The organism is Candidatus Nitrosotenuis chungbukensis, from assembly GCF_000685395.1.
GTDB classification, from domain to species: Archaea; Thermoproteota; Nitrososphaeria; order Nitrososphaerales; family Nitrosopumilaceae; genus Nitrosotenuis; species Nitrosotenuis chungbukensis.
On record NZ_AVSQ01000012.1, the window covers coordinates 1 to 57671 of the forward strand.

A 57671-nucleotide genomic window follows, 5' to 3' on the forward strand; every position below is an offset into this window, starting at 1 on the left:
AACGCCAAGTACCTTCAGTAACAACTACAGTAGTGGATCTAGGATAAACAATGGAGTGATCACATGTTCGCTCCAAGCAACCTTTTTTCTTTTTTAATAAAAACACTGTCAAGTTTACCGGAGAAATTCCGTATGTTTGTTACAGGCAGTGTAATTGGAATCTATATCCTAGTTTTATACAAAATGTTTCCAGAACTTTTGTTTGATATCAATAATTCAATATTCTATTTTGTAATTCCAGTAAGCGTTATAGCTTCTGTAATGATCGTATTGCCAAAATTAACGATCAAAAATAAATCAAGTATGCAAAACACAGCACCTACTACAAATGATGCTGATTCTTTATTAAATGAGTTAATCACGGAACCATCACAACCATCCACTCAAGATGCCACTGTATCACCAGAGGAAGAAAAAATTGACGTTTCTGCAATTGGAGGCAACAATTCTGAGCTTGATGCATTGCTTGCAGGCACTAACTTGGCCATTGATGATACTGTAACTACTGATCAAGTCAGCGTCACTCCTATAATGACAGGATTTGACGAGAACAAAATCCGTGATCTAATTGACCAAAAATTTGAACCGGTAGAAAAAGATCTAACCACTTTCAAAAAAGACCTAAACAAAATCAAAGAAGACATGAAAATAACAAAGGAAAGCGTTGATACTCTAACCGAATCATTTGAAGGAACGCTAACTGATATGAAGGCATTCCAGGCAGAAATCTCAAATCCGCTTAATTTCATGAGAAAATACTTTGAGGCATTAGATCTCTCAAACCTATCAGATCCATCATTGCCGTTACGACAAGGAGTATTACAAGCAAATCTAAATGCACAAAATAGCCAAATAGCTAGCAACCAAGCACAGAACACAGCAGCGCCTGTCCCACAAGTTCAAAACAATCCAATGCCGGTAATGGTGCAAAACTCCGGTGCAAACACCCAGACAGCTCCACCGTCTCCAAGTCAGCCAACCTCAATAGTTCAGGGCAGTGAAATGGATAACCTTGTACATGGAACGGATCTTGGGCCGATGGATTCCGTAATGAAGCCTCTGTTCAGTGGAAATCTGTCTGTTGCAAACATGATGGCAATAATTGAGCTTGTAGGAGAAATGTTTGAAGAAAAAGGAGATGACTGCATCGATTTACTAGTGGAGCAATGCAAGTTAATGGGGTTAAAGGCAGAAGACGAACACACAATTTACAACATTATAGACATGCTCAAGAATTCCGGCATGTCGACCGAAGAGTCAATATCACAATTATACCGATTTGCAAAAATTGTTGGGCTCAACGACAGGGAGGCAGATGCTTATTATGCAAGATTAACTGCGCATAAAAAAACTGGCACGAGACGTGACCAGAGGGGTGACTAACCATGGCATCTGGTGTAATGACAGAAGCAATTTTGATTATCGCGTCCATTGTAGTTGCAACATCAGTTGCGGGAATAGTAATGTCAAAAGTTGGCTCTTTTGAATCAACATTTACAGCTACTTCAGAAAGTCAAAAAAACATAATGCTTACAAAACTTGCAATTCCTTATGCTATTCAAAATGCTACATCGACAACCATTATAGAAGTCTGGGTAAAAAATGTCGGTATTGATCCTGTAACTAATCCTACATCTATGGATGTTTATTTTGGTCCAATTGATTCTCTAAAGAGATATCAGTATGATACATCTGCTACAGATGATACATGGAAATTCAAAACTTTGCCCACAATAATTCAGAAATCAGATGCAGTTCAAATTAGAATAACTGAAACTAGTCTATCCGCTGGCACTTATATGGTAAGAGTCACTGCTCCAAACGGTGTTTACTCTGATTACATATTTTCAATTTCTTAATTATATGGAGAGAATATCAAATTGGGACTAAGTATTGCCATATCTGGAGGTATAGTGATGTTTACACTGGTCTCCATATTGTTTTTGTTACCTGGTTTGACTGACAAGACTGCTTCCATAACAGAAGCATCATCAAAGATGTCACAAATAGATAACTCAATATTAAAAACAAACATCAGCGTAAGTGGTTTAACTAGAATTGACAATGATAACTATGACTTTAATTTAACAAATTTAGGATTAGAAAAATTATGGGACTATGAAAAATTCACAGTGATCATATCATACAGTGATGGCCCTAATATAGCAACTCGTGTTCTCACATATGGTGGCGCATGTTCAGGATATCCATCTGCAAATCAATGGTGTCGCCAATCCATAAGCTCTGATAACATAGATTCTGGCATACTTAATACAAACGAAATAATGTCAGCAAGGGTCACAGTTAATCCAACCTCGAGTGCTGTTACAGCGACCATTGTTGTATCTACAGACAATGGAGTAATTGCAACTCAGACTATCTAGTTTCTAATTTCGTTCGAAAAGACCAAACACTATCTTATATCAAATTTTTCTTAAAAGCTGTCGTGAACTTCGTATTTGAATTATCGTATATTGTGGATTATGATCGCCTGAGGTGCTTAATTGACTGACATTATCCCGTGCGGAAACGAAGAAGTAGACAGGCAGTTTGGAGGGGGCATACCATTTCCAACTCTGATGTTAATTGAAGGCGATCATGGAACTGGAAAAAGTGCACTATGCGCCCAATTCATGAAAGGACTTCTAGCATCGGACAAAAGAGTTCTCTGTGTTACAGAAAACACCGTCAAAGAATACATCGAAAACATGAAATCAATTACATTCAATTTTTCAACAGCATTCTTACGCAATAGGCTAACAATCATGCCGTTGCATATGTATGGAGTGCAATGGAATAAAGAACAATCCTCGTTTCTCTTACCTGTAATTGGACGATACATTGGTAACAGCTTCAAGGAACACAACTGCGTTGTAATCGATTCTTTGTCACTATTGACAGTTTTCTCAGATGCCAGTCGAATCTTGGAATTTTTCACGCAATGCAAATATCTTGTAGCACGGGGAATGAGCATCATACTGACAATTCATCCCGAAGACATACCCCCGGACTTGAGAATGAGGGTGAAAGGAGGAGTTGACGTGTACCTAAAGCTTGGCTCCACTAACATTGGTGGAAGGGATGTCAAAACTCTAAAAATTGTAAAACTAATCGGTTCAAAAGAAAACACAGACTCTGGTTTTGCGTTTGACATAGACATGACATTTGGAATAAAGATCGTGCCAATATCCATGGCAAACGCCTAGGGTGAGTTTAATGGAGGATTCAGAATTTGCCATTTGACTTCTCGCAGATAAGAGATCAAAAGTTTATTGACGAGCTAAAGAAATCCCCTCACCTACTAAATCACATTGAAAACTATACTGCGAGGGGCAATCCCCTGCCACTTTTTACCGAGCAGTTGCAGGCTGAGCACAAGAAACTCAAAGAACCAAACCTGCTGTATCCGATAGCAGAGCAGGTCTACATCCACATCAACCCGCACACTTCGTCTGATGATGGCTACATGGAATATGTGATAGTCGAGCCTGATGCCCCAGACAGAAAAATCATGGAATGCGCAGACAAGATGTTTGCAGTCCAATCGGCAGATCTAATTCCTCCAGTTGAAATCACAGAGCGATTTAACATGGTTGAGACTTATCTCAAAGAACATGTGGATCTTACCGATGCTGCGGTAAATTATGATACCATAGGCGACATATACAAGCTAAAGACTCTCCCTGTACAGAAAAAAGACTGGGTTGGACTAAGGCATCATTTTTTGCAAAGAAGAGCAGGAGTCGGCATACTAGATCCGTTTCTTGCTGATCCGAATCTAGAAGACATATCAATTATTGGAGCTGGAAACGTTTACGTAATTCACAAATCATTTGGCGCACTCAAATCTCCGCTATTTCTTGGTGTGGAAGAAATCGACGAACTAATCATTAGCATGTCAGAGCAATTTGGAAAAACAGTATCTCACGCAAAGCCAGTAGTTGACGCAGTACTTCCTGACGGATCTAGAATTAACATTGTGTTTGGCAAAGATATCAGCAGAAGGGGAACCAACGCAACAATAAGAAAATTTGCAAGCACTCCACTTTCCATTACACAAGTTTTGTCATCAAAGGCACTTGACTTTAGGGAGGCAGCATACATGTGGATGATGCTAGCAGAAGGAATGAGTGTCTTCATCAACGGAGAAACAGCATCTGGAAAAACTACAACGTTGATGGCACTTACTGCGTTTATTCCATCAAACTGGAAAATAGTGACAATTGAGGATACACCAGAACTTACACTACCTCACTCTAACTGGATTACCGAAGCAACTAGGGATACCGGACATGAAAATTCAAGTGTAACCATGTTTGACTTGTTAAAAGCGGCGTTAAGACAGAGACCGAACTATATCTTTGTAGGAGAAATTAGAGGTGCAGAAGCAAACATTGCGTTTCAAGCAATGCAGACTGGTCACCCAGTGGTTAGTACATTCCACGCAGCAAACATGACTGCACTGATTCAGAGAATTACAAACCCTCCGATGCTCATACCAAAAACAAACGTAGAAAACTTAAACATCGGACTGTTCCAAGGCGCAGTTCAGGGACCTGGAGGAAAAAGAGTAAGAAGAGTTCTTTCAATTAATGAAATCCTAGGTTATAACCCAGAAGGCGGAAACATAATGTTCATTCCTGTCTTTAACTGGGATCCGGGAACAGACGAAGTAAAGTTCAGGGGCAAGGGAAGCAGCGCACTGTTTGTTCAAAAAGTACTTGAAAAACGAGGAATGCACAAAAAAGACGAAGGCCTGCTGTATGAAGAACTAGAGCTGCGAGCAAAAATCTTGCAGAGAATGATGGAAAAAAGAATTTTCAACTTTTATGATGTCTTTGATTCCATATCTCACTGTAGAGAGATAGGTCTTGATGCATTTTACAAGGAACTTGAATCACTATGATACAGATACCGCTCATCAAGAATCTTACACTTGCAAACCTGCAAAAAACTGATGAAAAGTTTGTCTACTTTATGGCGTTCTTGTTTAGTATATCCACTGGTGAAATAGGTGGCATAGATCTAATCAGGACCACACGTGACACAAACTATGGAAAGTACACCAAAGCATTCAAAGAAGTATATCAGCTGGGGATCGGATGGAGCTTTGGGGTGTCCGCATCACTTGAGATGATTTCAGCAAAGGTTTCAAATGATAAACACGATGCGTTAAAACAGCTCCTGATCAAGCTGGCACAAGTCATTCGATTAGGAGATACACTAAAGACATTTCTTGCAGACGAGCTAAAAGCAACTCTTATGACTTTCAGCATAGTATATGAAAGAAAGCTTGAAAACCAAAAATTATTTCTGGAAATGTTTTACACCTTGATGTCGACTGCAGCCTTTATGATTTCTGCAAACTCAATTATGAGCATGCTGATGGGGCAATCAAATTCAGAAGAAATTCTGTTGTTCTCATTTATTGGAGTAACGATAAGCATGAGCGCATTCGTCTTTATGATGTATGTCATGTTCCCGCGAGATATCCTAGGATACCAATCGGGAGACGAGGACCTAAAATTTAGAATCAAAGTCTACATAGCGTTAGGGGCTGGTATTGGAATCGGCCTAGTTCTTTTGGTCACTCAAATTGTGCCGAGCAGTTTGATTGTGGGAATTGCTGCCGCGCCATTGCTATATCCAGGAATGATTGCAAGAAAAATTGAAAAAAGAATCAAGGAGCTTAACGATTGGTATCCTGAATTTATTCATCACTTTGGAGAAATTTATGCCACAATCGGCTCAATTGGTAGCACGCTCGAAGCAGTATTGAGAAGCGACTTTGGACCTCTTCAAAGTCATGTGGAGCGATTTAAAAACCGAATCAAGCATAGGGTAGATCAGAAAATTAGTTTCGAGCTGTTTTCTCGTGACACTGGAAGCCAAATAATTGCAAACGGAAACGAGGTCATCTCACACGCAATGGACAAAGGAGGAAACATGGGTCTTGCAGGAAACCACGTCTCAGACATTACAGTAAAAATTAATGAGCTTAGGGCAAAGAGAGCTCAAACATCTAAGACATTTGAAACTATCATAGTAGTACTTCACGCATTAACTATGGCAGTGTTTGGTTTGATGAATAAATTGACTGGAATATTTTACGAAATGATAAAAACAGTAGATGTTTCAAATGATGCCTTGACATTAACTCCAATAGACCCAGAATTCATGGCAATGATGATGCCTGCAATGATTCTAATGATATCCGTTATCAGCGCAATGGCACTCAAGGTTGCACAAGGTGGGCTGTACAAGACCGTATTCTATCACATAGGGATGCTAATAGTAATAGGCTCAGTTGTCATGTTTGTGATGGACGCCTTACTCTCAGACTATCTGGCCACCCATGTACTTGACTTTGTAAAGCCCGAACTCTAATCGAAAACTGTATGATTGGATCAAACATACATCACTCTATATTTTTAATTCAAAAATAACATACGTGAGTAAACTCGGTAGTGACATAACATGATGGCGCAAACTGTTTCAGATTCTTTGCAGGTTGTATCGTTTAACATAATCCACTCTTCTGGTAAGAAAGAAGATTATGCCGTTCCAATTGAGCAAGTGCGAGAAATCCGAGCAGTTGAAAAAATTACCAAAGTTCCTCATTCTGAACCTCACGTCAAAGGAATAATGAATCTCCGAGGATTAATAATTCCAGTAATTGATGTAAAGGAAAAGCTTGGGCTTGATTCTGTAAATACCAATTCTTCAAAGCAACGAATTTTGGTTGCAGAGGTAAACAATTCACTTACCGGCCTTCTCGTAGACGAAGTAGATCAGGTGATGCGAATTCAGACAAAGGATATAGAGCCTGCACCTCAGGGTGCCTTGGAATCACATAATTATGTAAAGGGAGTTGCAAAGATCAATGAAAAGCTGATGATTCTTTTGGATGTGAGCCTCTTACTTCCCTCAAACAAAACAGAAAACACACATAATTCAAGCACTTTCCACAGGGAGTCAAAACCATTGGAAAAACCTCAATCAGTCGAGAATTCCATTCCTAAAAACACTGAAAACCTAGGCGACATTCCACCAGAATTGGCAGCAGTGTTTAAGGAAGACGCGGACGGAATTCCCCCAACCCAAATAATTAGAGAAGAAACAACTTAGTCGTCTGACTGGTTCCAAAAACGAGTAACGTTAGGCAGTTTAGTGCCATTTTGGAGTCGATCTTTTCCAAAAAATTCCTTTCTGCTTAATATTATTCGAGGTATGGCTTGTACATGTCGTTTAAGATGCCAAAACTTGAGGATATCTATGACAAAATCGAATCTGAAGAAAGTAAACCGATGAGTCAGGCAGATGGCTACCAATGGGGACTTGATTATCTAAGTGATACAATTAGACAGCTTGAGAAGCTAGAACAAAGGGCTTTGGCAAAAAATGATCCAACATTCTACAATAATGTCAAGATATCAATACAGAGGGCACAACACGCACAGAAAGAACTCCAAGATAAACTAACCAGAACAAAATAAACTAGGTTCTGCCTTAGCCGATAAATTAAGTCTCATTAGTTTTGTATGATCACATCAAACACACTTTATGATATATCATGAATTGATTTAACGGAATTTAATGCAACTTTGTGTATTTTATTCTAATCTTATTACAATATTGGAGTATTCTTGATGATCTCATACCATATCTCTCACCAAAAAGGAAACAATGCCTAATGCTAGCCAAATCTATCTCATCTCAAATCAATGTCCTGATAATCAACGATTCAAATTACATGAGCACGTTGCTGAAAGATCTTATCTCAAGTCAAACTGTGCGAGTATGTGATATCGCAAGAGACGGTATAGACGCATTAAGAAAAATCACAGTGCAGAAACCAGATGTAATACTACTTGATCTGGAAATGCCGCGCATGGATGGATTGACATTCATTGAAGAAATGGTCAAACGAGGAACACTGATACCGACAATTTTAGTTAGCAGTTTTAGCCAAGACGGAGCAAAGATAGTATTAGACGCATTAGAAAATGGGGCAATTGATTTTGTACCAATTTCTCAGTTAAACCCAGAAAACATGACTATTCTAAAAGAGACATTAATTACTAAAATAAACGCCGCGGCACAATCCGATCCACAAAAGGCAGTCTTGGAAAAAATAAAAAATCTAAAACCAAAAAGAAAGGCAATAGTTTCTCCTCAAGCTGCATCAGTTGTTGTTACAATAGCCTCATCAACTGGCGGACCGGGAGTAGTGCAATCAATACTGTCTACATTTCCAGCAGACATCCATGCAGGAATCCTAGTTGTACAACACATGCCAAAAGGTTTCACAAAAAAATTTGCCGAAAGACTTGATGAAAATTGTGAAATAAATGTCAAAGAAGCTCAAGATGGAGACCTGATAACAGAGGGAACTGCTCTTGTTGCTCCAGGTGATCTGCACATGGAAGTAGATTCTCAACTAAAAATAAAACTCGTTGATGGACCAAAGAGATTTGGTGTTAGACCTGCTGCAAATGTAACAATGATATCATCTGCTGAATACTTTGGAATGAATACCATTGGCGTAACGTTGACTGGAATGGGACATGACGGAGCATTTGGTATGAAGACCATAAAAAGAAGGGGTGGAAAAACTATTGCTCAGGATGAACAGTCTTCTGTAGTATTTGGCATGGCAAGAGCCGCATGTGAATTAAATGCAGTAGATAAATTATTGCCACCAGACAAAATCTCAGAAGCAGTTTTAGAAGAGGTAAAAAAACTTGTCACAGAATAATTACAGGGAGATGTATGTTTCGGAAGCGCTGGAACACGTTGAAACAATCAGTGATGCCTTACTAAAACTAGAAGAAGAACCCAACAAGAAAGAACACCTGGATTTGATATTTCGTTCCGCTCACACAATTAAGGGAATGTCGGCAACAATGGGATATGACGATACAAGAGAATTATGTAAAAACATCGAAAACATCTTTGACAACATCAGGAAAGGGCAAGAAAAACTCACTCCAAACTTGGCAAGTGCATTATTCAAATGTATAGATCTTTTGCGTGAAATGATTGCAGACGAGAAAAAGAAGGTGGACCTAAAGCCATACCTTCAGATGCTTGAACATCCGGATGACGCTCAAATTGATGTGGCTGAACCGACAAACAGTGCCAAATCTCCAACAATACGAGTAAAAATGTTAGATCTTGACTCGTTGGTTAATCTTGTAGGCGAACTCGTTATATCCAAAATGAGACTAGAGCAGACCCTGAGTCACAACGGCTCAGATGACGCTCGTCAAGTCATGACGGAGCTTGACAGACTGGTCACAGATTTACAATATCAATCAATGAAGCTCAGACTTGTACCGATAGATCAGATCTTTAGTCGCTTTACAAGACTTGTACGGGATATATCGACTGGACTTGGCAAACAAGTTAATCTGATCATGGATGGTTCTGGGATAGAACTTGATCGAACCGTTCTGGATGCAATAACTGATCCTCTCTTACACATTTTACGAAACTGCGTAGATCATGGGATTGAAACACCACAAGAAAGAGAATCAAATGAAAAGTCTCCAATCGGCACGATCAAGCTTACTGCATATGGTGTAGGAGATCAGGTTGCAATCAAAATTGAAGATGATGGTAGAGGAATCAATACTGATAGACTCAAAGCAAAAGCAGTAGAAAAGAAACTCATCACACAGGATGAAGCAGACAAGATGTCAATTGATGAAGCAATCAATCTCTTGGGAACTCCGGGGCTCTCAACAGCTAAAGAAATCACAGATGTTTCTGGAAGGGGAGTGGGAATGGATGTGGTAATAACCCAAGTCGAAGCCGTAGGCGGTAATGTAAAAATCACAACTGATCATGGAAAGGGAACCACAATCATTCTAACAATTCCTCTTAGCGTATCAATCATTGGCGGGCTACTGATTAATGTATCCGGAGACAAGTACGTTTTGCCGCTATCAAGTATTTCGACCACCGTAGTAGTTGAGGCAAATCAAATCAAAAGTATACATGGACAAGAGGCAATTGTGTTACGCGAACAAGTTGTTCCGTTAGTTAGAGTATCAAAACTACTTGGCATGCAAGAAATTGAATCAAATGATACTAACAAGATAACAATAGTGATTGTCAACAAGGGAGGGAAGCCATATGGACTTGTTGTAGATTCATACGATAGAAAACAGGAAATTGTAATTAAACGATTAAACAACGAAACACATTCATCGGATCTATTCACTAACGCGACAATTCTTGGTGATGGAAGCGTTGCATTAATTCTTGATCCGGCCTTGTTGGTATAGTGATTCACATGACTGTACTAGTGGGTATTAATTCAGAAGAGGCTCAAAACCTTATCAGAGTATTTGATCAATACATCACATCAAAAACATCCGTGGCACTATCCACACTTTTGAATGAATCAATAACTCACAATGTAAAAATTTTGGAATGTGGAATATCTGATATCAAAGACATCAAGCTGGATCCTGATGAAATTAAAATGTGTGCGGTACGATTGAACGGAAAGGGTGATACCCACATAGAAATTCTTTATACTATACAACAAAAACATGCAAAGAAAATAGCGGCAAAACTACTTTGTCAGAATGAAGTTTGTGAAATTGATGAAATGGGAGCATCTGCAATCCAAGAAGTTGCCAATATTATGACTGGCTCTTTCTTCAACGCATTGTCCAATGGTACTGGCTTTCGAGTCGATCTATCAACTCCGAACTACACAAACGATGAATTACATTCACTAATAGACACATCAGTTAAGGATATCGCAAAACCCGTTGAGCATGTAGTAATAACCGACGTGGAGTTGATCGGAAAATCAAGTGAAACAAAACTGCATATGATAATAATACAAAATACAATGGATGCACGTAAATTGCTTGCTAACCACTCTGATCAAATTAAAGAACAACAATGTACCTTTGGCCAACAGAATTCTGAGCTTGACGCCCTGTTGGATGGCACTGATCTGCAGTCATATCCTGTTGGCGGACAAAATTCTGAGCTTGACGCTCTAATTGATGATGCATTAAAGGAGAAATAGTAATGAGTTTTACCAAACAAACTCATACAAATCATAATACTATCGAAATTCCAATGGGCGGATTGGGGCTTACAACTCCCGAAAAAACATCATTGCAAACGTTTGTCGGTTCATGCATTGCAATATGTCTCTATGATCCAAGTGTAAAAATTGCTGCGATGGCTCATATCATGCTTCCGAAAAACAATACAAATGATCCAAATCCAAAACCTGAAGCAAAGTTTGCCGATGTTGCAATTAAAATCATGTTAGATAAGATGCAAGCTAATGGTGCAAAACTAAACCGATTGAAAGCAAAGATGGCAGGAGGTGCTAATATTTTTCAAAATGAAGGAAAACCAAATGTCTTTAACATAGGATCTAGAAACGCAGATGCAATTAAGTCTCTTCTAGACGAGAAAAAAATTCCAATAGTTGCACAGGATATAGGAGCGACTTCAGGAAGGTGGATTACTTTTGATATGAATTCTTTAGAGATGAAGATCAAAGACAGGGCAAAGGGTGTGACAATAATCTGAGTTTTAACGAAACAGTCTCAGATCAGCAGTTGTTGCTTATTGAAAAAATAATGCAAATAAAAACTGGAAAGGATCTACATCAATTTAAAAGACCATTTTTGAATAGGCGTATTAATGCAAGGATGAGAGCAGTTGGAGTAAGAGATGGTTCCGAATACGCAAAATTACTAGAATCTGATTCAGTCGAACCATCTATTTTATTCAAAAGCTTCTCAATTAATGTAACCGAATTTTATCGAGATTCCTTTGTTTGGGACTGCATGTCATTAAAAATAATACCGCAAATCCTCAAAAATAATACAACTTTGCAAGTCTGGAGTGCGGGGTGTGCGTCCGGAGAAGAACCATACAGTCTTGCAATTCTTCTAAGTGAGGTAATAGGCACAAAAAATGTCAAATTCAACATTATTGCGACCGATATTAGCATAGATGCAATAAATCGAGCAAAAAAAGGTCAATATGTTTCTCAAAGTCTTAAGAATCTAACTCCTAGTATTATTGCAAAATACTTTACACCTATAAACAATGATACATATCGAATAAACGAATCAGTAAAACAATTTGTAACATTTCAGCAAGGAGACATCATGTCATTTCCAGTTGAACATGTCAATTTGATCACTTGTAGAAATGTTTTGATATATTATGATAAACCAGCACAAGAACTAGTCTTCAAAAAATTTCACAAAACACTAAACGATGATGGTTATCTTGTCATAGGACAGGATGAGACAATGATGGGAGCGGCATCAGGCAAGTCTTTCTCATGCATTCTACCAAGAGAAAGAATATACAGCAAACTGGCAGTCGGAGGAAACATGATTGTTTAATACAGTGAGTCAAATCTGCATTTCAACATATCATCAGATGATCTTGTCTGATCATCACAAACACACTCTAGATTATTATTTAATCAGAAAACTAAACAATATGAGTTCGTACTGCACCAAATCAAGTTTTAAACAAAAAATGGGAGTAATTTCATGACCACGCAGCTTGTATCCATCGACGCATTCCAAGTTGTTACTTTTAGCCTAATGGATAATCAAAAAAAGGAAAACTATGCGATACCAATTGAGCAAATCCGTGAAATCCGTGCAATTGAATCCGTAACAAAAGTACCAAGGGCAAAATCCTATGTAAAGGGAATAATAAACCTCCGAGGACACATTATTCCAGTAATTGATGTAAAGGAAAAACTTGGACTTGATTCAGATACAAGTATCAATTCTTCAAAGCAACGAATTTTGGTTGCAGAGGTAAACAATTCACTTACCGGCCTTCTCGTAGACGAAGTAGATCAAGTGATGCGAATTCAGACAAAGGATATCGAACCTGCACCTCAGAGCGTGCTGGAATCAAGCAATTATGTCAAAGGAATAGTAAAATCAGATGAAAAATTGATTGTTCTATTAGATGTGGCAAAATTACTAGATGACTCTTCCTTTACCATTACGGAAGCAATCCAGGGAGGAAATCAGCAATGAGTTACGGTGTCAAAAAAATTCTCGTAGTTGATGATGCCTCGTTTATGCGAACCGTCCTAAAAGACATTGTCAAGGGAAATGGGCTTGCTAACGAAGTGATCGAGGCAGCAGATGGTGTTGAGGGAGTGAAGGCATATCAGACACAAAAACCCGATCTTGTAACAATGGATGTGAACATGCCAAGAGCTGATGGAATTCAAGCATTGCGTGCTATTATGAAAATTGATCCTTCTGCAAAAGTAGTAATGGTCACATCTGTGGAACAAAAACAAATTGTTCAAGACGCAATGAAAATTGGAGCAAGAGATTACATTGTAAAACCATTTGACCGAAGTAATGTGGGTCTTGTACTAAACAAGGTTATGAGACAAAAATAGGAATGCTACAATGCAGACTTATGCCATAACTGAACCTGAACTGGAACAACTTTCTGAAATTTTTAACAAATGTGTTTCTACAAGAACTGTCGAATCTCTTTCAACAATACTTGGCGAACCGTTCGATTACAAGATCGGCAAAACAAAAATGCTAGACATATCTGAGCTTGATGAACTGACCCCCGCATTCTCTGATTCAGTAGACATGTCTGCAGTTTATGTAAAGCAGACAGGTGATATCGATGTTGGAATATTATATTACATGCCAGAAAAAGATGGAAAAAAGTTTGCGGCAAAACTGCTTGGATTAAAAAAACTAGGAGCATTTTCTAAATTAAGCAAATCGTCGCTCTCAGAGACGGGAAACATTCTCTCAGGCTCATTTTTTAATGCACTGGCAATCGAAAAACATTGTAAAACTACATCTGATATGCCTGGTTTTGCTATTGACACGTTTAGATCATTACTAGAGATTCCGGCAACTGATATTGGAATAGAAACTCAATCATTAATTGCATGTGATGCTGAATTTAACTCACAAAGTGATCTCAGATTGAGAATGCTCATAATATTAGATCCGATCAATGCAAAAAAACTCTTAGACACACATATCTAGATTCTAAAAACAGAGGAGTTCCTTCTAATAATTAAGATGGATGACATCGCAATGGTGAATATTACAAATACGATTGAACCAAATTCTGGCACGACCATCAATCCAAATTCAGTGCTCATGTCTGTTCCTTTTAGTTTTTCAAATCGTATCTGCGTATGACCTGACTGTCCTTCAGAAAATTTGTAATCTGCATAATCTCCGCCGACCCGCGCATTGCCTGATTTCTCGTAGATCTGTTTTTCATTTTGAATTATAATGAAGTCGTAAGATGTGTTACGAAGAGTTTCTCCTGTCTTTGCATTACGGAAGGTGAAGATGAATTTTGTATCCTTACCTGGTTCGATTATGGTTGGATCCCATGATAAGTCCACTTGAATCTCTTCATTTTTTGTCATAGCAACCATCGGAAAGACAACATTATAGCTTGCCTCTAGTGTGAACTTCATGTTTTCTAGCTTATCAACGCCTGCTTTTTGCTGGACTTGTTTGAGGAATTTTAGATTATCTTGTGACAAAATAAAGTGAATTATTCTTTCATTTTCATCCGAATAATCGTCAATTGTTATCGACGACTTGAATAGATCAATCCCATTTACCTTGCCAGTATAGCTTGGAACAAAAAAATTACTAAATTTCTTTGGAAAATGAACCTCCTCATGAACCACGGGTACATGTAAGATATTTTGTTCGCTCCAATCAAAAGGCATCTCAAAACTTACAATATTTGAGTTTGAATCATAGTCAAAATTTGATATCTTGTCATAATATGATTTTATACCAAACATCACGTCTTCACCATCTTCAGTTTTCTCATTAAATTTCTGATTTGTTGGTATGGTGATATCTGTAACTTGTATTCCCAAGTTTTCTACTATGTTAGTTGGTTTGTCAATGGTTCTGATTTCAATCTCAAAATGATACAACCCGCCGGAGCTAAAAACTGGGCCTGTTAGCTCTATTGGTTTGGAATCTGTTTCATACCATGCACCAAGAAGATTATCTTTTTCACCAGTAATTGTGGTGCTCCCGTTTGTTGTCGGACTAACTTTAATGTTAATTATGCCGTCTGCCGCAAAAAAATAGTTCCTAAAAATCATTTTCCCTTCGTGATATAAACCAATTAAAAGTGTCGTATTGTTTGTGTTTTGATTTGTTTGGGAATCAATAGATCTGATTATAATTTTTTTTTCCTTATTTTCTGTAAAATCCATAGGAATTATCTCCGTAGTTATGGTGATTTTTTTACCGTTTACGTCTACTGATTTTATTGTATCAAGACCAAGACCATGACCATATGCATTAGAAATTGGCACGATCATAAGTACTGATAAAATACAAGCTGTCATTATTGACAGTAACTCGTTTCTAATCATAAAGTGACTAGCTTTACAGTATCCATTTTTTTATTTGTCTGAAAATTTTTTGTGATTAAATTAATTTGCTCTGCTTCCCCATCTAACATGAATAATTCAACGCATTTGTTACCGTGGATCTTGCTGTGCAGTTGTGTAGTGATCAGGTCCTCAAAACTGTGTTTCATTCCTGCAATGATGTGATCAAATTCATCATTATGCACTACAAGTAGAATCGCATGCAAATTTCCTGAAAGCTCGTTTTTTTGTCTTTCCTCCGAAACAAAATTTCTTATTCCTGCCCTGATTGCCTCTGATCTGCCAGTAAAGCCCATTGTCTTTTGCAGCTTATCAAGCTCTGTTAACATCTCATCGTTTAACGAAATTGATACAATTGGCATGATCAAATTATTATTAAACTTGTTATAAAGATAGCCATTAAACTTATTAATTTTTTATAGATTTATTAATAATCATACGCATAAAATCATGTGAAAAAGCCAATGATAATCGGTTTGGGCATCGCGATTGTTGTAATCATATCAATTGTAACAGTCATTGGTGAAAACGGCCCTAAACAAGATGTTTCGCCGCAGGAAGAAAAACCAGCAAAACTAAGAGTAATTGCCTCTTTTTATCCACTTTACGAGTTTTCAAAAAACGTGGCGGGTGACAGGGCTGAAGTTTCAACTTTTATTCCGTTTGGAGTCGAACCACATGACTGGGAACCGACCACAAGTGACATACTTGACCTCAAGGGATCCGATATTCTTGTTTACAACGGCGTAGGGATGGAACCCTTTGTTGATAAATTAATTGACTCTGGCGAGTACCGTAATGTAAAATTTGTTGAAACAACAAGGGGAATAAATCTCATAAAAACAGATGACGTACATCAAAAGGAATCCGATGATCATACTGTGTATAATCCACACGTGTGGCTAGATCCGGTTCTTGCAAAACATCAGGTGATGATGATCAAAGATGCTATGATTGACGCTGATCCGGATAATAAAAAATACTATGAAGATAATGCAAATGCCTACAGCGGCAAGCTAGACGAACTAGATTCCAAAATCCAAACGGAATTATCCGATTGCAAAAAAGATACCTTTATGCCGTTTCATGACGCATATTCTTATTTTGCTAATAGATATGGATTGAAAACTTTTCCACTATCTGGAATATCACCGGAGTCCGAAGTAACTGCCGCCGATCTTAAGGAATTTGTTGATTTCATTCAAAAGAATAAAATCAAGAAAATATATTCAGAAGAGATGGTAGATCCAAAACTTGCAACTGCTCTTGCCGAAGAAGCCGATGCACAAGTTTTAATCTTCAGTCCATTGGAGGGATTAACAGACAAAGAAATGATTGACGGTGTTACATATTTGGATAAAATGAATGAGAACGTACAAAATCTAAAGATTGGACTTGAATGCCAATGAATGTATTAGAAGTCTCTGACGTTTCCATAAAATACAATGGCCATTTAGCAGTGGATAAGATTAATTTTGACGTAAAGGAAGGTGATTTACTTGGAATAGTGGGCCCAAACGGAGCAGGCAAGACTACCCTGTTTAAGGCCATAATAGGACTGCAAAACCACAGTGGGAAAATCAAGCTATTTGGATACGATGAGGCAGATTATCAACCGCTTCTTCCGCTGATCGGCTATGTTTCACAAAAAGTTAGCTTTGAGCCAAATTTTCCTGCCACCGTATCAGAAGTGGTGTCAATGGGATTAATCCCAGAAAAAAAATTACGCAAAGGAGCAGTATTGTTAAAGAATTGTGGTTACTCCTGGAACCTATTATATCAAAAAGTGGGGAAGGACAGCGACAAGGTTCTAGAATGCCTAAAAACGGCAGGATTGGAATCATTAAAGGACAGGAGAATAGGTGATCTCTCTGGAGGAGAACTCCAACGTGTCTTTATTGCAAAGGCTTTGGTAAAAGATCCAGTACTTCTGATATTAGACGAACCAGTAACTGGTGTGGACGCAGATGCGCAAAACAAGTTTTACAATGTCTTAAAAAAAATAAACACCGAAAACAAGATTACAATTGTCTGGTCGTCTCATGATTTAGAGGCGATATCAAAGCTTGCAAACAGAGTCGCATGCATGAATAGGAAATTATTCTTCCATGGAGAAAAAGAAGAATTCTTCTCAAATAAGGAACTGCTAAAAACATACGCGGAATCTGCAATGCAAATGCACATGCATGATCATAATTAAAAATGAATCTTGAAATTCTCGGTTACAGTTTCATCCAAAAGGGACTGATAGCAGGAGCTGCAATCTCAATAATTTGCTCTTTAATGGGAATGTTTCTCGTCTTGAGACGCTATTCTCTTTTCGGAGACGCGCTTTCCCATATGGCCTTTGGTGGAATTTCGCTTGGTTTGTTTACTGGAATCTATCCATTATGGACTGCATTTGCCGTATCTGTTTTGGGTGCATTGGGCATAACGAAGCTTAGAAAAAGTGCCAAAATTTCCGGCGATGCCGCAATTGCCGTTCTTTTAGTGTCTGGTCTTGGAATTGGCGTGTTGCTGATTAGCGCCTCAGGCGGATTCAAAGTTGATCTATTTAGCTTTCTTTTTGGCAGCATTTTGCTGATTAGTACTGAGGATATGTTACTCATACTCGGAATAAGTAGTGGAGTTGTTGCAACTCTTGTTGCTTTACGAAAACAATTGTTACATCTAACATTTGATGAGGAGCAAGCCCAAGTAAGTGGCATCAACACAGACAGGCTAAATTATGTTTTTGTAGTCTTGGCAAGTGTTACCGTAATCACATCCATGCGTCTGGTAGGGATACTGCTCATTTCTGCATTAATTGTACTGCCAAACATCACTGCAATTATGTTTGGTAAGGGATTCAAAAAAACAGTAGCACTATCAGTATCAATGTCAGTCAGCTCCGTTGTAAGCGGAATAATTTTATCATACTATCTTGATTTGGCTCCTTCAGGCGTAATTGTTATGATATCCGTATCCATGCTAGTTGGTACGCTGTTACTCAAACATGTTAACGTTCTAGGAAAATCAAAATCTATACAAAAACTTCCTAGCGAAGCCTAAGAGAGTTCTTTTTATCTTCATACTCAGATTCCAATTTTTTGAATCTGTATTTCAAATCGTCATACTCCATCTGAATTCCTCTTTTTCTGGAGTTTATCTCATCATAGCTCTCTTCGAGTTTTTCTATTTTATTCCGCAAGTGATTCAACTCCATCTTGAGAGAATCTCTTTCTGGTTTTAAGTATGTCAAGACTTCTCTTACCTCTGCTAAACTTTCATTTGCTGTCTTTTTTTCCATATATTCTGATTCTGCCTTTTTGATTCTTATCTTCAAATCATCCAGTTCAGCTACAAGCAATTCTTTTTCTAATTTTAAGTGAGTTAGGGCAGCGTTAAATTCGCCAAACTCTTCCTTTGCAGCCCTTTTATCCTCGTATTCTGATTCTGCCTTTTTGATTTTTGCGCGTATCTCTTCAAGGTTTGTCATGAGCGTTTCTTTTTCTGCCTTTAACATAGAAACTGAAAGTCTCACGTCCTCAAGCTCTTCCTTTGCAGCCCTTTTATCCTCATATTCTGATTCTGCCTTTTTGATTTTTGCCCTTAATTCCTCCAAATCAGATTTGAAAGCATCTCTGTCCAGTTTCAGATAATCTAAAATCGTCCTCACGTCCTCAAGCTCTTCCTTTGCAGCCCTTTTATCCTCATATTCTTTTTTTGCCTGAACTATCTTTTGCTCTAACTCTCTTAGTTCTTGCCTTGGCTCTTTGTTTTGGTTTTCTAATTTTTTAACTTCGTCTCTTAGATGATCTCTTTTTTCTTCTAACTTGCTGACCTCGTCTCTCACGTCCTCAAGCTCTTCCTTTGCAGCCCTTTTATCCTCATATTCTGATTCTGCCTTTTTCGTTTTCCATCTTATTTCGAACAGTTTTTTCTCTTCGTCTTTTATTTCCCGTTGTATTTTTGATAGTTTGCCAAGATCTTGATCATCATTTTGTATTGAATCCATATCCATTACTTGACTGGAAGTTGCGATATCAAACTCTGTATTTGGTGTATGATGGTTTACATCCTGAATTATTCCATTTCTGGACTCACTTGTTGAAAAATCTGCACTTGTAAACTCTTTTGCATGTAGCCTAGCTTGATTTAGTTTTGTTCTGAATTCAACAATCTCTGTCTCTTTTTGTTTTATACTGTCTTTGAATTCCTGCAATTCATTTTTTATCGAATCTGCATCAAACTTTAGGTTTGATAATGTATCAGTCGTATATTCTGACACGTCATCTCCAACTTGCTCGTCGTTTATTTGCTCGCCATTATTTTTTGATTCTAGAATTGATGCACCTAGTTCATCCAGAGTCAAACTCTGCTCAGAATTAGTCGAAGGTTTCGGTGTAAAGTCTACTCCATTATAACTACAGGAGCCAAACGGATCACACAACGGATTGCCGACATCTGCCAAATTGGCAACCTTTCTTACTCTTTCAAGTCCTTCTTTCATTGATGATACAAGCTTGGCAGTCTCATTCATGTCTCCTGCCATTGCAGCAATTGACTTGCTACTCTCCTCAAATATTTGGCCGTATTTTGGATTTGGGAGATTTTCATCGGACTGTATCGTTGACTCCTTTGATATCTCTTGCTGATCTATGCCTTTTTCTTTTAGTCGACTTGCAAAGTAGCCTGCACCTTTTTTTGGTTCACTAGGACTGGGCATACAAGTAAACTAGTGAAAAGTGGAATAATACCGCAATGTCGTTCGAAAAGAACAAACTAATTTCCAATGTTTACTCGATTAATGCGTCTAATCTTCTTTTATCACGCACGCTTTTTACAAAAAATAACGATGTTACAATTATTCCAACTGTCATTAGTGGAGCTGCGATCTCAGAGTATCTGAGACTAATTGTCGGCTGTTCCTGTATAGTACTTTGGTTCGGGACCTCGGAGATTACCACAGTTCCTAATTTGTTTCCGCGCTGTTCGACAAACCAGACATTCCCATCCTTATCTGAGGTTACAAACTGCGTAAACGATGTTCTTGTAGGAATGTTTACCTCGGAAAATTCATTTCTGGTAGGATCATACACGCCTAACTTGTCCACTGTGTGCTGCGCAAGCCAAATGTTGCCAAATTTGTCCGATGTCATGCCAAACGGTGCAGCCTGTGGATCAACTACTGGGATCTTTTCGAATGTTTCAAGAAGTGGGTTGAACTTGACTATGTTCAAGCCTACGTGCTCTGATACCCATACATTCTGTTCTGAATCAATGAACAACGCAAAGGGTTCTCCCAAAAGTCCGTCCGGGGCAAACTCTCTGATCTTTCCACTTTGGGGCTCAATTACACCTATTTTTCCTCCCTGTGCTTCAGCAAACCAAATGTTTCCACTTGCATCTCGTGCAAGTGCAGCAGGTCCTGATGAGCTTGTTGGAATCTCGTGTTCCTCAAATTGACCTGTCGAAGGATCGTATTTTAGCAGCATATTCTGGTCTACGAGTGCAATCCAGACGTTTCCCTCAAGATCCGTTTCCAAGGAAATTGGAATTGATTTTGTTGGCAACGAAATTATTTGGAATTTTTCTGTTACTGGATCAAAATATCCTATTTTAGAGTCGGGCGTGTCGGTAAACCACACCAATCCATCAGAGGCTAATTTGAGAAATACGGTAGTCTTGCCCCCCTCAAACGTGTATGATTTGAATTGCTTACTTTCTAAGGAAAATTTCCACAGGCGAGGCTGCGATGAATCACTAATCCAAATTGTGTCTCTGCCATCATATATGGGATAAAGTATTCCTGCATCCTTTACTGGCACGTCATATTCAGTTATCTGTGTTTTTAGCTCAGATACGTGGGGCTTTATCACTACTGAAAAGCCGATGCTCTCATTTGCATGATCCTTTCTTTTTGCCTCTATTTCGATATTCCAGTTTCCTGAAAAGCCAAACGCTAGGTTGCCTTGGTATTCGTTTTGTTTCTCTGAAATCTTACTAATTGGAATATTAATTGGAGCAATATTTCTTTGCGGATTTGAAACCTTTAGCATCAAGTCATCCATATCTGCCAGGGGATTCCCATCAGAATCAAAAACAGATATGACAATTGTATTAGAACCACTTGCAAATGGATCGATATTGATGTCAAACCTTGCATTTTCGGAAAACTCTGATGTTTGAAAACCATAGGTAACCTGTTGAATCTGCTGAGCCTGGCTGGTAGGAAGGGACGAGTTAGTTAACAGTGCAACTAGACCAAGCAGAATTACACCAAGCACTGCCTCTGTCTTTAATGATCTTCCAAGTTTTCTATGTATGCTAATCGTATCTGATTTGATGTCTTTTTCTGCAGATTTTTGTAGTTTGAACTGATTATATCCGCCAAGTGCTGCCATGATGGAGGCCACTCCAATTTTTGCCATTATCAAAAACCCGTAAGAAGACTGACTGAGCAGCACAACATCGTCTTCTAACAGCCACAAAAGCGCAGGTCCTGTAATTATCAAGACTCCAAGTGAGATGACTATCATTGATGAAAATCTCGGAATGGCCAGTAATGCGCCGATCTCTTTCTTGTTGCCGTCTAATCTTGATAAGGCGGGAAGCAAAATGAATCCAAAAAAGATCACACCGCCAATCCAAACTGATGCAATCAAACTATGTGCATAATCAATTATGATTGCAGAAATTTGCTCGCTTGCAGCACCATGGCCAATTATTGTCGTAGTGCTAATCAGCATCAGGGACAACCCTAGTAACAAAATCTGTTTTTTATTTGAAACATTTGATTTGCTTTCTATCAAAAACCAAGCTGCAAGTAAAACTACGGTTATCGCCATTCTGATTATCCATATTGAACCAAATGACGTCTGTAATACCACAGAAGCAGATGCTTGGAGGCGTAATGTTTGTACGACAAGCATCAAAATATTTGATGCAAAAACTAAAAACAAGCCAATTCCGATAATCGAAGAAAACTTGGCCTGATAGAATTTCTGCAATTCGGAGAGATTATCCTTTATGAATCTCTTTTTACGCATTGTGCCCCATATTATGACAGAAGATATTACGGATCCAAGCACTATGACCTGCCCTATAATTCCTGGTAGTCTTGCTCCAGCTTCTGGAAAGTATGTTGACTCTGTTATGTCTCGTGGTTTTGGAGGAGGAACAGATACGTCGCCAACACCAAATACAAACGCCTCATCTACCAAGTGCCCGTCAACTTTGGAGAGAACCTTGCTTGTAACGGTGTAGATTCCATCTTTAAGCGGGGGGGTGGTAACTGCAAGTGTAGATTCGCTACCAACGTATTTTGTGTCCTTGTTGTCTATCTGATTTCCACTACTGTCAAATACTTTGATTGCACTAAACTCGATTTCTATTACTTCTGAGTAATGGATTACGATCTGATTAACTCCAGCTGAAACACTTGATGATTGAGCAGGATCCGAGTTGGTAATGACTGGATGTGCATATGCAAAAGGCATACTGGAAATTATGAGCAAAAACGGAATGATCAGAAGTTTTTTCAATTTACTTTTGATAGTGCTTTTGCTAATTTAAACAAATTACCACTTTAGTAGTTCTACCACTCTTGCATAAAGATAATAACATGATTTGGACTAATGATTATTATGAAAAGTCATTTTGCATTGCTTCTCATATTTGTTTTAGGATTTGGCTTTTACTCTGCATATGCACACAAGACAGTTACTGTAGAACAATACGTCATTGAGGTAGGCTGGAAGGAAGAGCCACCGCTAGTTGGGATTCAAAACGCAATAACCTTTGAATTCAGCCAAGACGAGGGAGGCGGAGTCACTACTCCTATAGCAAATTCGTTTAGGGACTTGGAGTCCACTGTAAAATCTGGTAGCCTCACAAAAACACTAGAAATTCTCTCTGATGCAAAGCCTGGAAATTATTATGCAAAAATCATTCCAACTAAGACTGGCTCACTCATAATTGGGCTTAAGGGAACACTAAATGGCGTACCAATAAATCAGGAAATACAAATTGAGGATGTAGGGAGCACCGATATTCTTGCATTTCCTCCAAGTTCATCGTCCGGTCAGGACGTGGGCGCATTAAAGAACGCCATGTCATCACTCCAAAAGGATGTCACAGAAATCAAATCAAAAATTGGCAACGTTGCTGGAGGCAATGGCATAGATCTTTCCAAGGCGTACGACTTTGGAGTATTTGGCCTTGCACTTGGAGCAGCGGGCGTAATACTTGCAGTAGTTGCAATGGTAAAAAGAAAATAAGAATTCTAAAGTCTTGGAATTACTTTAGATCTTGCAGTGACAGCAACAATGCTTACTATGGCAACTGCCAGAATCATCATTGCAATTTGACCGAATTCAGGTACTACCTGAACTGATATGGTTTCACCCATTGGACCTTCCCAGTTTGCTTGATCATCTGGAAGTCCAAGTCCGAGTATTTTGATTTGTACATCTACTGGACTATCCGATCTTAATGCGCTTGTTGTAAAGTCGGCTAACCCATCGTGTGAGTGTAGACCAGATTCAGAAAGAACCTGGTTTCCGTCTTGTGTTGCAATAATGTCGTAATTGACATGATCTATTGCATTGCCGTCAGCGTCGGTGAATTCTATCTCAAGAGATAATTCGTCACCTTCTGTTGGCACACCGGAACTAATTCCTACAGCGACTGAACCGTCAGCTGACATTGCCATCGCATGATCACCATCTTCTGATCCGTCCTCACCATGAGCCTCTTGCACAATCACCATGCCTGTCATCCAGGGGTGGACTTGGCAAAAGTATGGAAATTCTCCAGCTTCTTCAAATTTGTATGTGAAGCTTTTTCCTGCCATGAAGAGGCCGCTGTCAAAGTGTCCGTCCGGTCCATCTTGTCTGATATCGCCGCTTGTGACAGTATGTGCAGCAGTGTCGTCGTTTGACCAAGTGACTTCGCCGCCAACATCGATAGTTACTTCGCTTGGATCGTAACAGTTGTTGGTTGCTTCGCATCCTGGGGCTGATGATCCAGGAGTGATGCTTACAGTCTCTTTAGCGTGGTCAGCAAAAACTGCTGGTGCTACTGCCATTAGGGCAACTAATACAAAGATAGAGCCTATGACTATTGTCTTCATTGGTTTAATCCTAGCAGAGACCAATAAAAATCCTTATCCAAATTACCATCTAGACATGAATTATTTTCTAAAATTTCGTATTTTTGATATTACTATGGCTGGAACAACAAAGTACATCCCGACATTTAGCAGGATTATTCCAATCCCATATCCTAGCATCTCCCCCTCAGAGTCTATGTTGACATAGTTTAGTATTGATAGTGTAGACAGCATTGGCGTTATTGCCAATTTTACGGTCTCCTTGAAAATGGGGCTCTGTCGTTCTGCATCTGCAACAGCGGGACTAAATGAATAATAGAGTGCATTGAACGCATGCATGAAGCCTGTTCCAGAATCTGTACTGAACAACACATTGTCTCTTACCTCCCTGAGCAGCTGAACCTGTGATGCAAGCTCAGACCCGTATGCGGCAGTTGCAATTATGCATGATCCATCCTCATCTGTAGCCTTGACTGAAGCATCGTCAATTACCTCGGTAAATGTTACTGTCTCTGATGGTATTGGCTGAAACAATATCCCTTCAATATCGACAATTATCTTGTGCTCTCCATTTTCTTTGAATTGTACTGGAATTGTAACCGCGCCTTCCGAAGTATGAGTTAGTGGTATTGGTCCAAAAACTGGAATTCCGTCCTTTGTGACTGTTACCTTGTAGTCAATGTGTTCCTGAATGTTGTTTGTTTTTGGATTTATGAAATCAATTTTTAATTTTGTTAGATCCCCAAGTACTGGCTTTGTAGGATCTGTGGATATTGACACAAGTAGCGTGCCCTTGTCAGTAGGTGACTGAAACTGATCAGCAAACGCAGGCAATACTAGAAAAGGCAACAAAAATAATGCGGCAAAATACTTCATCAGTCAAAATCACTCATGATTGTATTAATAACTTACTCAAATTCTCATATTTCGCAATCCTAACATTATAATGATTGGTTATGCGCAACAACATAAAATGAGTTTGAATAAATCTTATTATCTGTTTTTTGGGATACTTTCACTTTTCATAGTCTTCCAAACAACGGATTATGCGTTTGCGCAAAACGCAACTAGTACAAAATCTGGCATTCAGGACATAACATATGCTGCAAAATTTGTCTGCGGCTCAATTCCAGATGACAGCGGCCCTCTACGACCGGGCCACTATGACACTGCGATCAGTGTACTAAACAAGAAAAACTACGAGGTCAATATTTTCTGGAATGCCGTAATAGATGACGGCCCTGCATCAAATGCGATTTTAAAGACTCTTGATGCCGAAAAATCAACCGGTATAACGTGTAAAAATATCAAGGACATATTTGGAATCGCAACAAAAGAAATTGTTGAGGGATTCGTAATAGTAAGGATTCCCATTGACTCACTGCGAGGCTTTGACAATGAGCAAATCGTATCTGACTATTCACAAGATGCACTAAATTTGCTTGACGTTCAAGTATTCTATACTGCCAATGCCTTATCTACACTTCCGCATGAAGTGGCCCAGGAAAAGATTTCGTTTTACATAATACAAGACTTTACGAATAAAATTCCAAAGGAATCGTTTCGAAAACCACTTGATATAACATTGCCCTCTACGCTAAACGAGCTCTCTGACACAGAGCAGAAAGTAAAGTCCGTATTGGCTAAAAAATATGATCTTGACAACAAAGATCTTGGAAAAATTGTGATCCGCATAAAGAGCATATCTGTGGGAGTGGGGGCATTGTTGGATGATCATGCCATATCGTTACACATTGTAAAACCGCAAATCAATTCATGATTTTCAATAGCTCAAATCTTCTTAAAAGTTAAATATCTACAAAATTGCTTCAGTGCATTGAATTCTAAAAGAACACTTGCAGCTGTTTTTGCTACATTGTTATTATCTCAAATGTCTTCAATTGCGCAGTTCAATGCATACGGGGATGGGCTAACACAAGAAAACCTCCCGCCTGCGAGCTTTGGAGACAGGCAAGCTGCACTTTTCATCAAAATTAGCCCGCCAATTCTAACAAAGGAAACAATCGGTGATACCTATGTGCAACTTAGACTGTTTGATGCAAAAACAAACGAATCTGTACCACACACGTCGTATTTTATTTCAGTCTGGAAAGATGACAAGCTTTTACTGCGAAATCTGTTTCATGCACATTACGGGGAACTAACGCTCAAAATAGTACCGACTAAGGTGGACGTAAATAACGTGGTAATATACGGCGATGAAGTACCTCAAATCCCAGGCGCGTGGACTGGATTCAATGACAGAGTTGACGTACATGCACCTGTACTACTAGACTCTGGCCTGTATCACTTTGAAATCAAGATTTTTGGAATTGATTACGACCAGAACATATTTGCAGAAAGTAATGTCAAAACATTCAACTCATGGCTTAGCGTTGGCGACATCTCCAACCAAAAAATCACATACAACGGAAAGTCATACGATGCCTCAATAATCTCATATTATGACAAAATAAATAACTTCAAATTTGATGAAACAAAAAAATCCATCTCGTTTTCGATGCCATTTAACTGGGATGCAAAAAGAATTGGAGACCAACCAATATTTGTACATCAGGAAGTAAGGATACCAAAGGCCTTCAAAGAATTCACCGATACGACTGCGTATGACGGTAGGGTAAGTGGCGTGCCAACAGTAGGGCGCATGTTGATTTTAGATCCTTATTCTATCGAAGGAACGTCAATTCTGCATTTTCTGATAAACAAGGAGGACATTCTCAAAATAGCAAAAACGCTCCCCGCTGGTACAAAAACAATGGAGTTTACAGTTGCACCCATGTCCACAGTGGCAAAAAATACCTTTGATGTAAAACTTAATTCTGGAGCGACTGCCAAGATATCATACGACGCTAACCTTGGAGCAGGAGACACGATTCCACTACAAATTTCCTTCTTTGATCCAAACGGTGAACTCTTGAAGTTTGTCAGACACGGATTTAGGATAGAGGACAGCTCAGGCAAGGTTCTAATAGAAAACTATGGAAATGATCCACAAAAACCAGGAATACTTTCCTCAGAAGGAATAGACATTCAAGAGTTCAAGTTTCCTTCTCAGGGCAACTACAAATTTACACTTGGCATATTTGATCATGGCTTAGACGAACTTACGACGTATCAGGGAATTGGAAGTTCTACTTTTGCCATAGGCAAGTCAGGTCAGACGGGCCAACCGGTTCCCGACTATCAAATCCCATCCTGGATCAAAAACAACGCAAAATGGTGGGCAGAAGGCACAATCGGCGACTCCGACTTTGTGCAGGGAATCCAGTATCTGATAAAGCAGGGAATAATGAAAATACCAAACGCCCAGTCCGGCTCTGGCACCTCACAAACCATCCCATCTTGGATCAAAAACAACGCAAAATGGTGGGCAGAAGGCACAATCGGCGACTCCGACTTTGTGCAGGGAATCCAGTATTTGATCACACAGGGAATAATCAAAGTGTAGTATTCAGAAAATACACAAACCTGATTTACATTATTATACAATCTCTTCTTTTCACTAATTCATGCTTCCAATAAGGGACGAAAATCCAAAACCGCCCGGCTTCAAACCGAAAATGACGTATGCCCTTATTGCGGTAAACGTGATAGTGTTCTTCTTTGAGGTGGCGTATACCGGTCAATTCTTTGAGTTTAGTAATCAACGTGCCGCAACACTGTTCTACAACTGGGGTGCGGTTCCTGCGTGTATTGCAGGGGAGAGCAGCATCTCGATAGAATCCATACGAGTGTCTTGCCCCGATATGTCGCTGTTTGGATTATTGAGCTCTACCTTCCTTCATGGTGGAATAATGCACCTTGGAGGCAACATGTTGTTTTTGTGGATATTTGGGGATAACATTGAGCTAAAATTTGGCAGACTCAAGTATCTTGGAATTTATCTCATGTGGGGGATAGTTGCAGGACTAGTCCATATTGTAGGAGATCTAAACAGCCCGATTCCTGCAGTTGGAGCGTCTGGCGCAATTTCAGGAGTGCTTGGTGCATATCTCATAATGTTTCCAAGGGCCAAAATAATGACACTTGTCATAATGGGATTCTTTACAAGAATGTCGCACATTCCGGCAAAGTGGTTTTTACCGTTCTGGCTCGTCTTTCAAAACCTCCTTCCGCTTTTTGTTGGGGGATTTGGATTTGGCGCTGGCGGCGTAGCTTATCTTGCACACATAGGTGGGTTTGTAATAGGACTTGCGACCGGGTTTTTGTACAAAAAAATGCACGGATCAGAATTCACGTACGGCACAAGAAACCCATCAAGATATGGCTGGAAGAGAGACGACTACTAATAGGAATAAATCAAACATAGGAAGAACCAACTCATGCCAATAATTACAGTATCAATGTATCCTGGCAGAACACAGCAACAAAAAGAGGAATATGCGAAGGCAATTACAAAATCGGCCGTAGAAATTCTGAAAACAAAAGAAAGCCACGTAATTGTAGTCTTTGAAGACAATCCTAAGGAAAACTGGTATATGGCAGGAAGCCAGCTTTAGATACCATTCTTTTTATTTTCACTAGTTGTGGTAAATCTATGACAAAAGTAGCGGTGATACAATTCAAAGCATCCACGGACAAAAACAAAAACCTCAAGCGAATTGTTAATTTTATCAACACAGCTGCAAGTCGTGGAGCCGATCTTTGTGCATTTCCAGAATTTATGATGTTTTACACGACTTCACGACAATCTCCAAGGGAGCTAGCATTACAAGCAGAGACAATCAACGGAAATTTTGTTAGTACTGTTGCAGATGCTGCAAAGAAAAACTCAATTGAAGTCATAGGTACAATATATGAAAAAAGCAAAAAGAAGGACAGAGTGTACGACACATCATTTCTAGTTGACAAATCTGGAATAATAAAATCAACATACAGAAAAATTCATCTTTATGATGCACTTGGGTTCAAAGAGTCAAAAAAATTAGAACCAGGCTCCAAAATTTCAGTTCCGATAAAGACATCAATCGGTAAATTAGGAATGCTAATCTGCTATGATCTGAGATTTCCTGAAATGTCGCGCATCTTGGCCTCCTCTGGCTCCGAAATTTTAGTTGTTCCCTCTGCATGGGTTAAGGGAAAAATGAAAGAAGAACACTGGCTTACAATTAACAAGACACGTGCAATAGAAAATGGATGCTACATTATTGCGCCAGATCAAGTTGGAAACATCTATTGTGGAAGAAGTCTAGTTATAGATCCATATGGAAAAATTTTACTTGATATGAAAAAGAAACAAGGAATAGGAATGGTAGAAATTTCTATTCCCAAAGTAAAAGAGACAAGGAAATCACTTCCCCTTTTACAAAACAGAAGAACCGATATCTATTCTGATCTCAAGCTTTAGATTTTCTGCTGGGGCAATTAATGTTGGAGCACTGCTTTGTCCATTTTTGCTTTCTAGAGTATCGAAAAACTACCAATGGCCATGAACACGACTCGCATGGAATTTTTGTTGCACGCAGCATTGCCTTTTGTAATAGCGGCGATGATGCTTTGCAGCCATTATAGTAATTGGAGCATCCAATGAAACGTTTTTTCGTTTTCCTTGATCGTATGACGATCAGCTTTCCAACGTGACATGACGGACATTTTACAAGACCGTCCTTTGGCTGGTTTGAACCCAAAATGATGTACTTCTTTTTGCTTGCAGACCATGAAAGATAGCCATTATTGTCAAAATATTGCATGATCTCGGTTTTTAGTGATGCAATTCGGCGTTTTGTAGGCTTGGTGATGTTTCGCCGATCTTTTCTTTTTTGAATAGACTTTTCTGTCAAAATCACATTGTTCAATATGTCCACATTAAAAATTGTTGAAGAATTTTTATATGGACTTGGTCAGGGAGTCTTGTGGAAAAGGTTTGCGTTCTTGGTGCTGGAAGCACAAAATATGGAAAGTTAGACGATAGCATTACCGATATTACTATTCAAGCCTCAGTTGCCGCAATTGAAAGTGCTGGAATTGAACCAAAAGAAATTGATGCAGGTTACATATCAAACGTTTTTGGTGTAGCAGACAAACAAGTTCACCTTGGACCTGTAATCATGAGCAACTTGGGAATCTCCGAAAAGCCATCTCTTTCTATCGAGTCTGCCTGTGGAAGTGGATCTGTATCATTCCGAGAAGCATATGCAAATGTTGCTGCAGGTTTTTACGATGCAGTCTTGGTTACCGGAGTGGAAAAAGTAACCCACACTGGCACTGAGTGGACTACTACTTACTTTTCATACTGTTCTGATTTCTTTTATGAGGGTGGTGCAGGTGCATCATTCCCAGGGCTGTTTGCATCGATGGCTCGCGCATATCTTACAGAATTCAAGGCAACGGAAGAAGACTTTGCAATGGTTGCAGTAAAGAACCACGCTAACGGTTTTCTAAACCCAAAGGCTCATCTCCGAAAGAGAATAACAATTGACGATGTAATGAAATCAGCAGTAGTGGCAAGTCCGCTAAAGCTGTATGACTGCTGCCCGTTTTCTGATGGCGCAAGCTCAGTAATAATATGCAATGAAAAATTTGCAAAGGCTCATTCAAAAAATTATGTGGAAGTGATAGGATCCGGCAGGGGTGGTTCACCTGCAACCCTGCAAGGACGTGAACACATGACTACCATTCCAAGTACAAGGCTAGCAGCACAAGCAGCATACAAAATGGCCGGAATTACTCCAAAGGACGTCGACTTTGCTGAGGTACATGACTGCTTTACAATTGCCGAAATTGTTGATACTGAAGATCTTGGATTCTTTGAGAAAGGCCAAGGAGTACAGGCAATTCGCGATGGAAGAACATTGCTTAATGGTGAGATTTCAATTAACCCATCTGGCGGACTAAAGTCAAAGGGCCATCCAATCGGTGCTACTGGAGTAGGACAAGTAGTTGAGGCTTTTGAGCAACTGACAGGAAAAGCAGGAGAGCGTACAGTCAAAGATGCACATATAGGATTAACCCATAATTTTGGTGCAACCGGAGCAAGCTGCGCCGTTCACTTGTTCAAAAGCGTGTAAGACATTGTCAAATAAACAAGAATTCATAGATGCAGTAAACTCAGGTAAAATACTTGCAAGAAAATGCACAAAGTGCGGAAACCTGCATTTGGCAACTGTCTATTTCTGCCAACAATGCGGGCACAAGGAGTTTGAAAGCAAGCTGCTTGATGGAATAGGCACAGTTGCAACATATACGATAATTACGGTTCCGCCGGCAGGCTTCGAAAAATATACTCCATACGCCTGGGTTGTGATGAACATAGACAACTATGATCTTAGAATTTCAGGATTTTTAGGGGGAATTGCCTCACCGTCCAATCTTCCAATTGGATCAAAAGTAAAGATTGTCGGATACGACGATCGTGGAATTCTTCTAGAAAAGCAGTAAATCAAATTTACCGAGTAATTAACAAATTTCGAAAAGGATTCTTAATAGTTTCAAAAAAACTTGACTTTCATTGTCAGTTGATGTAATATGTGGTAAGTGTGGAAACAAGATCTCTAATATGAAAATGCTAAAGTCGATCAAAGATGTCATGAAGCATTACAACAACAAATGTCCTTCCTGCGGCCAAACACTTTCAACATCAGAGTTTTCCATGGATGTACAGAAAAACTGATCAAAAAGTTTGGTGAGGATCCAGTCATAAATCTTATTTAGTCCCGATCTCTAGTCATAGTCATGAGCATAGAGCTTACCACCGGTGCAATGGATCCGAAGAAAGGTGGGGGAATTTTACAATCTACGTCAAAACGCGTTAGAATGATCTTCTCTGTCATGGCAAGTCCTAATAGAATTGACATTTTGAGAATCTTAAACTCAAAGGGTCCACTGACGTACTCTGAATTAAAATCACTTGCCGGATTCAAATCAAAAAAAGAAAGCGGCAAATTTGCTTACCATTTAAGAAAATTATTGAGACAGTCGCTTGTCGCACTCAATAAATCTGAAAGAAGATACACCATAACAAATCTGGGAAAACTTGTCCTAAGTCTTGCAAGACAAATCGAAGAACGCTCCATTATAGAAAGCGGCAAGATGTATGTCCGAACCTCACACGACTCAATTGAGGAATTTAATTCACACAAGATCATTCAATCGCTAGTCCGAGAAGGAAGCCTTCCATTGGAGCTGGCACAAAAAATCACCGAAGAGGTAGAAAATCGAATTTACAAGTACCAAACTACCTATCTTACAGGCTCACTTATTCGTGAAATGGTCAACTCTGTGCTACTTGAGCATGGTCATGAAGAATACCGAAACAAGCTTGCAAGGCTTGGAATGCCTGTTTTTGATGTACAAGAGATGATAACCAATGTGGACAATGTCGACAACGGCGCACAGGGGCTGTTCTTTAAAGCAGGACAGACCGTATTTGCAGAAAACCTAATCCTAAATACGCTACCAAAGGATGTTGCAGATTCCCATCTTTCTGGTGATATACACATATCAAATCCTGGAATCTGGTCGTTACTTCCAGATACAATATTCTTTAACTTAAAAGAGCTAATCGAGGACGGAATTGACCTCAAAGGGAAATTCCTAGGCGTGACAAGAATAGCCACAATCAAGACACTGGATAACCTCATGTCGTCCCTATCCATGATGCTGTCTCTTGCATCAAAGGAAGCATCAAGGGAGGTAATCATGGATGGCCTAGTGCAAATTTGCCTAAAATATGCAAAAAACATAACCGAACTTGAAGAAAAACTGGTCGGCGCATTTGCAACATCGTCAGTCTCTTCCAAGTATACAAAAGAGCCAACTCTGGTGTCGTTTAGGATTCAGCTTGGCCTGGAACCAAAAATCGTGCAAGCGATTCTTTCAGCATACAAAAATTATATCAAAATGACGCCAGTCCCGCAGATCGGCCTCATAATTGATTATACAAACGGCAAAATCGTAGACGTCTCAGACATAATTGCAGAAATAATCTCTCTTGGAGGCAAAGTACAGTTTTCAAAGGATGAGACCTCATACAGCGGAATAATACGAGTCAAAGCAAAGAACAGCACATCATCGATCAACTTACAGTCTCTTACGATCAACCTGCCAAGACTTGCGTTTGAATCAAACAAAGACGAGACTTACTTTAGAGCGCGCCTTGCGCTGATGATGAAGCCTGCACTTTCTGCAATGTCGCTTCGCAAAAAAGACATCTCCGATCTTACCAGACGAGGACTAAATCCAGTACTTGCAGCAAATACACAATACATGCAGAGAAGCTCTGTATGCCTAGTTGTGAATTTGGTGGGATTGCACGAGGCCGTATTCAACATACTTGGTTACAACGATCAAAAGGAAGGACAAGAAATAATCTACAAAGTCATCCAAACCGCAGTAGACGTGGCAGAAAAGAAGGGAAAAGAGATGGGAGATCTAGTCGTAGTTACAATGACTGAAAGTGACGGAACATCAAGATTTGGATCACTTGACGGAGAAAAATATGGCAAGATGTCAGTTAACAGATCCCTTGACGGGGAGAACTACTCAGAAGGGGTTGTTCTTAACGCTTCAGAACTTGGCTCGATGAGCGTCAAAACAGACAAAATCGTCGAGGCCAACAAGATGGCAAAAATCCTAAACGGAGGGTTGCTCATACAGCTCAAATTCGAGAAGGATGCCAAAATAGAGGAAATCAAAAAGTCAATAGAAAAGGCAGGCGATCTGGTAGGTTCGTTTAGACCGCTCAAAGAGGTCCCAATCTGCGGAAACTGTGGATTCAAAGACGAAAAACTCTTTGACAAGTGCCCTTTGTGCAAGTCTCCGTACATAGTAAGCTGAATCTGAAATCCGCAAAACCTATCTTTATGGAATAAAAGCTAATCATAGTTGGCAAAACGATCTTGTATGAAATTAACTGATTTCGTTTTCAGATCCACGACTGACTATTGTGAAATTTCTCGTAACGGTGTAAACATTGTTGAGCTAAAATCTGAATTTTTTGGTAATCACAGTTATATTCAAACTGATATTACCTACTGAGGGGAAGCAATATGACAACCGATTTTTCACAAATAGAGAGTTCGATCATTGACGTTAAGAAAAGAGATGGCCGAATAACCAACTTTAACAAAGAAAAAATTACAAATGCGATCTATAAAGCACTAGTCGCAACAGGTAAGGCAGACCGCAAAATTGCGGAGGATCTTACAAATGGCGTATTAAACAAGCTAATACAGCAGGGATTTTCAGCATCACATCCGCCGTCAGTGGAGGATGTGCAGGACATGGTTGAATCTACCTTGATTGAAAAGGGCTATGGCGAAATTGCCAAGTCCTACATTTTGTACCGACATGAGCGAAGAAAAGTAAGGGAAGACAAGATGAAAGTCCTAAACACTAAATCGCTTGACAACGTTGCAAAGACATTCGATCTTAACTGCCTCCGAGTTTTGGCATCAAGATATCTGATGAGGAACAACAAAAATGAAATCACTGAAAGCCCTGGCCAAATGTTTGAGAGAGTAGCAGTCCTCGTCGCACTTGGAGATATAATGTACGATAATGAGGTCTTCTCAAGGGAGGGAGGGATAACTCAAGACGCCGAGGAAGCTAAAAAATATCTTGCAAAGCTTGACGACTTTGATTACAAGTTCAAGATTGGGAACTATTATCTGAACAAGTGGCACTTTAGGGGACTCATCAACCACTATGTCTATCTTGCAAACAAGGGACAAATGAAGAAGAGCTTCAAAGAAGTACTCACGTTGCTTGCAGCTAAAAAGTTTGACAACTATGCCGACAGAATACAAGAGTATTATTCTCTGATGACAGAGCAGGAATTTTTGCCAAACTCGCCAACCATGATGAATGCGGGCGGACGTTTAGGCCAGCTATCTGCGTGCTTTGTACTTGGCATGCCTGATGACATGGGCGACATAATGAAGTCAACATCTGACGCTGCCCTCATATTCAAATCCGGAGGAGGCGTAGGAATCAACTATTCAGACCTAAGACACGAAGGAGACATTGTTGCATCCACATCGGGTGTGGCATCAGGCCCAGTTTCCTTCATGAACATAATCAACACCGTAACCGAAGTGGTAAAACAAGGTGGCAAAAGAAGAGGCGCAAACATGGGAATCCTCGAAGTATGGCACCCAGACATTGAGAAATTCATCACAAACAAGACAGAAGCAGGAATACTTGAGAACTTTAATGTCAGTGTTGGAATATGGGAGGACTTTTGGTCTGCAGTGGTGGACAGCTCAGACGGCAAGTATACCCTGAGAAGCTCAAAGGACAGATCACCAATACGCGAGATAAACGCGCATCAGCTAATTGACTTGATTGCACTATCTGCGTGGAAGAGTGCAGAACCGGGACTTATTTTCTTTGACAACATCAACAAATACAACGTGTTTGCAAAGGCAAGAGGAATGCCGCTTAGAGCGACAAACCCATGTGGAGAGCAAAGCCTCTATCCATACGAGTCATGCAATCTAGGATCAATTAACCTTGCAAATCTTGTGAAAAGAAAAGCAGACGGTCAGTTCGAATTTGATTGGCAAAGATATGAAGAGACAATCCGCAAGACAACAAGATTCCTTGACAATGTAATAGACATGAATCACTATCCTGTACCAGAAATTGACACTGCCTCAAAAGAGTCAAGAAGAATAGGACTTGGTGTAATGGGCGTTGCAGATCTCCTGTACAAGCTAAGAATTCCATACAACTCAAAAGAAGGATACGAATTCCAGTCAAAACTTGCTGAGGCACTAACATATTATTCCATGGAAGAAAGTGTCGCACTTGCAAGATCACGAAGCGAATTCGATCTGTGCTCAAAAACAGAATATCCGGAAGGCAAGATTCCTGTTGCAGGCTACTACGAAAAGCCAAAGGCAGAGCACTATTACGATTGGGACGCACTAATTACCAATATCCAAAAGCACGGAATAAGAAACGTACTTACCACTACAGTTGCACCAACAGGAACACTTTCCATGATTGCAGACTGTACAAACGGAATGGAACCGACATTTGCACTTGTATTTGAAAAACGAGTAACTGTTGGGCGCTTCTTCTATACCAACAAGATCTTCGAACAGGTACTGCGCGAAAACGGACTATACAGCGACGAACTCCTGGCAAAAATTGCAGATAACTACGGTTCTGTTCGTGGACTGCCGGAAATCCCAGAATGGATCCAAAACATCTTTGTCACCGCAATGGACATACACTGGTCTGACCACCTGATGGCTCAGGCAACATGGCAAGAGTGGATTGGAAACGCAATCTCAAAGACAATCAACATGCCAAGCGATGTTTCAGCTGAAGATGTCAAAGCAGCATATCTTCTTGCACACGAGCTCGGACTAAAGGGAATTACCGTATACCGTGATGGATCAAGACATACTCAGGTGCTACACATGACTAGCGAAAATGCGGAAAAAACATTTGATGTGTCGCCAAGCTCTCACCTGCGAGAATACATCACAAAAAGCATCAAGAACCAATACGTCAGAAGCCAGGTCAATAAAGCACTGGAGCTGAAAATTCCTGATGAGCAAATGATGGAAAGCCCAATCAAAGAGGAAGTAAGAGAGGAAAGACTCTGTCCTACATGCAAGAACAATCTGGTGTTCGTTGAGGGGTGCAGCATCTGCATTGAGTGTGGCTATAGCGGCTGTACATCCGGCTAGGCAATAGCATCGTAACTTTTTATTATCATTTTTTAAAAGCAAAACTAGTGGACAAAAAAATTCTTGGAGCCGTTGGCGCAGCTATTGCAATAGCAATGGCAGTTTTGATCTTACTACCAAACACCCCATCGAATCTGTCTCCTGAGCCTGTCTCTGTTAGCCACAACGAAAAACTTGGAATTATAATAAACCCACCGTCAAAAGAGGTAACACTGGATCAGCTAAAGAAAGTGTATTCTGAGGCATCGCTTACAGGAATAGGAAGAAACAACCTGTATCTTTTTTGGAATCACATAGAACCACAAGAGGATCAATACAATTGGAAAGATACTGACATCATGATGAGCCTAAATAAGCAAAATGGCCTTGCAGTAACGCTCTATTTTTCCGTAGTAAATGGACGAATAACAGGACCATACCCTGACTGGATGGGGGAACCGGGACTTGATCCAGTACTTGAAAAAAATCTAGTAAAGACACTTGATGCAGTCTTGAGTCGATATGACATAATTGATTACGTGATAATTGGAGGAGAACTAGATTCTTACTTTAATGACGCTAACGGCGACGTAGAACAATACAACGAGTTCTTTAACAACATATACACGGAACTAAAACAAAAGCACCCAAACGTCCAGTTTGGAAACGCATTTTCGCTACATAATATAGTAAACAAAAACCTAGACCACTACGTATCAGATGTTGATGCGGGAGACTTTGTGGCATTTACGTACCTCCCAGTAGACAGACTAAACGATATTTCAAGAACACCAGAAGACGCTAAAAAAGACCTACAAAAAATGCTAGAACTAGTACCTGACAAAAAAATTGGCGTCTTTGAGATAAGCTGGAGCACATCTAATTTTGTAAACGGAAGTGAGCAGGCCCAAACTAAATTCATAGCGGAATCATACGACTTTTACAGAGAAAACGCATCAAAATTTGAGTTCTTTACATGGTACAGGCAATATGACAGACCAGAAGGCACGTGTGGGATAGAGCAGAACTTCCCGTCACCAACAATTACAATCGCGCCGGGTTCAGGACTTGGCGGCAATGAATACGTAAAGGAAAGACTTTCAAAATACACCTGTAATGCGGGGTTGATCAAAACTGATAACACGCAAAAGTCAGGCTGGGCAGAAATCAAAAAACAAATACAATTAAGTGAGAATTCCTAATCTTAGCAATGTTATCGCTAGTTATTGCAGAAGCATCACTTGAACTGGTTCCAAAGGAACTACAGCATCATAATTCAGTCGTATCACATGCAAGAAAAATGGGAAAAAGGCCGTCGGAAATACTACTTGATAATTCTTGGCACTTTGGGGCAATGAAGGGAATCAAAAACGAAATCAAAAGGGGAAGGCCGGATCTGGTTCACTTCTGCTTACTTGAGGCATGTACAATCCCCCTTTACTTTGAGGACGAAGTTTCAGTTTATGTTCATACGCTTGATGACAAGGTGATAATTGTGGAGCCTGGAGTGCACCTTCCAAAGTCATATCATAGATTTGCCGGCCTGATGGAAAAACTCTTTGCAGAAAGAGTCATCAAGTCAGACGGGCAAAAATTACTTGAAATCAAAAACATGACGTTTTCTGATCTGATTGACAAAATAAAGCCAGAAAACGTGATTGGTCTAAGCTCAGAAGGAACCGAAAGCTCGTACCATGATGCTGCGGCAACTTGCACTTCAGAATCATGCCTTGTGGTAGGCGCGTTTCCAAAGGGAGATTTTTCCGATTCTGTAAAGAAAAGAATCGACAGCTTGCTCTCAGTTGATGCCAACCCTCTTGAGGCACATGTTGTCATTGCGCGCGTTCTATACGAATACGAAAAAACCGTTTTTATGTAGGCAGCAGGGGTTTCATTCTTGTGCGGCCGTAGTATAGTCTGGTAGTACGCTGGCCTTCCAAGCCCGTTACCCGGGTTCAAATCCCGGCGGCCGCATCCGTTTTCATTCATAAAATCACTGTTTGCTAAATTTAGTTATTACAAGTTAGGGAACTCGGTAGATTTCAGACTTTAATTTTCATATGTGCTGCCTTGCCTAGCCTGTTCATGACTCCTAATCCAAGTCCCTCCCCGCTTATTCCGTGAGCAAGAATGATGTCGATTTTTCCCTCATCAAACTCTCTGAATACTTTGAACAAATTTGCGGCAATCTTATCTGGACTATCTCCGGCAAATCTTACCATGTCTGCCTTGTAAGTGTGATCTCTTTGCATAACCATTATGCCTACGCGCTTTTTCTGCTTTTTGAATTTGCTGATAAGCTGCAATATTTTCTTGTCCACATTTCTGCCCGTACCTTCGATTAGGATTATTTTGGCATTTGGGGAATAATGCTTGTATTTCATGCCAGGTGAGCGATGCATAATCTTTGATTTTCTTCCCTTGATAACGGGGTGAATCTTGATTGTTCCTATGATTTCCTCTATCTGTTCCAGTGTTATACCTCCTGGGCGCAACAACATCGGCGTTTTACTTGTCAGATCAATTACGGTAGACTCGATGCCAATTCTCGTTTTACCACCATCAAGTATCATGCTTATTCTTCCTGACAAGTCTTCTGATACATGCTTTGCCAAAGTCGGACTAGGTCTGCCAAAAAAGTTCGCAGAGGGAGCAGCCAGTGGAACACCTGACTCTTTTATCAAAAGGCTGGCGATTTTGTTTTTTGGCATTCTAATCGCTACCGTATCAAGACCGCCCGTGGTTATTTTTGGAACGATTTTTGATTTTTTCAAAACAATAGTCAGTGGGCCTGGCCAAAATTTTTCAATGATTTTTTCTGTTATTTCCGGTATGTCTTTTGCAAGTCTTTTGAGATCCTTTTTATCGTGTATGTGAATTATTAGCGGATTATCTGCAGGCCTTCCCTTTGCCTCAAAAACCTTCTTTACTGCTAGAGGGTTTAGGGCGTCTGCTCCAAGACCGTAAACTGTTTCTGTAGGAAACGCCACCACCTCCCCTTTTTGTATCAACCGTGCAGCTTGCCGTATAGCTAAAATCTGGGGTTTTGTATTATTGACCTTGAGAATTTTTGTTTGCATTTTTGCTTGATTTTAAAAGAGGATCGCTTTGCATATTAACGAAACAGCCTTGATTACGATTGGACTTTTAAGGGAAATACGTTTTCTTACTTTGTGAAGCTGGATCTTAGAGAAATAGCAAAAGAAAGAATGCAGATTCTGATTAAAGAGGCAATTTCAAACGCCAGAAAAAACCCAACATTATCTCAAAGGCAGGCCTCACTTGCAAGAAAAATCAGTACAAAACACCGAATACGAATGCCGTATGAAATTAAGATGAATTTTTGCAAAAAATGCAAAAGCTTCATTGCGCCTGGGGTAAACTCAAGAATACGACTGGGTAGATCGCCAGTCAAGTCGATACGAATAACCTGTGGCTTTTGCAATCACACGTACCGCAAGATTATTTCTAAATGATTTATAAGACGACTCACAAGTTTTTCTTTTCATGGCAAAAGCCTATGATGTACCGGCAGATATTCTGTTATCAAGACTAGCTGACATACTCAAAAGTGAGAATATTGGCAAGCCTGAGTGGGCAATGTTTGTAAAGACAGGATCTCATGCAGACAGGCCTCCACAAAACAGAGAATGGTGGTACATTCGTTGCGCATCAATTCTAAGAAAGCTGTACCTTCATGGCCCAGTTGGAATCAACGATTTACGTATCATGTATGGCGGTGCAAAATCCGTAGGATATGGCGGCGCTCATCATAGAGATGCAGGCGGTTCCATCATACGACACGCAATACAAGAGCTTGAAAAATTAGGTTATGTCGAAAAAGTTGCAGGAAAGGGCAGAGTAGTATCCCATCAAGGAATGAAAAAGCTTGACAGACTTGCAAGTGACATTCTAGACGAGCTTGCAGTGAAAAATCCAATGTTGAAAATCTATTCATAGTGAAGCACTATGAGCTACCCGCAAGATGAAAACACTCCAAACGAGGCGGAAATCACAGCGCAAAAAGAAATGATTCTAAAACAAATTTTATCCTCTGACGCAAGACTCCGTTTAAACAATGTGAGGATGGTAAAACCAGATCTTGCATCACTTGTTGAAAACTATCTGATCGGCATGGTATCTCAAGGAAAAATACACGCCCAGATAACTGACGATCAGCTAAAACAAATACTCTTGTCGACCCAACAACCAAAACGTGACTTTAAGTTCAATCGACGTTAATGCCCAAACAAAATATAATTAGGGGTTATGAAGAATCCAAATCATGAAGGCGGTAGTTTATGAAGAATATGCACCTGATGATAATTACAAGAAAATTCTCAAAGTTAAAGAAATAGACGACCCAAAGCCAAAACCAAACGAGGTAGTATTCAAGGTAAAGGCGGCGGCCCTAAATTACAATGATATCTGGGGAATGCGAGGACAACCTGTTGCAGTACCGTTACCACACGTATCTGGCTCAGACGCAGCTGGAGACGTTATCGCAGTTGGCGAAGAAGTAACAAACATCAAAGTTGGCGATAGAGTAGCTTCTCATTCGAACATGTCTTGCAGAGTTTGTAAGGCTTGCACTGATGGCCGAGAATTTGACTGTACAAAGAGAACCATCTGGGGATTCCAGACTGGCCCAACATGGGGAGCTTTTTCGGAAATTACCCATCTTCCTGAAGTTAACGTAGTAAAAATTCCAGACGGAGTAAGCTATGATGATGCGGCAGCTGCATCAATGACGCTTTTAACATCATGGCACATGCTAGTTGGAAGAGCCAAGATAAAACCAGGACAAACCGTCCTTATCATGGGTGGAGGTTCTGGAGTTGGCTCATTTGGAATACAGATTGCCAAGCTTTATGGTTGTACAGTAATTGCCACTGCAAGCGGTGATAAACTTGACAAGTGCTTGCAGCTTGGCGCAGATTTTGCAGTAGATCACAGAAAAGAAGACTGGAATAAAGAAGTATTCAAGATTTCAAAAGAAATCGCAAAATCAACAGGCGGCGTACCTGGAATCGATGTGTCATTTGATCACATTGGTCAGACTCACTGGAATCAGCAACTAACTTTGCTCAAGTACGGTGCAACCCTGGTATCCTGTGGCGCGACAACTGGCTATGATGCAAAAACCGATCTAAGACATATCTTCTTCAAAGGAACAAACATCTTGGGTTCAACTCAAGGTACAAGAGCAGAGCTTGAAGACGGATTCTACTGGATGGGCAAAGGAAAGATAAAGGCAGTAGTTGATTCAGTATACTCGTTTGAGAATGCTGCAGAGGCTCACACAAAGATGCTTACAGGTAAAGGCCTCTTTGGCAAAATCCTGATGAAACCAGAAGCATAGATTTTATGACAAGGCTTTTTCGCAGCCTTTTATTTGTGCCGGGAAACAACTCTCGTTTTTTAGAAAAGGCAAAAACCATTCAGGCAGATATCGTGTGCTTTGATCTTGAGGATTCTATTCCGGATTCTGAAAAAGTAAACGCCCGTAATCTAATAAAAGAGTCGCTAAAGTCACGCTTGCAATACACGCCAGACATCTATGTCAGAACGAACTCGCCTATCTCTGGAAAAATTCCAGACGATCTTGAACAAATTATACAAAAGGGAATTGACGGAGTAGTGATACCCAAAGTAAACAATTCAAAAGAGCTACTAAAGATCGAAAAAATGATTACAAGTCTTGAAAAAAAGCGGAAACTAGGACCCGTCTCCCTTATACCGTCAATAGAGTCTGCGCAGGGAGTCGTAAATGCATATGATATCGCGTCTTGCAGCAAAAGAATCCTCGCAGTAGTCTTTGGCGTATTTGATCTGCTAAATGACATGGGAATAGAATACACAAAACAGCCAGAAGGCGCAAAATACGCAAGGGCCAAAGTCCCGCTTGATGCAAAGGCAGCAGGAGTGCACGCAATTGACGCGATATGGCAGGACCTAAAGGATGAAAATGGGCTCAGAGAAGACTGTGTAATTGGAAAAAGCCTCGGCTATGTTGGAAAAAGCATCATACACCCTGATCAAATACCGATCACTCATGAGGCATTTCTTCCAAACAAATCAGAAGTCGAATGGGCCCGCAAAGTTTGTGACACCTATTTAGAATCAACAAAAAATGGAAGGGGCGCCACAGTAGTTGACGGAAAAATGATTGACGAGGTTCACTACAAACGCGCAAAGGCCTTGCTTGATTTGGCAAAAAACTAATTTCATACAGCACAGTTGCAGTTTTTTGATCTTAGTATGGTGATTTGCTGCTTAGTTGAATGAACAAACTTTGTCTGTTTTTTGATTCCAACTGCGTGTTTTTTGTCAAGCGGACTGTTATGGTTGTAGCCGCGATTTTTCATTTCCTTGACTAGTTTCTCATGTCGTGTATACAAGGCAGGCAATTTGCCTACCCAGCGTAGAGTTTCAGGATGAAAAGAATAACCGGTTTTGTCCTCAGTAAGGATCGCCCATATTGCGTGTAGTTCCCTGTGTTCCCCTAGCAAATGATTTCTACAGAGCATTTGTGGAGATACGTCCCAAATCCGCACGCGGCTCTATTTCCTAGATGTGATCGTATCTTTCATTATTTTGAAAAATTACACAACCGTATTTAATGAAAATTCCATAAGTGTTGGTGTTGGCACTAGAGTGGCATCAGATCAATTAATTTTGATATTCTAAAATGGCAATAGGCGATTTGGTATGATGATATGAGATGATCAAATCAAACAAACATCGACCTAAATTCACCAATTAAATTTGATACTTGTTGAAGAATATACTTGCTGGATCACTTAATTCAAAATTAATCTGCCTATTTCTTGTCGTTGCGATGGTTCCGATGGCGGCAATATCGCTAATAAGTTTCAACGCGTCACAAAACTCGTTACAGGAAAGGGCATACAGCCAACTACTCACACTGGCTAACGACAGGGCTACATCAATTGAACTGCTAAACAGTTTTAGAATTCAACAATTAGAACAGACAGCACAAATACCTGAAGTAATCAATCAACTAAAACAAGTCACTGAAAAAAGCCCAAGCAAACAAGTCTCAAATGAGTCTAGTCTAGAGCAAATTTTTAGCAGCATACAAGAGTCAACTGGCGGCGAAGACGGCTATCATGATTTTAAGATCGTATCTACCAGCGGCAATGTTCTTTATGCGCAGGATAATTCTCTAATGGGTACAGATTACTCTGGAGAGAAGATCTTTCAAAAGGGCTTGGAAGGACCATACCGCGAATACATCTTAGATGAAGGAAAAAGAGCCGCAGTTGCAGCCGTTCCTGTATATGATGCACAAACAAAAGCAAAACTTGGGGTATTAATCGCGCAGACTGGAGTTCCAGCCCTTGACAAAGTCTTGCTGGATAGGGATGGATTGGGTGAAACAGGAGAAACATACCTTGTTAGCTTTGATAGAGTAATGATCAGCCCATCTAGGTTTAACCAGGGATACGAATTTAATCAAAAAGCAGATACTCTTCCAGTAAAGGAATGCATTGAAAACGGAAAAGACATCTCTGCATCCATATATCCTGATTATAGAGGCGTTCCAATTTTCGGTGCATCCAGATGTGAGCCGGATCTTGGCTTCGTCGTCATTGCGGAATTTGATGTTGCAGAAATTATTGCACCGATAGTTGCCTTACAAAATATGTATATCGTTACTGGCGCAATCATAGCTGGTATTGTTGGAACATTTGCGTTCTTTATGTCAAGATCGATTTCTAGACCAATAAAATCTGCAGCAAATATTGCCAAAAAAATAAGCGAAGGAAATCTATCTGTAATTGTACAAGAATCAAAATCAAAAGACGAAATAGGCATTCTAGTAAATTCGGAAAAACAAATGGTTGAAAACCTAAGAAAGGTCATAAGCGAAGTACAAGGTGCATCCGAATCAGTGTCCTCAAACGCTCAACAAATGTCGGCATCTGGTGCGGAATTAAATTCAGCCGTACAACAAATTGCAACTACTGTAGATCAAATATCAAGGGGTTCTCAGACGCAAGCACAACGCATTGAAAAATCAAAACAATCTGTCGAGCAACTGGCAGACACTATTACGAGTCTATCCCAAAGTGCCCAAGAATCAGTACAAATTACAAACGACGTGGGAACCCTGTCTGAAAAGGGCGCAATATCTGCAAAAGAAGCAGGAGAGCACATGAATAAGATAATTCAGGTTACTAACAAATCTGCACAAAAAGTCAGAGAATTGGCAGAAAAAACCAACGAAATCACTGCGGTTCTAGATGTGATCAGACAAATAGCTGATCAAACGAATCTTTTGGCGCTAAATGCCGCAATAGAGGCAGCACGCGCAGGCGAAGCAGGTAGGGGGTTTGCAGTCGTTGCAGATGAGGTTAGGCGTCTTGCAGAGAACTCTGCCAAGTCGTCAGAAGAAATCGATAAAAAGCTAAAGGAAATCCAGGAAAACGCCCAAATCGTAGTGGGAGACATTGAGGCAAGCTCAAACGAGGTTAATCAAGGAAAGTTAGTAATTGATTCTTCACTAAAGTCACTTGATGAAATCGCAGTAAATATCAAGAACGTGTCAAAAAGCGTAACACTGCTATCAGAATCTGCGCAAGATCAGCTTGTAAAAGTAAAGGCAGTATCAGAAGATGCAACCGAGATTTCGGCAGTATCGGAAGAAAATGCCGCCGCAACAGAAGAGGCTTCTGCCGCAGTAGAAGAACAAACTGCTCAAACGCAGGAAATATCAACAGCAGCAACCAGAATGGCGGAGCTCGCAGAACAGCTTACACAAACGATTTCACAGTTCAGGTTAGACGGTGATACAAATCAATTACAAACATCCGAAGTAAAAGAGCCCCTCAAAATTAGTTTAATTGCCAAGATAATGAAAAGATAATTTCAAATCTCAGGCGTGTTTATGTGATTGTATGAACGAGCTCCCAAGCAATAGTATGTTCCTTTTTCGTTCCTTTAGCCTGCGAATAGAGTACGGAAGCCAGTTTGTTCCATAGGGAACGTATTCAGAAACATTAAATCCGTTTTTTACAAGCTTTGGTTTTAATTCGTCCCTTATTCCGCGCAACATCTGAAACTCGAATTTTCGCTCATATTTTTTTGATAAACTCACAGCATTTTCAATCATTACGGAATCGTGGGTGGCTATGCCAAATTCATTTGAATCTCTGAAAAGTAACTTCATCAATTTTAGGTAGTTCTGATTGATTCTGTCTCTTGATTTGTATGCAGTCTTTGAATTCTCTCGGTATGCCCCCTTTACTAGGCGTATCTTTGCCCCCATTGTCATCAAATCTACTAGGTCATTTTCTGTGCGCATGAGATTTGCCTGCAGTGCCATCCCCAGCCTTTCATATTTTGAAAACAAATTTTGGTAGATTTCTATCGTCTCATCCGTGTGGTCTGACGACTCCATATCGATCCAGACAAATGTCTGTGAAGATGTTGCATTTTTAATTAGGATCTCAAAGTTTTGAAGACATTCCCTGATACTTCGTGAAAGACCAATCTGTGTTGGTTTGACAGATATGCCTCCATTTACTTTCCATTTCTTAAATGAAGACATGATCGTTTTGTACTCATCAATGGTCTTCTCAATGATTTGCTTTGACGTGTGATATTCGCCTAGCCTGTTAATTATTACTCCCATGCCGTTTTTGTATGATACCTGTGCGGCAGACAGCGCGTCATCTATGTTGTTTCCAGCAATCCATTGCTTTGCAAATCCAAAGAGAACCTTTTCCATTATCTGCGTACTTGATACCAATACTCATGAACCGATCGTCATATGTAAAAATTTTAAGAAGATGATTATCTGGTCAAAAACGATTCGTAACTACAACATCGCTTAAGGGCAGCTGCCCTCCGCGTGGTTGGGCCTCTTTTACCGCCTTTCCAACCGTTATCATCATGCAAATGATGTAATCTTTTGGCAAATTGATGAGACTGCCGACCTCTTTTGGGTCAAACCCAATCATCGGACACGAATCGTAGCCCATGGACTTTGAGGCAAGCATTATGGTTTGAGCGGCGATTCCGCATGAGCGTATTGCCTCGTCACGCATAAGCTGTTCTTGGCCGCTATATGACTTGAGAATTGCCGGAACAATGTAATCCTGAACCTCCTTTGGAGCGTTTTTCCAGTACCTTTCAGGGTTTTTTTCCCACGCTTTTAGATCTGCACATAAAATGAGAAGCATTGAGGCATCGGTTACCTGGGCTTGATTCCACGATACCACGCGAATCTTTTTGCGCAACTCTTTATCGACAACATGAACAAATCTCCAATTTTGAATATTGTATGAGGTTGGGGACAACATCGCAAGCGAAAGAATCCTGTTAATCTCTTCAGGTGTCATTTGATGCTGAGGATCAAAATATTTTATGGCACGCCGTTTTTCAATTGCGTCAAATGTGTCCATATAGTTCAGCTCTTAATCCAGCTTTTAAGTATTGATTCAATTGAAAAAATCAATTTATAGCCATACTGATCATAACAATCATTGTTTACGGGGATTGTCGAAGGCATTGGCAAAGTAATCAAGATAGAAAAAAAGACCGACAACAGGAGTGCCGTAAAAATGACAGTTGATCTTGGTAAGCATGCCAGGGGGCTTAAGATAGGCCAAAGTGTCGCATTAAACGGAGTATGTCTTACAGTTACGGGAATTTCAAACTCAAAATGCAATTTTGAGATGATAGAGGAGACTACGAAAAAAACCGATCTTGGAAATTTAAAAGAGGGCGGAGTAATCAACATTGAGCGAAGCTTAAAAGTTGGAGATAGAATGGAAGGGCACTTTGTTCTTGGTCATGTAGATGGCGTGGGAATAATAAAGAAAATTGAAAGAAAGCCTAAAGAGATCAAAATATGGTTTGAGATACCAAGAAACCTGGCAAAATTTGTTGTGCAAAAGGGATCAATTGCAGTTGACGGAATAAGTCTGACCGTAGTTGATGTACGAAAGAATCTTGCGTCAGTTTGCTTGATACCACACACAGTTGATGTGACGAATTTTCATACAAGAAAGATTGGCGATAAGGTTAATATTGAAACTGACATTCTTGGCAAATATATTCTAAAATAGGAATAAACTGCTACCAGTATGATGGTAATTACCAAAATCTTAGTAAACTTTATAATTATACCATAGACGAGTTTTAGTTATGACACTAGATGAGGCAATAACCTCGCTTAAGCGAGGCGAATTTGTGCTGCTTTATGATTCCGGTAAACGGGAAAACGAAGTCGACATGGTAGTCGCAGCCCAATTTGTCACACCAGAACACATATCCCGAATGCGTCAACATGGGGGTGGGCTCATTTGCATTGCACTAAAGGACTCTTTTGCGCAATCTCTTAATTTACAATACATGCATAACATACTGTTCCATTCAACTGATATGGACTCTGATTCAAAACAGATGATCATGGGCACTGCGCCATATGGTGATCATCCGACATTTTCAATATCCGTTAACCACAGGCAGACATACACTGGAATTACCGATGGTGATAGAGCGCTCACGATAAAAGAAATGGCGAATCTTTACAACTCAAACAACGCAAAAAGTGATTTTATATCGTCGTTTGCAACACCAGGACATGTGCCGCTATTGCTAGCATCAAGGGGATTGCTTGAAACCAGACAAGGTCATACCGAAATGTCAGTCTATCTGGCAGAACTTGCAAAACTAACTCCTGTCACTGCAATATGTGAGATGATGGACTCACAAACATATTCTGCATTGTCAGTAGAAAAAGCAATGAAGTTTGCAAAAGAAAATGCCATTCCATTTATCGATGGGAAAGAATTATTAGAATTCTCAAAGGTGCACTAGTTGAACATTGCAATAGTTACTGCGGAGTTTAATGAGGAGATAACGTCAAGAATGCTTGACGTGGCACTGGAAAAGGCAAAATTTCTGAAATTACAGGTCAAGTATTCTTGCAAGGTTCCAGGTGCATACGATATGCCGATAATTGTAAATTCTCTTCTCCAGAAAAAAGACGTTGATGGCGTAGTTACTCTGGGTGCCATAATAAAGGGTCAAACAAAACACGATGAAGTAATAGCAACTGCAACTGCAAAATCGCTTACCGAACTTTCATTGAAATATCAAAAGCCAGTATCTCTTGGAATTTCAGGCCCAGGTATGCAGGAACGACACGCCCACGCACGAATAAGGCCTGTAGCAGAGCGGGCAGTAGAGGCTGTTTTAAAGATATCAAAAGAACTGGAGAAAATCCAATGATTCAGCTTACCATAATCAAAATAACCGAATATGGGCCATGGACACTAACCCTTGGAAGCGACAGGGAGCATGAACTGCAAATGCTTCAGGCCAATCTTTACGGGCAAATCCAAAAGATGTTTTCCGAAAAAAATTCACTCGTGTTTTCAAATCGATTTGACGAGTTCTTTGCAGTCACAAACGGCCTCACACTTGAGGATCATATAGAATTTCAGAAAAAATTAGAAAAACTATCGTCCCTAAAACTATCAATGTCAATTGGATATGCTAATACCCCATTTGATGCAAACATCAAGGCATACGAGGGCAAAAAAACACCTGTTATTTTGAACAAAGAGCATAACATCTATGGATTTATTGATGGTAAATCTGATCAAAAAGTCACAATAATGCACTTTGATGTAGAAGATCTGACCTCAAGACGCAAGATAAAGTCGCCATATGAAATTTCCTCAATTATTTTTAATCTGTATGCAAAAATGTCCCAGTTCTTTTTGGAAAGAAAATCCATGACCTTCTTCATGGGGGGAGACAACTTTATGGTGGTGTCTGCAGATAACTCTAAGGAAAATGCAAAAGAGTTTTTAGATTTGGCAAAAGAAGAATTTGACATAACGCTAAACTGTGGAATTGGAACTGCTAGAACAGTAAGGGAGGCGGTAAAACTTGCAACAAAATCCCTTGACACCATACGGGAGATCAGAAAATCTGGAAAAGAAAAGCCAGAAATCTATGAACTGTCATGCATTTAAAAAATCTCAGTATCCTGTTTGGCAAAGATCTAAAATACATCCACTCTACAAATCTGCAAATAAAAGATCAGTTTTTTGGAAAAATCAGCAATATGCCGCAAAATAAAAAATCAATAGACTGTGAAGGCTTGTTACTTATCCCGGGCTTTGTTAATTCTCATACCCATATTGGGGATTCAATAGCAAAAGATGTCGCCACAAGCGGTACTGTAGACGACAAAATTCATCCAATTATGGGCATAAAACCGCGAATTCTACGAAAATCGGATCCTGAACACCTCGTTAGCTTTATGAAAAATTCGTGTCTTTCCATGATAAGAAAGGGAATAACCACATTTGTCGACTTTAGGGAAAGCGAGCTTGCTGGAATCCTCTTGTTAAAAAGGGCAATATCACAAGTCCCAATCAGAGCCATAATTTTGGGTAGAATCGAATATTATCAAGATCAAAATCAAGTCCAAAAAAACACACCACTTCCAATTTTACAAAGAAAGAACCTCTTGACAATTCTTCGATCCTGCGATGGGCTTGGCGTCAGCGGACCAAACGAAAATAGTAATTCCGTATTACAATATCTATCCAAAACAAAGAAAATTAGGGCAATTCATTCTGCTGAAACAATAGAAAGCTCAAAAAAATCTATAAAAATTACCAGAAAGTCTGAAACCTCTCGTGCATTATTGCTGAAGCCCCATTTTCTTGTCCACATGACGTACGCCAAACAAAATGATCTGCGTGATGCAGCAAAAAGGACGAGAGGAATTGTCATATGTCCACGGGCAAATGCGTCACTTGCAGAAGGAATTCCAGATTTTTCCCTGATGGAAAAAAATGGATGCAGAGTCGCAATTGGGACTGACAATGTCATGATAAACTCTCCTGATATGTTCCGAGAAATGGACTATCTTTGGAAGGTAACGATGGGAACTCACAAAAAAAGAGTTGATCCAAAAGAAATACTCAAAATGGCAACCGTAAATGGGGGGATCTTACTTGGGAAAAAAATCGGCTCAATTGAACCAAAATACTTGGCAGACGGAATATTCATCGACAAGCACTCCCTTGATCTAGAGCCAATGCACAATCCATATGCCTCAATAGTTCACCGGGCATCGGAATCAACAATCAGGGCAGTAATGATTGGGGGGAGAATCGTACATGGTAAATTCTAGGCCGCGCGTAATTTTAAGTGCCGCAGTATCCATTGACGGCAAAATAGCCACAAAAAATAAGGATTCTGCGCTTTCTTCAAAACAGGACAAAATACGATTTCATAGGCTGCGTGCAAAAGTGGATGCTATACTAGTTGGAATCAATACTGTAAAAATTGATGATCCTCTTCTGACTGTACGACATGCGAGGGGGAAAAACCCAATACGAATAATTCTTGATTCATCTGGTAGAATATCTCCAAAATCAAAAATCATCAAGACCTGTCATGCAGTACCAACAATCATAGTAGTTTCAAAAAAAGCACCAAAGAAAAATCTTGCAAGACTAGGGAAACATCCACTAAAGATAATCATATCTGGTCAAAACAAAATTAATACCAGAAAACTACTACAAATTCTCCAAAAACAAAATATCAAGAGTATACTGCTTGAAGGTGGAGGCACCCTGAACTGGGAATTTATCCATAAAGGATTAATTGACGAATTAATCGTTACAATCACTCCTTATGTTGTAGGTGGAAAGGACGCTACGACGCTAGTTGAAGGAAATGGCTTTTCTACAATAGCAAATTCCACAAAACTAAAACTGCAAAACATAATCAGACAACAAAATGAAATCGTACTGCACTACTATATCTGACGTCTCATGTCATTTCTAATGTCTGTAATCTTTGACTCTAGGGATTTTTTTAACTTGTCATTTTTCCTTAGGTTGACAACGCTACCGCATCTTGGACATTTGAAAAACATTTCAAGCGCTGTTTCAAATGTGATTCTTTGGCAATCCTCGTTTCCACAGTGATAAAATTGTGAAGAATTCTCATAATCTAGTCTTTGCTGTAATCGCTCTGAAATCTTTTTTTTCTGATTTTCAATAAAGTTTTCAACCTCGTCTTTTCTTGAGCGCCACCTGTAAACAAACCAGCCCTTTCTTTCGTCCTTGACCCTGATTCCGGTAATGAGTGCTTTGCCAAAGAGGTCGTAAAGCACCTTTCTTACCATGTTTATTCTGAGACCAGTTGAGCTTGCAATTTCCTCATCAGTTGCATCCTCTGCCTTCAAGAGCGCTCGCGCAACTTTGAGATATTCATCTCCTCCTATCATCGCAGAAATTCTTACAAATGGGTCTTCGTAGGATTCAACCAATAAGTGCAATTCCCCTTAGTCTATAATTAATCAATCGTTTTTGGCAATCACTGTTTTGCCCTTTTCGGTTGGCACTATTTTCAATCTTGCATCATCGTATTTTATATCAAATTGTTTCCCATCTTGAATCCTGTCCAAAACTATGGCGAGCGCACTTATCTCAGAATGTGGTTGGTTGCCTACTGCCACATTGTAATCTGCCTGCTCGTAGACTTCACGTGGAACTTTTTCCGCTCCGACAACTATCAATACTCTGTCTTCTTTTTTGATCTTGTCTTGAATTTGGTTTATGTTCTCACCGTACATTGTAAGATGGATGATCTTGACAGAGTTTTTTTTCTTTGATTTGAGTAATTTTCTCCAATCGTCAATGAATTCTATTTGAAAATCACTACCCCACGATTTGTTTACCTTATCTAATGTGTCCTTGATTTCTGGATTCACCTCATTCATGAATATCTTTGAAGCGCCAAAGCCCCTTGCTACCAATGCTACATGGGTAGTCACTCTGTCGTCTCGTACCAGTCTTTGACCTATTCTTAACACTTCAATCTTCATAGAATTTGGCATAGTCTGGTTTTTTTGGAATTTCCTTTACATATGGTTTTGTTTCGGTTAGCATCTTGCTTATTAGCTCTAATATTTTTGGGACATTTTCCTTTGTTACCGACGAAATTGGAATCCATTTCTTGTTCTCTCCAAGGCCCAAGTATTCTGCTTTTTTGATAATTTCTTCTGGGCTGACTAGGTCACATTTGTTTAGTGCGTAAATTATCTTGTCTTGATCTACGTCTAATTCTGCCAGAGTTTTAAGGGAACTACGGAATTTTTTACTCAATTCTAGCAATGTATTGCTCACGTCTATTACGACAATTACTACTTCTGCATATTTGAGCTCCTCAAGCGTTGATTTGAAGGCTTCAACCATATATGCTGGTAATTTGCTGATGAATCCTACCGTATCTGAAATAAGAATCGGATTTTTATTAATCAGAATTTTCCTCGTGGTAGTTGAAAGAGTCGTAAAGAGTTCAGGGCTTTCCTCCTTGGTTTCGCCAGTCAATAAGTTAAACAGGGTAGTCTTTCCGGCAGACGTGTATCCGGCAAGCGAGATTGTTTTTAGGCCTACTCTTCTTCTTGCCTCTCTGTGCAATGCCCGCTGTTTTCCTGACTTTGCAAGCTTTGTTCTGACGCTTTTCATTCTGTTTTGAATGTCATTCTGATATGCGTCTGCTTCAAACATTCCAATTCCCATGAATCCTGGCTGCTCGCCCATCTTGGCCAATCTGATTTTTTCTTTTGCACGTGACATCTCATATCTGAGCTGTGCCAATTTTATCTGAAGATGCGACTCATGACTGGCCGATCTTCTCTCAAAAATTTCTAAAATTAGTGACTCTCTGTCTACGATGTTCATCTTTAGAGTTGAGGCAAGATTGTAATTCTGACTCGGTTTTAGGATCTCGTCATAAATTATCACGTCTGGCTTTATTTTGTTGGCAAGCTCCTTGATTTCTGCAACCTTTCCTTCCCCAATGCCAAATTTATTCCTGTTAAGAAATTTCTGCTTGATTGTTTTTTCTACCTTGTATCCAGCTGCTTCACAAAGGCCTAATGCCTCTCTTATCGAGTTTTCATTATCATATGTAATTAAAATTGCAGTTAGTGTCATAGTGGCAAAAATTTTACAGTTTGGGCCTTTTTAGCAGTTTTTCTATATTCATGTTAAGTACGATTTCCGCAATATCGCTTGCGTATTCTGCAATTCTGATTATGTTTTCCGACATTCTCCTTATCCTATATGCTTCCTCTTCATCCTTTATTGATTTTATTAATTCTAGCATCTTCTTTTCATATTTTGACGCATCTGATGCTCTTTTGATTGCAAGCTCTGCCAGATTAAAGTCCTCCTTGAATAATGCAAGACATGCTTGGTCCAAAACGGATACTGCAAAGTCATTTAGATCCTCGATTTTTTCCATTATGTTATTTTTGATTGGTCTTTTGAATTCTAAAAGATCCTTTGTTATCAAAACTGCATGATCCCCAGTTCTCTCAATGTTTTTTACAATTAATCTGTAGCCAAGACACTGTCTTGCATTGGTAAACCCCATGTCTTTTAACATGTATTCATTTTGAATTGCAATTTTTAGCTGGCGTATGATGTAAAAGCCAAACCGATCTACCTCATCATCGCTGTCAATTACCTCTTTTGCGAGCTCGATATTTCCCTCTTTTACTGCAAGCAATGCATCTCTGAGCATTGATTTTGCCAGGTGAAGCATTCTTTTGAATGCACCATCTACTGACAGCTCCAAAAGATTCACAAGAACTTGAATTGTTATTCCGTCAACAGAATCTGAAATAATTTCAGCACCCATTAGCATTCCTTTGACTGCTGATTTGATCGCGTTTCTTTGTCCTGGTTGAAGCCTATCTGTTTTCGGTTTTATTTGAATTGTTTTATATCCAAGAAAATACAACGAGACAAGCTTACGTATTATGGCAGAATTTTCATCGTCTCTTGCAATCTCCAAAACAGCCTCTTCTGTTTGTATGGTCTTTGTTTGGTCTTTTGCAGGAAGTATCTTGAGGCCTGATTTTCCTTGCCGCGTAATGGTGATTTGGTCTCCTTGTTTTAGGCCCAATTCTGTAATCCATTGCTTTGGCAAAGATACTATGTAAGATGACTTTCCGGTAAACTGTAAGCGTCGGGTCTCCTCTCGTTCCTGCATGAGTAAATATGTAACACGATCTATATAGATTTATAATAATCATATATGATTATTAAAAAATTAATAGAATCAAATCTGACGTTTTGCGTTAGATAATAAACACGTTCATACAAATTTACATGTGATAAAGTCAATTAGGATTCCAGACGCGCTCATAATTATAGCAGTAATTGTATCATTTTCCATAATGCTGTATTCCTATGAGGAAGCAGAACAAAATCTTAAAGAAATTCTTTTGCAAAACCAAATCGAGCTCCAGTATGGCGCCAACAAAGCAATAAAAATGAGCATAGAGTCTGATCTGAACTCATTAACTCACGAGTTACGTAACATTGCGCAATATTATTACATTGATGATTATCTCACAAATGGGCAGTCTGAAGCGATCATATTTCAAAAATTCGAAGAGATCAACAAAATCACTCCAACTAAAACGTTCTTTAAGACTGATAAAGAATTTAAAATAATTTACAACATTAATGGAGAGAGAAACTCCCCAATTGGCCTAGATCTTTCTAACCAACCATATGTGCAAGAAATCAAGCAAACAATGAAGCCTTCTTTTTCGTCAGACGATGTGGGTTTAGATGGAAGTTTTCAAATAACTTTGGCATATCCAGTTGTTGATAAAAATAATGATCTACAAGGGATAATAGGAATTATGTTTGATCCGTCTCAATTTTTCAACAAACACGGAAACATATTTGATATCAATTCTGAATACTTGGTAATAATAGATAACGATGCGCAATTTATTGTTGCGCCAAAGAATCCCATGATTGATGTAGTAGGAAAAAAATTCTATGATGCCGACGTACAACAATTTCTGCAAAATGATCCAAACACGATTAAACTTTTTGAAGATATGATAAATGGAAATGCCGCTAAATATTCCATCACTAAAACAGAATTGGGAGAAACACTGTCCACTGGAATTCCTATCAAAATTGACGAAAAAACCGAATATTTTGCCTTAATCGTGACTCACACCGAATCATTATATTCTGATGCAGAATCGACACTTCAAACAAATAGGCTTGTCTTGATCAGCTTTGCAGCCGCCTTGGTTGTGAGTATTGTCTTGTTTGCGTTCAGTAGAGACAAACTTTTCAAAAAGGAAGCGGAAATTATTCAAATTAAAAAAGATCTGGAAATTGCAGAATACAAATCAAAATCGGACAAACTTGCAGCAGTAGGTGAGCTTGCAGCAAGAATAGCACACGACCTAAGGAATCCACTCTCTGTGATTAGGGCAACATCAGAAATACTGCAAATGCAAAGCAAGAACCTCACTGAAAAGGAAAAAGAAACATTTGAGAAGCAAAAAAGTGCCATTGACAGAATGTCTCATCAAATTGCCGAAGTACTGGATTTTGTAAGGAGTAATCCGGTAACAAAACAGCCAATAGAGTTTTCAAAAATGATCAATAATGTCCTTAATAGTATACTGGTTCCAAAACGTGTTAAGATTATCAAGCCGGACAAGGATTTTGTTTTAAGATGTGATCCTTCACAAATAGAAGCCGTACTTGTCAATCTACTCAGAAACGCAATTGATGCAGTTGAAAATGATGGCATTATATCTATAAAATTGTCTGAAGATCAGAATTTCCATATCGTTTCCATTGAAGACACTGGTCATGGAATACCAGAAAAGAATTTGCAAAAAATTTTTGAACCGTTATTTACAACAAAACAAAAAGGAACTGGTCTTGGGCTTGCAAGCTGTAAAAATATTATAGAACAGCACGGTGGCACAATAATTGCAGAAAACAATCCCACTACTTTTACTATGAAGCTTCCAAAAAATAATTAGTTACACGTATTAATATTGCAAATTGTCTGCAATTAACATGGATCAAGTTTTGAAGCTGAAACACACCATTGACGCATTATTTGGGAATGGAGTTTCAAAATACCTGCCAAAAGAAATCGAAATTACATTTTCTAAAAAGACTGGAAGAATTAAAGAGGTCTATCACAATGCCCGATTATTATGTACGCTAAGAATCGATGGAGGTCTGGCAATAACTCCGTATTTTGCGCAGATGTTGATAAAAAGTAAGAAATTTCATCAAAACTGCATCGAAATAGATGAAGACTCAAAACCTTTTGTGCAAGATGGCAAGTCTGTTTTCTGCAAACATGTTGTTTTGGCTGGAAAAAATATTATGATAGGCGCAGATGTTCCAGTACTTTACAAAGACAAAGTAATTGCAGTCGGGCGCGCAGTCGTAAACTCCGAAATGATGATGACTTTGAAAAGAGGGGTTGCGATCAAAGTCCGCGATAGTTTAAAATCTGGTTTGGAGGAAAAGACATCATGATGCGAGGGGGCGGTAACCGTGAAATGAGAAGAATGATGGACAAAATGGGCCTGGATATGAAAGAACTTTCAAATGTCCAAGAGGTAATCATAAAA

At 39.5% G+C, this 57671-nt stretch carries 61 protein-coding genes and 1 tRNA gene (1 of these 62 running past the window's edge); 47 read left to right on the forward strand and 15 right to left on the reverse strand.

Annotated features, from left to right (window positions below):
• Positions 1 to 132: 132 nt before the first annotated feature.
• The 16 genes from NKMY2_RS02795 (at position 133) to NKMY2_RS02870 (ending at position 14051) form a co-directional block, all read left to right on the forward strand.
• Positions 133 to 1383: a coiled-coil domain-containing protein gene (locus tag NKMY2_RS02795; protein ID WP_042684311.1), complete on the forward strand. Its 1251-nt coding sequence runs from the start codon at positions 133 to 135 to the stop codon at positions 1381 to 1383.
• Positions 1384 to 1385: 2 nt separating this feature from the next.
• Positions 1386 to 1859, forward strand: coding sequence for a hypothetical protein (locus tag NKMY2_RS02800; protein WP_042684314.1), 474 nt, complete (start codon positions 1386 to 1388; stop codon positions 1857 to 1859).
• A gap of 21 nt (positions 1860 to 1880) precedes the next feature.
• Positions 1881 to 2384 (forward strand): hypothetical protein, encoded by a 504-nt coding sequence (locus NKMY2_RS02805; protein ID WP_042684317.1) that lies wholly within the window; start codon positions 1881 to 1883, stop codon positions 2382 to 2384.
• A gap of 120 nt (positions 2385 to 2504) precedes the next feature.
• The gene (locus NKMY2_RS02810) at positions 2505 to 3206 is read left to right on the forward strand and encodes an ATPase domain-containing protein (RefSeq protein ID WP_042684323.1); all 702 of its coding nucleotides are present in this window, start codon (positions 2505 to 2507) and stop codon (positions 3204 to 3206) included.
• 26 nt (positions 3207 to 3232) lie between these two features.
• Positions 3233 to 4906 carry a type II/IV secretion system ATPase subunit gene (locus NKMY2_RS02815; RefSeq protein ID WP_042684325.1) on the forward strand — a complete coding sequence of 558 codons (1674 nt, stop codon included), beginning with the start codon at positions 3233 to 3235 and terminating at the stop codon, positions 4904 to 4906.
• Positions 4903 to 6387 carry a flagellar assembly protein FlaJ gene (locus tag NKMY2_RS02820; protein WP_052347469.1) on the forward strand — a complete coding sequence of 495 codons (1485 nt, stop codon included), beginning with the start codon at positions 4903 to 4905 and terminating at the stop codon, positions 6385 to 6387. The genes NKMY2_RS02815 and NKMY2_RS02820 overlap by 4 nt, the downstream gene beginning before the upstream one ends.
• A gap of 90 nt (positions 6388 to 6477) precedes the next feature.
• Positions 6478 to 7128, forward strand: a complete 651-nt coding sequence (locus NKMY2_RS02825) for a chemotaxis protein CheW (protein ID WP_052347470.1) — start codon at positions 6478 to 6480, stop codon at positions 7126 to 7128.
• Positions 7129 to 7241: 113 nt separating this feature from the next.
• Entirely contained in the window at positions 7242 to 7496 is a 255-nt protein-coding gene (locus NKMY2_RS02830) for a hypothetical protein (protein WP_042684327.1), read from the forward strand.
• 197 nt (positions 7497 to 7693) lie between these two features.
• Positions 7694 to 8758 carry a chemotaxis-specific protein-glutamate methyltransferase CheB gene (cheB, locus tag NKMY2_RS02835; RefSeq protein ID WP_042684330.1) on the forward strand — a complete coding sequence of 355 codons (1065 nt, stop codon included), beginning with the start codon at positions 7694 to 7696 and terminating at the stop codon, positions 8756 to 8758.
• The gene (locus NKMY2_RS02840) at positions 8745 to 10292 is read left to right on the forward strand and encodes a chemotaxis protein CheA (protein WP_157832428.1); all 1548 of its coding nucleotides are present in this window, start codon (positions 8745 to 8747) and stop codon (positions 10290 to 10292) included. Before cheB ends, NKMY2_RS02840 begins: the two co-directional genes overlap by 14 nt.
• An 8-nt stretch (positions 10293 to 10300) precedes the next feature.
• Positions 10301 to 11053, forward strand: a complete 753-nt coding sequence (locus NKMY2_RS02845) for a chemotaxis protein CheC (RefSeq protein WP_157832429.1) — start codon at positions 10301 to 10303, stop codon at positions 11051 to 11053.
• Between the two features lie 2 nt (positions 11054 to 11055).
• On the forward strand, positions 11056 to 11571 hold the full coding sequence (locus NKMY2_RS02850; RefSeq protein ID WP_081781861.1) for a chemotaxis protein CheD: 516 nt from the start codon (positions 11056 to 11058) through the stop codon (positions 11569 to 11571).
• A gap of 50 nt (positions 11572 to 11621) precedes the next feature.
• Positions 11622 to 12401 carry a CheR family methyltransferase gene (locus tag NKMY2_RS02855; protein WP_157832430.1) on the forward strand — a complete coding sequence of 260 codons (780 nt, stop codon included), beginning with the start codon at positions 11622 to 11624 and terminating at the stop codon, positions 12399 to 12401.
• 153 nt (positions 12402 to 12554) lie between these two features.
• Complete coding sequence (locus NKMY2_RS02860; RefSeq protein WP_052347475.1) at positions 12555 to 13058, forward strand: chemotaxis protein CheW; 504 nt, start codon at positions 12555 to 12557, stop codon at positions 13056 to 13058.
• The gene (locus NKMY2_RS02865; protein WP_042684333.1) at positions 13055 to 13435 is read left to right on the forward strand and encodes a response regulator; all 381 of its coding nucleotides are present in this window, start codon (positions 13055 to 13057) and stop codon (positions 13433 to 13435) included. Before NKMY2_RS02860 ends, NKMY2_RS02865 begins: the two co-directional genes overlap by 4 nt.
• Before the next feature lie 10 nt (positions 13436 to 13445).
• A complete protein-coding gene (locus tag NKMY2_RS02870; protein WP_042684335.1) occupies positions 13446 to 14051 on the forward strand; it encodes a hypothetical protein in 606 nt (201 codons plus the stop codon).
• Here NKMY2_RS02870 and NKMY2_RS02875 read toward each other — a convergent pair.
• Positions 14048 to 15424 (reverse strand): PEFG-CTERM sorting domain-containing protein, encoded by a 1377-nt coding sequence (locus tag NKMY2_RS02875; protein ID WP_076613374.1) that lies wholly within the window; start codon positions 15422 to 15424, stop codon positions 14048 to 14050. The genes NKMY2_RS02870 and NKMY2_RS02875 overlap by 4 nt on opposite strands.
• Positions 15421 to 15804: a CopG family ribbon-helix-helix protein gene (locus tag NKMY2_RS02880; protein ID WP_042684337.1), complete on the reverse strand. Its 384-nt coding sequence runs from the start codon at positions 15802 to 15804 to the stop codon at positions 15421 to 15423. The genes NKMY2_RS02875 and NKMY2_RS02880 overlap by 4 nt, the downstream gene beginning before the upstream one ends.
• A 90-nt stretch (positions 15805 to 15894) precedes the next feature.
• Between NKMY2_RS02880 and NKMY2_RS02885 the strand changes: the two genes are divergently transcribed.
• From NKMY2_RS02885 to NKMY2_RS02895, 3 genes are read left to right on the forward strand one after another with little or no spacing between them, the layout of a single operon-like run.
• On the forward strand, positions 15895 to 16851 hold the full coding sequence (locus NKMY2_RS02885) for a metal ABC transporter substrate-binding protein (protein WP_052347476.1): 957 nt from the start codon (positions 15895 to 15897) through the stop codon (positions 16849 to 16851).
• Positions 16848 to 17642, forward strand: a complete 795-nt coding sequence (locus tag NKMY2_RS02890; protein ID WP_076613375.1) for a metal ABC transporter ATP-binding protein — start codon at positions 16848 to 16850, stop codon at positions 17640 to 17642. The genes NKMY2_RS02885 and NKMY2_RS02890 overlap by 4 nt, the downstream gene beginning before the upstream one ends.
• Positions 17643 to 17644: 2 nt before the next feature.
• A complete protein-coding gene (locus tag NKMY2_RS02895) occupies positions 17645 to 18493 on the forward strand; it encodes a metal ABC transporter permease (RefSeq protein WP_177316505.1) in 849 nt (282 codons plus the stop codon).
• On the opposite strand, the gene NKMY2_RS02900 is transcribed toward NKMY2_RS02895, so the two are convergent.
• Both NKMY2_RS02900 and NKMY2_RS02905 read right to left on the reverse strand, forming a co-directional pair.
• A complete protein-coding gene (locus tag NKMY2_RS02900) occupies positions 18480 to 20150 on the reverse strand; it encodes a coiled-coil domain-containing protein (protein WP_042684342.1) in 1671 nt (556 codons plus the stop codon). The genes NKMY2_RS02895 and NKMY2_RS02900 overlap by 14 nt on opposite strands.
• Before the next feature lie 70 nt (positions 20151 to 20220).
• On the reverse strand, positions 20221 to 22968 hold the full coding sequence (locus NKMY2_RS02905; protein ID WP_042684345.1) for a virginiamycin B lyase family protein: 2748 nt from the start codon (positions 22966 to 22968) through the stop codon (positions 20221 to 20223).
• Positions 22969 to 23070: 102 nt separating this feature from the next.
• On the opposite strand from NKMY2_RS02905, the gene NKMY2_RS02910 reads away from it, so the two are divergent.
• Complete coding sequence (locus NKMY2_RS02910) at positions 23071 to 23703, forward strand: hypothetical protein (protein ID WP_052347477.1); 633 nt, start codon at positions 23071 to 23073, stop codon at positions 23701 to 23703.
• A 5-nt stretch (positions 23704 to 23708) separates the two neighbouring features.
• On the opposite strand, the gene NKMY2_RS02915 is transcribed toward NKMY2_RS02910, so the two are convergent.
• Positions 23709 to 24557, reverse strand: a complete 849-nt coding sequence (locus NKMY2_RS02915) for a PEFG-CTERM sorting domain-containing protein (RefSeq protein WP_042684350.1) — start codon at positions 24555 to 24557, stop codon at positions 23709 to 23711.
• Between the two features lie 60 nt (positions 24558 to 24617).
• Positions 24618 to 25412, reverse strand: coding sequence for a CFI-box-CTERM domain-containing protein (locus NKMY2_RS02920; protein WP_042684352.1), 795 nt, complete (start codon positions 25410 to 25412; stop codon positions 24618 to 24620).
• 97 nt (positions 25413 to 25509) lie between these two features.
• On the opposite strand from NKMY2_RS02920, the gene NKMY2_RS02925 reads away from it, so the two are divergent.
• The 5 genes from NKMY2_RS02925 to NKMY2_RS02945 all read left to right on the forward strand — a co-directional run bounded on the left by NKMY2_RS02925 (position 25510) and on the right by NKMY2_RS02945 (position 29904).
• The gene (locus NKMY2_RS02925; RefSeq protein WP_157832431.1) at positions 25510 to 26316 is read left to right on the forward strand and encodes a hypothetical protein; all 807 of its coding nucleotides are present in this window, start codon (positions 25510 to 25512) and stop codon (positions 26314 to 26316) included.
• Positions 26317 to 26373: 57 nt separating this feature from the next.
• Positions 26374 to 28005 (forward strand): hypothetical protein, encoded by a 1632-nt coding sequence (locus NKMY2_RS02930; protein ID WP_042684354.1) that lies wholly within the window; start codon positions 26374 to 26376, stop codon positions 28003 to 28005.
• Positions 28006 to 28066: 61 nt separating this feature from the next.
• Positions 28067 to 28846 carry a rhomboid family intramembrane serine protease gene (locus tag NKMY2_RS02935; protein WP_042684357.1) on the forward strand — a complete coding sequence of 260 codons (780 nt, stop codon included), beginning with the start codon at positions 28067 to 28069 and terminating at the stop codon, positions 28844 to 28846.
• A gap of 33 nt (positions 28847 to 28879) precedes the next feature.
• Entirely contained in the window at positions 28880 to 29056 is a 177-nt protein-coding gene (locus tag NKMY2_RS02940; protein ID WP_042684360.1) for a tautomerase family protein, read from the forward strand.
• A 38-nt stretch (positions 29057 to 29094) separates the two neighbouring features.
• Entirely contained in the window at positions 29095 to 29904 is an 810-nt protein-coding gene (locus tag NKMY2_RS02945) for a carbon-nitrogen hydrolase family protein (protein ID WP_042684362.1), read from the forward strand.
• On the opposite strand, the gene NKMY2_RS02950 is transcribed toward NKMY2_RS02945, so the two are convergent.
• A complete protein-coding gene (locus NKMY2_RS02950; RefSeq protein ID WP_238549754.1) occupies positions 29894 to 30337 on the reverse strand; it encodes a topoisomerase DNA-binding C4 zinc finger domain-containing protein in 444 nt (147 codons plus the stop codon). The genes NKMY2_RS02945 and NKMY2_RS02950 overlap by 11 nt on opposite strands.
• Before the next feature lie 72 nt (positions 30338 to 30409).
• Here NKMY2_RS02950 and NKMY2_RS02955 point away from each other — a divergent pair, with 72 nt between their 5' ends.
• The 7 genes from NKMY2_RS02955 to NKMY2_RS02985 all read left to right on the forward strand — a co-directional run bounded on the left by NKMY2_RS02955 (position 30410) and on the right by NKMY2_RS02985 (position 39151).
• The gene (locus tag NKMY2_RS02955; protein ID WP_042684363.1) at positions 30410 to 31564 is read left to right on the forward strand and encodes a thiolase domain-containing protein; all 1155 of its coding nucleotides are present in this window, start codon (positions 30410 to 30412) and stop codon (positions 31562 to 31564) included.
• A gap of 4 nt (positions 31565 to 31568) precedes the next feature.
• Positions 31569 to 31934 (forward strand): Zn-ribbon domain-containing OB-fold protein, encoded by a 366-nt coding sequence (locus NKMY2_RS02960; protein ID WP_042684366.1) that lies wholly within the window; start codon positions 31569 to 31571, stop codon positions 31932 to 31934.
• Positions 31935 to 32228: 294 nt separating this feature from the next.
• Positions 32229 to 34331, forward strand: coding sequence for an anaerobic ribonucleoside-triphosphate reductase (nrdD, locus tag NKMY2_RS02965; RefSeq protein ID WP_081781862.1), 2103 nt, complete (start codon positions 32229 to 32231; stop codon positions 34329 to 34331).
• 212 nt (positions 34332 to 34543) lie between these two features.
• On the forward strand, positions 34544 to 37198 hold the full coding sequence (locus tag NKMY2_RS02970) for an adenosylcobalamin-dependent ribonucleoside-diphosphate reductase (protein WP_042684368.1): 2655 nt from the start codon (positions 34544 to 34546) through the stop codon (positions 37196 to 37198).
• A gap of 47 nt (positions 37199 to 37245) precedes the next feature.
• Positions 37246 to 38379, forward strand: a complete 1134-nt coding sequence (locus NKMY2_RS02975) for a glycoside hydrolase family protein (RefSeq protein ID WP_042684370.1) — start codon at positions 37246 to 37248, stop codon at positions 38377 to 38379.
• Between the two features lie 8 nt (positions 38380 to 38387).
• Entirely contained in the window at positions 38388 to 39056 is a 669-nt protein-coding gene (locus NKMY2_RS02980) for a ribosome biogenesis protein (RefSeq protein ID WP_042684372.1), read from the forward strand.
• A 22-nt stretch (positions 39057 to 39078) separates the two neighbouring features.
• A tRNA-Gly gene (locus NKMY2_RS02985) sits at positions 39079 to 39151 on the forward strand.
• 68 nt (positions 39152 to 39219) lie between these two features.
• Here NKMY2_RS02985 and NKMY2_RS02990 read toward each other — a convergent pair.
• Positions 39220 to 40257: an L-threonylcarbamoyladenylate synthase gene (locus NKMY2_RS02990; protein WP_042684374.1), complete on the reverse strand. Its 1038-nt coding sequence runs from the start codon at positions 40255 to 40257 to the stop codon at positions 39220 to 39222.
• Positions 40258 to 40386: 129 nt separating this feature from the next.
• Between NKMY2_RS02990 and NKMY2_RS02995 the strand changes: the two genes are divergently transcribed.
• Genes NKMY2_RS02995 through NKMY2_RS03015 form a run of 5 tightly spaced genes read left to right on the forward strand, consistent with a single transcriptional unit; the run spans position 40387 to position 43402 of the window.
• Positions 40387 to 40653 (forward strand): ribonuclease P protein component 4, encoded by a 267-nt coding sequence (locus NKMY2_RS02995; protein ID WP_102007752.1) that lies wholly within the window; start codon positions 40387 to 40389, stop codon positions 40651 to 40653.
• A 31-nt stretch (positions 40654 to 40684) separates the two neighbouring features.
• On the forward strand, positions 40685 to 41137 hold the full coding sequence (locus tag NKMY2_RS03000; RefSeq protein ID WP_042684380.1) for a 30S ribosomal protein S19e: 453 nt from the start codon (positions 40685 to 40687) through the stop codon (positions 41135 to 41137).
• A 9-nt stretch (positions 41138 to 41146) separates the two neighbouring features.
• Positions 41147 to 41419, forward strand: a complete 273-nt coding sequence (locus NKMY2_RS03005; protein ID WP_042684382.1) for a DNA-binding protein — start codon at positions 41147 to 41149, stop codon at positions 41417 to 41419.
• A 43-nt stretch (positions 41420 to 41462) separates the two neighbouring features.
• Positions 41463 to 42539 carry a zinc-binding dehydrogenase gene (locus NKMY2_RS03010; protein WP_042684384.1) on the forward strand — a complete coding sequence of 359 codons (1077 nt, stop codon included), beginning with the start codon at positions 41463 to 41465 and terminating at the stop codon, positions 42537 to 42539.
• Positions 42540 to 42544: 5 nt separating this feature from the next.
• Positions 42545 to 43402 (forward strand): HpcH/HpaI aldolase/citrate lyase family protein, encoded by an 858-nt coding sequence (locus NKMY2_RS03015; RefSeq protein WP_042684386.1) that lies wholly within the window; start codon positions 42545 to 42547, stop codon positions 43400 to 43402.
• Between the two features lie 2 nt (positions 43403 to 43404).
• Here the strand turns inward: NKMY2_RS03015 and NKMY2_RS03020 are convergent, their stop codons facing one another.
• Positions 43405 to 43734: a pyrimidine dimer DNA glycosylase/endonuclease V gene (locus NKMY2_RS03020; RefSeq protein WP_042684389.1), complete on the reverse strand. Its 330-nt coding sequence runs from the start codon at positions 43732 to 43734 to the stop codon at positions 43405 to 43407.
• A 221-nt stretch (positions 43735 to 43955) separates the two neighbouring features.
• On the opposite strand from NKMY2_RS03020, the gene NKMY2_RS03025 reads away from it, so the two are divergent.
• Entirely contained in the window at positions 43956 to 46070 is a 2115-nt protein-coding gene (locus NKMY2_RS03025; protein ID WP_042684392.1) for a methyl-accepting chemotaxis protein, read from the forward strand.
• 9 nt (positions 46071 to 46079) lie between these two features.
• Here NKMY2_RS03025 and NKMY2_RS03030 read toward each other — a convergent pair whose 3' ends face one another.
• Both NKMY2_RS03030 and NKMY2_RS03035 read right to left on the reverse strand, forming a co-directional pair.
• Entirely contained in the window at positions 46080 to 46955 is an 876-nt protein-coding gene (locus tag NKMY2_RS03030) for a proline dehydrogenase family protein (protein ID WP_238549755.1), read from the reverse strand.
• Between the two features lie 52 nt (positions 46956 to 47007).
• Positions 47008 to 47610 (reverse strand): nitroreductase family protein, encoded by a 603-nt coding sequence (locus NKMY2_RS03035; RefSeq protein ID WP_042684397.1) that lies wholly within the window; start codon positions 47608 to 47610, stop codon positions 47008 to 47010.
• Positions 47611 to 47691: 81 nt separating this feature from the next.
• Between NKMY2_RS03035 and NKMY2_RS03040 the strand changes: the two genes are divergently transcribed.
• The 6 genes from NKMY2_RS03040 (at position 47692) to NKMY2_RS03065 (ending at position 52008) form a co-directional block, all read left to right on the forward strand.
• Positions 47692 to 48276: a riboflavin synthase gene (locus NKMY2_RS03040; RefSeq protein ID WP_042684399.1), complete on the forward strand. Its 585-nt coding sequence runs from the start codon at positions 47692 to 47694 to the stop codon at positions 48274 to 48276.
• A 79-nt stretch (positions 48277 to 48355) separates the two neighbouring features.
• On the forward strand, positions 48356 to 49030 hold the full coding sequence (ribB, locus tag NKMY2_RS03045) for a 3,4-dihydroxy-2-butanone-4-phosphate synthase (RefSeq protein WP_042684401.1): 675 nt from the start codon (positions 48356 to 48358) through the stop codon (positions 49028 to 49030).
• Entirely contained in the window at positions 49031 to 49444 is a 414-nt protein-coding gene (gene ribH, locus NKMY2_RS03050) for a 6,7-dimethyl-8-ribityllumazine synthase (RefSeq protein WP_042684402.1), read from the forward strand.
• Positions 49441 to 50196 (forward strand): GTP cyclohydrolase IIa, encoded by a 756-nt coding sequence (locus NKMY2_RS03055; protein WP_042684406.1) that lies wholly within the window; start codon positions 49441 to 49443, stop codon positions 50194 to 50196. Before ribH ends, NKMY2_RS03055 begins: the two co-directional genes overlap by 4 nt.
• Positions 50187 to 51368: an amidohydrolase family protein gene (locus NKMY2_RS03060; protein WP_042684409.1), complete on the forward strand. Its 1182-nt coding sequence runs from the start codon at positions 50187 to 50189 to the stop codon at positions 51366 to 51368. Before NKMY2_RS03055 ends, NKMY2_RS03060 begins: the two co-directional genes overlap by 10 nt.
• Positions 51355 to 52008, forward strand: coding sequence for a 2,5-diamino-6-(ribosylamino)-4(3H)-pyrimidinone 5'-phosphate reductase (locus NKMY2_RS03065; RefSeq protein ID WP_042684412.1), 654 nt, complete (start codon positions 51355 to 51357; stop codon positions 52006 to 52008). The genes NKMY2_RS03060 and NKMY2_RS03065 overlap by 14 nt, the downstream gene beginning before the upstream one ends.
• Here the strand turns inward: NKMY2_RS03065 and NKMY2_RS03070 are convergent.
• Genes NKMY2_RS03070 through NKMY2_RS03085 form a run of 4 tightly spaced genes read right to left on the reverse strand, consistent with a single transcriptional unit; the run spans position 51999 to position 55249 of the window.
• Positions 51999 to 52514 (reverse strand): transcription factor, encoded by a 516-nt coding sequence (locus NKMY2_RS03070; RefSeq protein WP_042684415.1) that lies wholly within the window; start codon positions 52512 to 52514, stop codon positions 51999 to 52001. The two genes, NKMY2_RS03065 and NKMY2_RS03070, sit on opposite strands and share 10 nt — an antisense overlap.
• A gap of 30 nt (positions 52515 to 52544) precedes the next feature.
• Positions 52545 to 53072 carry a tRNA (cytidine(56)-2'-O)-methyltransferase gene (locus tag NKMY2_RS03075; protein WP_042684417.1) on the reverse strand — a complete coding sequence of 176 codons (528 nt, stop codon included), beginning with the start codon at positions 53070 to 53072 and terminating at the stop codon, positions 52545 to 52547.
• A complete protein-coding gene (hflX, locus tag NKMY2_RS03080) occupies positions 53062 to 54186 on the reverse strand; it encodes a GTPase HflX (protein WP_052347479.1) in 1125 nt (374 codons plus the stop codon). The genes NKMY2_RS03075 and hflX overlap by 11 nt, the downstream gene beginning before the upstream one ends.
• Before the next feature lie 13 nt (positions 54187 to 54199).
• Positions 54200 to 55249 (reverse strand): phosphate uptake regulator PhoU, encoded by a 1050-nt coding sequence (locus NKMY2_RS03085; RefSeq protein WP_042684419.1) that lies wholly within the window; start codon positions 55247 to 55249, stop codon positions 54200 to 54202.
• A gap of 121 nt (positions 55250 to 55370) precedes the next feature.
• On the opposite strand from NKMY2_RS03085, the gene NKMY2_RS10615 reads away from it, so the two are divergent.
• The 3 genes in view from NKMY2_RS10615 to NKMY2_RS03100 are tightly spaced (at most 37 nt apart) and all read left to right on the forward strand, a layout consistent with a single transcriptional unit that may run on beyond the window.
• The gene (locus NKMY2_RS10615) at positions 55371 to 57065 is read left to right on the forward strand and encodes a sensor histidine kinase (RefSeq protein WP_052347480.1); all 1695 of its coding nucleotides are present in this window, start codon (positions 55371 to 55373) and stop codon (positions 57063 to 57065) included.
• Positions 57066 to 57102: 37 nt separating this feature from the next.
• Positions 57103 to 57576, forward strand: a complete 474-nt coding sequence (locus NKMY2_RS03095; protein WP_042684738.1) for a PUA domain-containing protein — start codon at positions 57103 to 57105, stop codon at positions 57574 to 57576.
• A protein-coding gene (locus NKMY2_RS03100) for a nascent polypeptide-associated complex protein (RefSeq protein ID WP_420887345.1) crosses the window boundary here: on the forward strand, positions 57576 to 57671 show its 5' end (the start). It continues 246 nt past the right edge of the window; 96 of the gene's 342 nt are visible here — the first part of the coding sequence; it begins with the start codon at positions 57576 to 57578; the stop codon falls past the right edge of the window. Before NKMY2_RS03095 ends, NKMY2_RS03100 begins: the two co-directional genes overlap by 1 nt.

Excerpts from the sequence above, each read along its gene's own strand:
- NKMY2_RS02795 (WP_042684311.1), top strand. The coding sequence starts at position 133 with ATGTTTGTTACAGGCAGTGTAATTGGAATCTATATCCTAGTTTTATAC.
- NKMY2_RS02800 (WP_042684314.1), top strand. The coding sequence starts at position 1,386 with ATGGCATCTGGTGTAATGACAGAAGCAATTTTGATTATCGCGTCCATT.
- NKMY2_RS02820 (WP_052347469.1), top strand. The coding sequence starts at position 4,903 with ATGATACAGATACCGCTCATCAAGAATCTTACACTTGCAAACCTGCAA.
- NKMY2_RS02825 (WP_052347470.1), top strand. The coding sequence starts at position 6,478 with ATGATGGCGCAAACTGTTTCAGATTCTTTGCAGGTTGTATCGTTTAAC.
- NKMY2_RS02830 (WP_042684327.1), top strand. The coding sequence starts at position 7,242 with ATGTCGTTTAAGATGCCAAAACTTGAGGATATCTATGACAAAATCGAA.
- cheB (WP_042684330.1), top strand. The coding sequence starts at position 7,694 with ATGCTAGCCAAATCTATCTCATCTCAAATCAATGTCCTGATAATCAAC.
- NKMY2_RS02845 (WP_157832429.1), top strand. The coding sequence starts at position 10,301 with ATGACTGTACTAGTGGGTATTAATTCAGAAGAGGCTCAAAACCTTATC.
- NKMY2_RS02850 (WP_081781861.1), top strand. The coding sequence starts at position 11,056 with ATGAGTTTTACCAAACAAACTCATACAAATCATAATACTATCGAAATT.
- NKMY2_RS02855 (WP_157832430.1), top strand. The coding sequence starts at position 11,622 with ATGCAAATAAAAACTGGAAAGGATCTACATCAATTTAAAAGACCATTT.
- NKMY2_RS02860 (WP_052347475.1), top strand. The coding sequence starts at position 12,555 with ATGACCACGCAGCTTGTATCCATCGACGCATTCCAAGTTGTTACTTTT.
- NKMY2_RS02865 (WP_042684333.1), top strand. The coding sequence starts at position 13,055 with ATGAGTTACGGTGTCAAAAAAATTCTCGTAGTTGATGATGCCTCGTTT.
- NKMY2_RS02870 (WP_042684335.1), top strand. The coding sequence starts at position 13,446 with ATGCAGACTTATGCCATAACTGAACCTGAACTGGAACAACTTTCTGAA.
- NKMY2_RS02875 (WP_076613374.1), bottom strand. The coding sequence starts at position 15,424 with ATGATTAGAAACGAGTTACTGTCAATAATGACAGCTTGTATTTTATCA.
- NKMY2_RS02880 (WP_042684337.1), bottom strand. The coding sequence starts at position 15,804 with ATGCCAATTGTATCAATTTCGTTAAACGATGAGATGTTAACAGAGCTT.
- NKMY2_RS02890 (WP_076613375.1), top strand. The coding sequence starts at position 16,848 with ATGAATGTATTAGAAGTCTCTGACGTTTCCATAAAATACAATGGCCAT.
- NKMY2_RS02895 (WP_177316505.1), top strand. The coding sequence starts at position 17,645 with ATGAATCTTGAAATTCTCGGTTACAGTTTCATCCAAAAGGGACTGATA.
- NKMY2_RS02900 (WP_042684342.1), bottom strand. The coding sequence starts at position 20,150 with ATGCCCAGTCCTAGTGAACCAAAAAAAGGTGCAGGCTACTTTGCAAGT.
- NKMY2_RS02910 (WP_052347477.1), top strand. The coding sequence starts at position 23,071 with ATGAAAAGTCATTTTGCATTGCTTCTCATATTTGTTTTAGGATTTGGC.
- NKMY2_RS02915 (WP_042684350.1), bottom strand. The coding sequence starts at position 24,557 with ATGAAGACAATAGTCATAGGCTCTATCTTTGTATTAGTTGCCCTAATG.
- NKMY2_RS02920 (WP_042684352.1), bottom strand. The coding sequence starts at position 25,412 with ATGAAGTATTTTGCCGCATTATTTTTGTTGCCTTTTCTAGTATTGCCT.
- NKMY2_RS02925 (WP_157832431.1), top strand. The coding sequence starts at position 25,510 with ATGAGTTTGAATAAATCTTATTATCTGTTTTTTGGGATACTTTCACTT.
- NKMY2_RS02935 (WP_042684357.1), top strand. The coding sequence starts at position 28,067 with ATGCTTCCAATAAGGGACGAAAATCCAAAACCGCCCGGCTTCAAACCG.
- NKMY2_RS02940 (WP_042684360.1), top strand. The coding sequence starts at position 28,880 with ATGCCAATAATTACAGTATCAATGTATCCTGGCAGAACACAGCAACAA.
- NKMY2_RS02945 (WP_042684362.1), top strand. The coding sequence starts at position 29,095 with ATGACAAAAGTAGCGGTGATACAATTCAAAGCATCCACGGACAAAAAC.
- nrdD (WP_081781862.1), top strand. The coding sequence starts at position 32,229 with ATGAGCATAGAGCTTACCACCGGTGCAATGGATCCGAAGAAAGGTGGG.
- NKMY2_RS02970 (WP_042684368.1), top strand. The coding sequence starts at position 34,544 with ATGACAACCGATTTTTCACAAATAGAGAGTTCGATCATTGACGTTAAG.
- NKMY2_RS02980 (WP_042684372.1), top strand. The coding sequence starts at position 38,388 with ATGTTATCGCTAGTTATTGCAGAAGCATCACTTGAACTGGTTCCAAAG.
- NKMY2_RS02990 (WP_042684374.1), bottom strand. The coding sequence starts at position 40,257 with ATGCAAACAAAAATTCTCAAGGTCAATAATACAAAACCCCAGATTTTA.
- NKMY2_RS02995 (WP_102007752.1), top strand. The coding sequence starts at position 40,387 with ATGCAGATTCTGATTAAAGAGGCAATTTCAAACGCCAGAAAAAACCCA.
- NKMY2_RS03000 (WP_042684380.1), top strand. The coding sequence starts at position 40,685 with ATGGCAAAAGCCTATGATGTACCGGCAGATATTCTGTTATCAAGACTA.
- NKMY2_RS03005 (WP_042684382.1), top strand. The coding sequence starts at position 41,147 with ATGAGCTACCCGCAAGATGAAAACACTCCAAACGAGGCGGAAATCACA.
- NKMY2_RS03010 (WP_042684384.1), top strand. The coding sequence starts at position 41,463 with ATGAAGGCGGTAGTTTATGAAGAATATGCACCTGATGATAATTACAAG.
- NKMY2_RS03015 (WP_042684386.1), top strand. The coding sequence starts at position 42,545 with ATGACAAGGCTTTTTCGCAGCCTTTTATTTGTGCCGGGAAACAACTCT.
- NKMY2_RS03035 (WP_042684397.1), bottom strand. The coding sequence starts at position 47,610 with ATGGACACATTTGACGCAATTGAAAAACGGCGTGCCATAAAATATTTT.
- ribB (WP_042684401.1), top strand. The coding sequence starts at position 48,356 with ATGACACTAGATGAGGCAATAACCTCGCTTAAGCGAGGCGAATTTGTG.
- NKMY2_RS03055 (WP_042684406.1), top strand. The coding sequence starts at position 49,441 with ATGATTCAGCTTACCATAATCAAAATAACCGAATATGGGCCATGGACA.
- NKMY2_RS03060 (WP_042684409.1), top strand. The coding sequence starts at position 50,187 with ATGCATTTAAAAAATCTCAGTATCCTGTTTGGCAAAGATCTAAAATAC.
- NKMY2_RS03065 (WP_042684412.1), top strand. The coding sequence starts at position 51,355 with ATGGTAAATTCTAGGCCGCGCGTAATTTTAAGTGCCGCAGTATCCATT.
- NKMY2_RS03075 (WP_042684417.1), bottom strand. The coding sequence starts at position 53,072 with ATGAAGATTGAAGTGTTAAGAATAGGTCAAAGACTGGTACGAGACGAC.
- hflX (WP_052347479.1), bottom strand. The coding sequence starts at position 54,186 with ATGACACTAACTGCAATTTTAATTACATATGATAATGAAAACTCGATA.
- NKMY2_RS03085 (WP_042684419.1), bottom strand. The coding sequence starts at position 55,249 with ATGCAGGAACGAGAGGAGACCCGACGCTTACAGTTTACCGGAAAGTCA.
- NKMY2_RS03095 (WP_042684738.1), top strand. The coding sequence starts at position 57,103 with ATGGATCAAGTTTTGAAGCTGAAACACACCATTGACGCATTATTTGGG.